At 64.0% G+C, this 52,035-nt stretch carries 49 protein-coding genes (1 of these 49 cut by a window edge); 21 read left to right on the forward strand and 28 right to left on the reverse strand.

Annotation, left to right across the window (positions count from 1 at the left end; all coding sequences use genetic code 11):
• The 3 genes in view from ABWY06_RS20440 to ABWY06_RS20450 are tightly spaced (at most 1 nt apart) and all read left to right on the forward strand, a layout consistent with a single transcriptional unit that may run on beyond the window.
• Window positions 1-1,093 carry the 3' portion of a glycosyltransferase family 2 protein gene (locus ABWY06_RS20440; protein WP_353927419.1) on the forward strand. Its footprint begins 236 nt before the window's first position, so 1,093 of the gene's 1,329 nt are visible here — the last part of the coding sequence; its start codon lies off the left edge, out of view; its stop codon occupies window positions 1,091-1,093.
• Window position 1,094: 1 nt separating this feature from the next.
• Complete coding sequence (locus ABWY06_RS20445) at window positions 1,095-3,164, forward strand: TolC family protein (protein WP_353927420.1); 2,070 nt, start codon at window positions 1,095-1,097, stop codon at window positions 3,162-3,164.
• The gene (locus ABWY06_RS20450) at window positions 3,161-4,195 is read left to right on the forward strand and encodes an HlyD family secretion protein (RefSeq protein ID WP_353927421.1); all 1,035 of its coding nucleotides are present in this window, start codon (window positions 3,161-3,163) and stop codon (window positions 4,193-4,195) included. The genes ABWY06_RS20445 and ABWY06_RS20450 overlap by 4 nt, the downstream gene beginning before the upstream one ends.
• Here ABWY06_RS20450 and ABWY06_RS20455 read toward each other — a convergent pair.
• The 4 genes from ABWY06_RS20455 to ABWY06_RS20470 all read right to left on the reverse strand — a co-directional run bounded on the left by ABWY06_RS20455 (window position 4,132) and on the right by ABWY06_RS20470 (window position 8,698).
• Window positions 4,132-5,169: a hydrolase gene (locus ABWY06_RS20455; protein WP_353927422.1), complete on the reverse strand. Its 1,038-nt coding sequence runs from the start codon at window positions 5,167-5,169 to the stop codon at window positions 4,132-4,134. The genes ABWY06_RS20450 and ABWY06_RS20455 overlap by 64 nt on opposite strands.
• Window positions 5,170-5,266: 97 nt before the next feature.
• A complete protein-coding gene (gene rsmD / locus ABWY06_RS20460; RefSeq protein ID WP_353927423.1) occupies window positions 5,267-5,884 on the reverse strand; it encodes a 16S rRNA (guanine(966)-N(2))-methyltransferase RsmD in 618 nt (205 codons plus the stop codon).
• 1 nt (window position 5,885) lies between these two features.
• On the reverse strand, window positions 5,886-7,349 hold the full coding sequence (locus ABWY06_RS20465; RefSeq protein ID WP_353927424.1) for a M16 family metallopeptidase: 1,464 nt from the start codon (window positions 7,347-7,349) through the stop codon (window positions 5,886-5,888).
• Complete coding sequence (locus ABWY06_RS20470; protein WP_353927425.1) at window positions 7,346-8,698, reverse strand: M16 family metallopeptidase; 1,353 nt, start codon at window positions 8,696-8,698, stop codon at window positions 7,346-7,348. The genes ABWY06_RS20465 and ABWY06_RS20470 overlap by 4 nt, the downstream gene beginning before the upstream one ends.
• Window positions 8,699-8,826: 128 nt before the next feature.
• Between ABWY06_RS20470 and ftsY the strand changes: the two genes are divergently transcribed.
• The 4 genes from ftsY to rpoH all read left to right on the forward strand — a co-directional run bounded on the left by ftsY (window position 8,827) and on the right by rpoH (window position 13,277).
• Window positions 8,827-10,626 (forward strand): signal recognition particle-docking protein FtsY, encoded by a 1,800-nt coding sequence (gene ftsY, locus ABWY06_RS20475; protein WP_353927426.1) that lies wholly within the window; start codon window positions 8,827-8,829, stop codon window positions 10,624-10,626.
• A complete protein-coding gene (gene ftsE / locus ABWY06_RS20480; protein ID WP_353927427.1) occupies window positions 10,623-11,291 on the forward strand; it encodes a cell division ATP-binding protein FtsE in 669 nt (222 codons plus the stop codon). Before ftsY ends, ftsE begins: the two co-directional genes overlap by 4 nt.
• On the forward strand, window positions 11,291-12,310 hold the full coding sequence (gene ftsX / locus ABWY06_RS20485) for a permease-like cell division protein FtsX (protein WP_353927428.1): 1,020 nt from the start codon (window positions 11,291-11,293) through the stop codon (window positions 12,308-12,310). The genes ftsE and ftsX overlap by 1 nt, the downstream gene beginning before the upstream one ends.
• Before the next feature lie 112 nt (window positions 12,311-12,422).
• The gene (gene rpoH / locus ABWY06_RS20490) at window positions 12,423-13,277 is read left to right on the forward strand and encodes an RNA polymerase sigma factor RpoH (RefSeq protein WP_353927429.1); all 855 of its coding nucleotides are present in this window, start codon (window positions 12,423-12,425) and stop codon (window positions 13,275-13,277) included.
• A 97-nt stretch (window positions 13,278-13,374) separates the two neighbouring features.
• Here rpoH and mtgA read toward each other — a convergent pair whose 3' ends face one another.
• Both mtgA and ABWY06_RS20500 read right to left on the reverse strand, forming a co-directional pair.
• Entirely contained in the window at window positions 13,375-14,109 is a 735-nt protein-coding gene (gene mtgA, locus ABWY06_RS20495) for a monofunctional biosynthetic peptidoglycan transglycosylase (protein WP_353927430.1), read from the reverse strand.
• Between the two features lie 154 nt (window positions 14,110-14,263).
• Window positions 14,264-14,608 carry a cupin domain-containing protein gene (locus ABWY06_RS20500; RefSeq protein ID WP_353927431.1) on the reverse strand — a complete coding sequence of 115 codons (345 nt, stop codon included), beginning with the start codon at window positions 14,606-14,608 and terminating at the stop codon, window positions 14,264-14,266.
• A 179-nt stretch (window positions 14,609-14,787) separates the two neighbouring features.
• On the opposite strand from ABWY06_RS20500, the gene ABWY06_RS20505 reads away from it, so the two are divergent.
• The 5 genes from ABWY06_RS20505 to ABWY06_RS20525 all read left to right on the forward strand — a co-directional run bounded on the left by ABWY06_RS20505 (window position 14,788) and on the right by ABWY06_RS20525 (window position 18,591).
• Window positions 14,788-15,162: a DUF423 domain-containing protein gene (locus ABWY06_RS20505; protein WP_353927432.1), complete on the forward strand. Its 375-nt coding sequence runs from the start codon at window positions 14,788-14,790 to the stop codon at window positions 15,160-15,162.
• Window positions 15,163-15,293: 131 nt separating this feature from the next.
• Entirely contained in the window at window positions 15,294-15,494 is a 201-nt protein-coding gene (thiS, locus tag ABWY06_RS20510; protein WP_353927433.1) for a sulfur carrier protein ThiS, read from the forward strand.
• A 21-nt stretch (window positions 15,495-15,515) separates the two neighbouring features.
• A complete protein-coding gene (locus ABWY06_RS20515; RefSeq protein WP_353927434.1) occupies window positions 15,516-16,310 on the forward strand; it encodes a thiazole synthase in 795 nt (264 codons plus the stop codon).
• 42 nt (window positions 16,311-16,352) lie between these two features.
• A complete protein-coding gene (trmB, locus tag ABWY06_RS20520) occupies window positions 16,353-17,072 on the forward strand; it encodes a tRNA (guanosine(46)-N7)-methyltransferase TrmB (RefSeq protein ID WP_353927435.1) in 720 nt (239 codons plus the stop codon).
• A 178-nt stretch (window positions 17,073-17,250) separates the two neighbouring features.
• On the forward strand, window positions 17,251-18,591 hold the full coding sequence (locus ABWY06_RS20525; protein WP_353927436.1) for a DUF1329 domain-containing protein: 1,341 nt from the start codon (window positions 17,251-17,253) through the stop codon (window positions 18,589-18,591).
• Window positions 18,592-18,672: 81 nt separating this feature from the next.
• On the opposite strand, the gene ABWY06_RS20530 is transcribed toward ABWY06_RS20525, so the two are convergent.
• From ABWY06_RS20530 to ABWY06_RS20580, 11 genes are all read right to left on the reverse strand, one after another.
• Window positions 18,673-18,996 carry a DUF3392 domain-containing protein gene (locus ABWY06_RS20530; RefSeq protein WP_353927437.1) on the reverse strand — a complete coding sequence of 108 codons (324 nt, stop codon included), beginning with the start codon at window positions 18,994-18,996 and terminating at the stop codon, window positions 18,673-18,675.
• A gap of 13 nt (window positions 18,997-19,009) precedes the next feature.
• Window positions 19,010-20,197, reverse strand: coding sequence for a radical SAM family heme chaperone HemW (gene hemW, locus ABWY06_RS20535; RefSeq protein WP_353927438.1), 1,188 nt, complete (start codon window positions 20,195-20,197; stop codon window positions 19,010-19,012).
• The gene (gene rdgB / locus ABWY06_RS20540) at window positions 20,194-20,790 is read right to left on the reverse strand and encodes an RdgB/HAM1 family non-canonical purine NTP pyrophosphatase (RefSeq protein ID WP_353927439.1); all 597 of its coding nucleotides are present in this window, start codon (window positions 20,788-20,790) and stop codon (window positions 20,194-20,196) included. The genes hemW and rdgB overlap by 4 nt, the downstream gene beginning before the upstream one ends.
• On the reverse strand, window positions 20,787-21,206 hold the full coding sequence (locus ABWY06_RS20545; protein WP_353927440.1) for a DUF4426 domain-containing protein: 420 nt from the start codon (window positions 21,204-21,206) through the stop codon (window positions 20,787-20,789). The genes rdgB and ABWY06_RS20545 overlap by 4 nt, the downstream gene beginning before the upstream one ends.
• A gap of 34 nt (window positions 21,207-21,240) precedes the next feature.
• Window positions 21,241-21,861, reverse strand: coding sequence for a methionine biosynthesis protein MetW (metW, locus tag ABWY06_RS20550; protein ID WP_353927441.1), 621 nt, complete (start codon window positions 21,859-21,861; stop codon window positions 21,241-21,243).
• A gap of 9 nt (window positions 21,862-21,870) precedes the next feature.
• Window positions 21,871-23,010: a homoserine O-succinyltransferase MetX gene (gene metX, locus ABWY06_RS20555; protein ID WP_353927442.1), complete on the reverse strand. Its 1,140-nt coding sequence runs from the start codon at window positions 23,008-23,010 to the stop codon at window positions 21,871-21,873.
• A gap of 180 nt (window positions 23,011-23,190) precedes the next feature.
• Entirely contained in the window at window positions 23,191-25,173 is a 1,983-nt protein-coding gene (locus tag ABWY06_RS20560; protein WP_353927443.1) for a dynamin family protein, read from the reverse strand.
• A 153-nt stretch (window positions 25,174-25,326) separates the two neighbouring features.
• A complete protein-coding gene (locus tag ABWY06_RS20565; RefSeq protein WP_353927444.1) occupies window positions 25,327-25,623 on the reverse strand; it encodes a DUF167 family protein in 297 nt (98 codons plus the stop codon).
• Window positions 25,624-26,214: a YggT family protein gene (locus ABWY06_RS20570; RefSeq protein ID WP_353927445.1), complete on the reverse strand. Its 591-nt coding sequence runs from the start codon at window positions 26,212-26,214 to the stop codon at window positions 25,624-25,626.
• A 14-nt stretch (window positions 26,215-26,228) separates the two neighbouring features.
• The gene (gene proC, locus ABWY06_RS20575) at window positions 26,229-27,062 is read right to left on the reverse strand and encodes a pyrroline-5-carboxylate reductase (protein ID WP_353927446.1); all 834 of its coding nucleotides are present in this window, start codon (window positions 27,060-27,062) and stop codon (window positions 26,229-26,231) included.
• Between the two features lie 16 nt (window positions 27,063-27,078).
• Window positions 27,079-27,768 (reverse strand): YggS family pyridoxal phosphate-dependent enzyme, encoded by a 690-nt coding sequence (locus tag ABWY06_RS20580; protein WP_353927447.1) that lies wholly within the window; start codon window positions 27,766-27,768, stop codon window positions 27,079-27,081.
• 63 nt (window positions 27,769-27,831) lie between these two features.
• On the opposite strand from ABWY06_RS20580, the gene pilT reads away from it, so the two are divergent.
• Both pilT and ABWY06_RS20590 read left to right on the forward strand, forming a co-directional pair.
• Complete coding sequence (gene pilT / locus ABWY06_RS20585) at window positions 27,832-28,866, forward strand: type IV pilus twitching motility protein PilT (RefSeq protein ID WP_353927448.1); 1,035 nt, start codon at window positions 27,832-27,834, stop codon at window positions 28,864-28,866.
• Window positions 28,867-28,964: 98 nt separating this feature from the next.
• Window positions 28,965-30,110 carry a PilT/PilU family type 4a pilus ATPase gene (locus tag ABWY06_RS20590; RefSeq protein WP_353927449.1) on the forward strand — a complete coding sequence of 382 codons (1,146 nt, stop codon included), beginning with the start codon at window positions 28,965-28,967 and terminating at the stop codon, window positions 30,108-30,110.
• Window positions 30,111-30,146: 36 nt separating this feature from the next.
• On the opposite strand, the gene ABWY06_RS20595 is transcribed toward ABWY06_RS20590, so the two are convergent.
• Both ABWY06_RS20595 and ABWY06_RS20600 read right to left on the reverse strand, forming a co-directional pair.
• Window positions 30,147-31,556: a TIGR03915 family putative DNA repair protein gene (locus ABWY06_RS20595; RefSeq protein ID WP_353927450.1), complete on the reverse strand. Its 1,410-nt coding sequence runs from the start codon at window positions 31,554-31,556 to the stop codon at window positions 30,147-30,149.
• 1 nt (window position 31,557) lies between these two features.
• The gene (locus tag ABWY06_RS20600) at window positions 31,558-32,769 is read right to left on the reverse strand and encodes a putative DNA modification/repair radical SAM protein (protein WP_353927451.1); all 1,212 of its coding nucleotides are present in this window, start codon (window positions 32,767-32,769) and stop codon (window positions 31,558-31,560) included.
• 127 nt (window positions 32,770-32,896) lie between these two features.
• On the opposite strand from ABWY06_RS20600, the gene ABWY06_RS20605 reads away from it, so the two are divergent.
• Window positions 32,897-33,298 carry an NINE protein gene (locus ABWY06_RS20605; protein ID WP_353927452.1) on the forward strand — a complete coding sequence of 134 codons (402 nt, stop codon included), beginning with the start codon at window positions 32,897-32,899 and terminating at the stop codon, window positions 33,296-33,298.
• Between the two features lie 36 nt (window positions 33,299-33,334).
• Here ABWY06_RS20605 and ABWY06_RS20610 read toward each other — a convergent pair whose 3' ends face one another.
• The 9 genes from ABWY06_RS20610 to gshB form a co-directional block, all read right to left on the reverse strand.
• A complete protein-coding gene (locus ABWY06_RS20610; RefSeq protein ID WP_353927453.1) occupies window positions 33,335-34,606 on the reverse strand; it encodes a dihydroorotase in 1,272 nt (423 codons plus the stop codon).
• A complete protein-coding gene (locus ABWY06_RS20615; protein ID WP_353927454.1) occupies window positions 34,606-35,616 on the reverse strand; it encodes an aspartate carbamoyltransferase catalytic subunit in 1,011 nt (336 codons plus the stop codon). The genes ABWY06_RS20610 and ABWY06_RS20615 overlap by 1 nt, the downstream gene beginning before the upstream one ends.
• Window positions 35,616-36,149 (reverse strand): bifunctional pyr operon transcriptional regulator/uracil phosphoribosyltransferase PyrR, encoded by a 534-nt coding sequence (gene pyrR, locus ABWY06_RS20620; protein WP_353927455.1) that lies wholly within the window; start codon window positions 36,147-36,149, stop codon window positions 35,616-35,618. Before pyrR ends, ABWY06_RS20615 begins: the two co-directional genes overlap by 1 nt.
• Window positions 36,146-36,580 (reverse strand): Holliday junction resolvase RuvX, encoded by a 435-nt coding sequence (gene ruvX / locus ABWY06_RS20625; RefSeq protein ID WP_353927456.1) that lies wholly within the window; start codon window positions 36,578-36,580, stop codon window positions 36,146-36,148. Before ruvX ends, pyrR begins: the two co-directional genes overlap by 4 nt.
• The gene (locus ABWY06_RS20630) at window positions 36,580-37,149 is read right to left on the reverse strand and encodes a YqgE/AlgH family protein (RefSeq protein WP_353927457.1); all 570 of its coding nucleotides are present in this window, start codon (window positions 37,147-37,149) and stop codon (window positions 36,580-36,582) included. The genes ruvX and ABWY06_RS20630 overlap by 1 nt, the downstream gene beginning before the upstream one ends.
• A gap of 79 nt (window positions 37,150-37,228) precedes the next feature.
• Window positions 37,229-37,699 carry a YbjQ family protein gene (locus ABWY06_RS20635; protein WP_353927458.1) on the reverse strand — a complete coding sequence of 157 codons (471 nt, stop codon included), beginning with the start codon at window positions 37,697-37,699 and terminating at the stop codon, window positions 37,229-37,231.
• 3 nt (window positions 37,700-37,702) lie between these two features.
• Window positions 37,703-38,017, reverse strand: coding sequence for a YbjQ family protein (locus tag ABWY06_RS20640; RefSeq protein ID WP_353927459.1), 315 nt, complete (start codon window positions 38,015-38,017; stop codon window positions 37,703-37,705).
• Window positions 38,018-38,095: 78 nt separating this feature from the next.
• Entirely contained in the window at window positions 38,096-38,992 is an 897-nt protein-coding gene (locus tag ABWY06_RS20645; protein WP_353927460.1) for an energy transducer TonB, read from the reverse strand.
• A 137-nt stretch (window positions 38,993-39,129) separates the two neighbouring features.
• On the reverse strand, window positions 39,130-40,086 hold the full coding sequence (gene gshB / locus ABWY06_RS20650; RefSeq protein WP_353927461.1) for a glutathione synthase: 957 nt from the start codon (window positions 40,084-40,086) through the stop codon (window positions 39,130-39,132).
• A gap of 249 nt (window positions 40,087-40,335) precedes the next feature.
• On the opposite strand from gshB, the gene pilG reads away from it, so the two are divergent.
• From pilG to ABWY06_RS20680, 6 genes are all read left to right on the forward strand, one after another.
• Window positions 40,336-40,743, forward strand: coding sequence for a twitching motility response regulator PilG (gene pilG / locus ABWY06_RS20655; protein WP_079203716.1), 408 nt, complete (start codon window positions 40,336-40,338; stop codon window positions 40,741-40,743).
• A gap of 46 nt (window positions 40,744-40,789) precedes the next feature.
• Window positions 40,790-41,155 (forward strand): twitching motility response regulator PilH, encoded by a 366-nt coding sequence (gene pilH, locus ABWY06_RS20660; RefSeq protein ID WP_090446512.1) that lies wholly within the window; start codon window positions 40,790-40,792, stop codon window positions 41,153-41,155.
• A 48-nt stretch (window positions 41,156-41,203) separates the two neighbouring features.
• Complete coding sequence (locus ABWY06_RS20665; protein WP_353927462.1) at window positions 41,204-41,740, forward strand: chemotaxis protein CheW; 537 nt, start codon at window positions 41,204-41,206, stop codon at window positions 41,738-41,740.
• A gap of 84 nt (window positions 41,741-41,824) precedes the next feature.
• Window positions 41,825-43,873, forward strand: coding sequence for a methyl-accepting chemotaxis protein (locus ABWY06_RS20670; protein ID WP_353927463.1), 2,049 nt, complete (start codon window positions 41,825-41,827; stop codon window positions 43,871-43,873).
• A 63-nt stretch (window positions 43,874-43,936) separates the two neighbouring features.
• Complete coding sequence (locus tag ABWY06_RS20675; RefSeq protein WP_353927464.1) at window positions 43,937-44,812, forward strand: CheR family methyltransferase; 876 nt, start codon at window positions 43,937-43,939, stop codon at window positions 44,810-44,812.
• 30 nt (window positions 44,813-44,842) lie between these two features.
• Window positions 44,843-52,035 (forward strand): Hpt domain-containing protein (locus ABWY06_RS20680; protein ID WP_353927465.1); only part of this gene is annotated, 7,193 nt, incomplete at its 3' end.

Raw genomic sequence — 52,035 nt, forward strand, 5'->3', positions numbered from 1 at the left:
CGTGCAGAAGACCCTGCTCAGCCTGTGCGAGCAGACCTATCCGGGGCCTATCGAGATCGTGCCGGTGGTCGATGGCGCGGCGGTCAACCCGGACACCCTGCGGGCGGTGCGCAGTTTCCGGTGCGACCCACTGCTCTACCCGCGTCGCCACCTGCGGCCGATCGCCAAGTGGCAACGCGGGGGACGGGTGTCGTCGCTGAATGCCGGGCTGGCGCTGTGCTCGGGGGAGATCATCCTGGTGCATGACGGCGACACCTCCTTCGACAACAACATGGTCAGCGCCATGGTTCGCCATTTCGAGGACCCCAATGTGCCCGCGGTGGCGGGCAGCCTGCGCGTGCGCAACACCTGGGCCTCGTTGAGTACGGCCATGCAGGCCCTGGAGTACCTGTTGTCGATCCATATGGCGAAGATCGGGCTCAGCGAATGGAACCTGGTCAATAACGTTTCCGGCGCGTTCGGCGCGTTCCGTCGCAGCTTTATCGAACGCGCCGGCGGTTGGGATACCCATACCGCGGAGGACCTGGATATCACCTTGCGCATCAAGAGCTATTTCGGCCGCTACAAGGGCCTGCGCATCCCCTTCGAGCCAGAGGCCATCGGCCATACCGATGCGCCGGTGACGTTTCGCCAGTTCCTGATGCAACGCCTGCGCTGGGACGGCGACCTGCTGTTCCTCTATGTGCGCAAGCACCCCGCCAGCATCACGCCGCGCCTGATGGGCTGGGGTAATTTCATCATGACCCTGGTCAGCGGTTTCTTCTTTCAACTGGTACTGCCGTTCATCATTCTCGGCTATAGCCTGTTCGCCCTGCTGGTGCTGCCCTGGGAGACCCTGGCCTTGCTGGGCACCCTGGTCTACCTGCTGTACCTGCTGATCACCCTGCTGCTGTACCTGTGCATGCTGGGGCTGATTTCCGAGCGGCCCCGAGAGGACCTGCGCCTGGCGGTGCTGGTACCGATCTTCCCGCTGTTTATGTTCATCATGCGCTGCTGGAGTGCAGTGGCCATGCTCAACGAGTGGTTCCGTCGCGGCCATGAGGAAACCAGCATGGCGCCCTGGTGGGTCATCAAGAAGGCAAAGAGGTTCTGAGATGCGGGCAGGCTGGCTGACGACCCTGATCGTGCTGAGCCTGCCGCTGGCGGCGCAGCCGCTGCCCCTGTCGCAGCTGCTGGAGCGCCTCGAGGAGGGTCCGGCACTGCAGCAGGCCGCCCAGCAGCTGCACGCGGCGCAGGCCGAACAGGCGCTGCGCGAGGCCGAGCGGGGCTGGAGCCTGTTCGGCAGTGCCAGCACCGGCGACTACCGCGACCTCGATACCCTCGGTGGGGCGGAAACCTACGATGAATACGTCGGCCAGGACTATCAGCTGGGCCTGCGCTATCCCTTGCTGGGCAGCCTTAAACGGCAGATCGAGGCGGTCAACCGCAGCCGCTCGGCGGTGCAGCAGCAACAGCTGGGATTGGCCCTGCAAAAAGCCGAGCACCGCCTGCTGCTGCGCAGTGCCTATGCCGATTGGTGGGCGGCGCAGGCCGTGCACCAGTGGTGCGGGCAGGTGCAGGCGGTGGCCCGCGACGCGCAGACCAGCCTGGAGGCGCGCTGGCGTGCCGGCTGGCTGCGCACCTCCGCGACCCAGGACCAGCGCAATGCCTGGCGCGTCCTGCAGCGCCAGTGCCAGGGCAGTGGCGGACTGCAGGCGGAGGCCCAGGCGATGCTCGGTCTGTTGGTTCCGTTACCCGCCGAGGCCAGCGCCCAGGTCGAGGCGTTGGCCAGCCAGCCCCAGGGACTGGAAGCCTGGCGCGGGGCGCTGACCGGCCATCCGCGTCTGAACCAGCGCGAGCAGGCCCTGCAGCTGGCCGAGGCGCAGCGGGGTGGTCGCTGGTATGACAGCGTGGACTCCAGCTTCAGCCTGGCGCAGTCACTGCAGGACCGTAACGACTATCGGCGTAATGGCGATGGCTTGGTAGCCAGCCTGGCCTTTGCCATGCCCTTCGATCTGCTCGGTGCCGATCAGGCTCGTCAGCGCCTGGGCGAAGCCAACTACCGCGCGGCACAGCAGGCCCTGGCCGCCGAGCGGCAGCAGTTGCAGTTCAGCCTGTTCAAGGGCTTGCGCGCCTATCGCCAGAGCCTTGAAGGGCTGCAGGCCAGCCTGGAACGGGTACCCCAGGCCGAGCAGCTGTGGCACGAGCGCCGGGCGCGGCGCGGGGTCGAAGGCGAGGAGGGGCTGGTGGCGTTGCTCGAGGCGCAGCGTGGCTATCAGGCGGCGCTGCTCGGGCGGATCCAGGCCTGGCATGCCAGCTGGCTGCGCGAAGCCGAGCTGCGCCTGCTGCTGGACGATCAGCCCGGGCTCGAGGAGCTGCTGGGCGGCGCGCGTCTGCACTGGCCACATCCGGTCAGTGCCGCGACGGGGGCCTGGAGCCAGGGCATGTATATCTGGGACAGCCGCGCCCTGCTCGATCCGGCGCGCCAAGGCAGCGAACTGCAGCAGCTGCGCCGCAGCGGCATGGGCCAGCTGTATGTCGGCCTCTCGGCGGCCCAGGTGCGGGCAGGCAGTCAGACCGAACGCACGCTGGCGGCCTTGCTGCAGGCGGCCGAATCGCAAGGGCTGCGCGTCAGCCTGCTACTCGGCGAGCCGAGCTGGATTACCGAGCAGGGGCGACCCGAGCTACTGGGCCTGCTGGAGCGTTACCGCGACCTGCCGTTCGCCGGTTTGCACCTGGATCTGGAAGTCGAACAGCTGGGCTGGCCGGTCCCGCCTGAGCGCTTGCAGCAGTGGCTGGATACCCTGGCTGCGGTGGCGCGGCGCAGCCCCTGGCCCCTGGCGATTTCCAGCCACCCGCGCTGGTTCGAGGCGACGGCTGCCGATACGCCCTGCATTCCCTGTGGCCTCGGACAGATCGAGCAAGTCAGCCTGATGATCTATCGCCGCGACCCGCGGCGCAGCGCCGAGACGGCGCTCGCCATCGCCGCGCGCTGGCCGCAGTTGCGCTTTCGCCTGGCGCAGAGTGTCGAGCGGGAGCTGGACACCCACCTGAGCTGGAAAGGCGTCAGCGCGGCGCAACTGCAAGCCCAGGTAACGGCCTGGCAACCCGAGCTGTCAGCCGCCGGCATTGCCGGTATCGACTGGCAGGACTGGGAGGATTATCCACGCCAGGGACTTCCATGAAGATTCGCTTTACCGGTGACAAGGAACGCAACCCGACCCAGGAGGCCGGCCTCAAGGTGCTGTATGCGCCGGGCAAGCGCATGGCCTTCCGCCTGCGCTGGTACCTGATCCTGTTGCTGATCAGCAGCCCGTTGCTGTGGTTCTTCGGCCGCCTGGCGGCCGATTACCTGCGGATCGAGGCGCCGGCACAGATCCAGCTGCCGATGGTCGAGTTGCGGGCCCGCGAGGCCGGTACGGTGGCCGAGCTGTCAGTCAAGGTGGGCGATCAAGTGCGGTCTGGCCAGTTGCTGCTGAGCCTGGACAACCCCGAGTGGCGCCTGCGTATCCAGCAGCTGCAGCCCGTCGAGGTGCCGGCCAGCGGTTCGGTGTCGAGGCCAGCGCTGCCGTTTCAGCAGCGCGCGATCGACCTGGCCCGCCAGCGTGTCAGCCAGCTCCAGGCGCTGCTGGCCCAGGGCGCGGCGACCCGTGGCGAGCTGCTCACGGCCCAGGCCGACTTGAATGCCCAGCAGCAGCTCCTGCTCGAGCAGGACGCGCGCCTGCGCACCCAGCGCAGCCAGGCCGAGGGCGATCCGCTGCAGTTGCGGCGCGAGGAGCGCGAGCGGCAGTGGCTGCAATCAAGGCTCGAGGGGTTGCGGTTGAACGCCAGCGAGGACGGTCGGGTCGCCGAGGTATTGGTCGGCCGCGGGGAAAATGTCGGCCCGGGTACGGTGTTGATGCGCCTGGAACGCCCGGTCGAGCCGTTGCTGCTGATTTACCTGGAGCCGCGTTTCGCCGCTTATGCCGCGCCAGGGCAGCCGCTGCAGGTGCGCCTGCCGGATGGCAGCTGGCAGGCCGCGCGGGTGCTGCAGGCGGCCGACAGCGCGCGGCGCTTGCCGGCGGACATGCAGAAACCCTTTACCGTCAGCCAGATGGGCCTGCTGGTGCCGGCTGAGTTCGAGCAGCCGCTGTCGCCGCTGTGGCGGGTCGATCAGTTGCCGCTGAAGGTGCGCTTCCCGCACGACTGGTCGTGGCTCGCCGGTTTCGACGACTGAGCCAGCAGCCACTGCGGGATCCGCCGTTCCAGGTAGTACCCGGGGCGGCGCGGTGTGCCCTCGATAAAGCCGACATGCCCGCCTCGGGCATGCAGTTCCAGTTCGGTGCCGCTCGCCAGTTCCTCGGGCTGCGGCACGCTGTGGGGAAACACAAAGGGATCGTCGGCGGCCTGGATCAGCAGGGTCGGGGTGCGAATCTGCCCGAGAAAAAAGCGACTGGAGGCGCGTCGGTAATAGTCGCCAGCGTCGGTATAACCGTGCAGCGGCGCGGTGAAACGTCCGTCGAACTGCCAGAACGTGCGCAGGTCGTCCAGGCCGCCCAGGTTTTGCAGGGCGGCCAGGCGCTCATGTTGGCCTTCGTGCTGGAAGCGCCGCTGCTTGTCGCGCACATAACCCACCAGTGCACGCATGAAGTGCGCCTGGTAGAAGCGCGACAGGCCCAGGCTCATGCGGTCGGCGCAGTGGTCCAGGCGAAAGGGCACGGACACCGCCACCGCGCCTTGCAGGCCACTGTCGGTGCCGGTCTCGCCCAGGTGCTTGAGCAGCACATTGCCGCCCAGGGAGTAACCCACGGCGTACAGCGGTGCCAGCGGTCGTTGCGCGTGCAGGTGCTCAAGCACGGCGGCCAGGTCCTCGCTGGCGCCGGAGTGGTAGCCCCGGGGCAGCAGGTTGGGCTCCCCCGAGCAACCGCGCCAGTTCACCGCGACGCTGGCCCAGCCCTGCGCCGCCAGCCGTTGCTGCAAGCCCAGCACATAGAGCGAGTGTGAGGAGCCGCTGAGGCCGTGTAGCACCGTGACCAGCGGCGCCTGGGCGTCGTGGGGGCCGAACCAGTCGAGGTCGAGAAAATCGCCATCGGCCAGCCATAAGCGCTCGCGTTGCCGTTGCAACGCCGGGGGCGGCCGGCAGAAGGCGCTCCACACCGTCTGCAGGTGGGCGCCGGGCAGCCACCAGGCGGGTTGGAAGGGCGGCGTCATGAGGGGGACTCTGGTCAGTCGGGGTTCAGACGCTCAGGCTAGAGCCTTTGCTGGCAAAACAGAAGGGCCATTGGCCGGGCGAATGCCGGCCCAAGGCTCAGGCCGTGCGTTGCCACAAGGCATAGAACACCTGGCCAGCCTTCTGCTCGCGGTGCAGGCGCCAGTTACCGGGCAGGCCCAGGCCCGAGGGGGCGTTTTCGCTCTCGGTGTAGATCCACGCCCGTTCGGCCAGCCAGCCTTTTTCCTCCAGCAGCGTGCAGGCCGGCAGCAGCAGGTTCTGGCTGAAGGGCGGATCAAGGAAGACCAGGTCGAAGGGGGTGGCCGGCTGGTTCTCCAAATAGCGCAGGGCGTCGCCGTGCAGCAGCTGGCCGTTGCCGCATTTAAGGGTTTCCAGGGTCTGGCGCAGGCTGGCGATGGCCGCGGCGTTCAGGTCCAGGGCCAGGGCCATGCTGGCGCCACGGGACAGCGCCTCCAGGTACAGCGCGCCGCTGCCGGCAAACAGGTCGAAGACCCGCGCGCCGACGATCTGCGTGGCCAGCCAGTTGAACAGGGTCTCGCGGACCCGGTTCGGCGTGGGACGCAGGCCATGGGCCATGGGGAAGCTGAACTGGCGCGAGCGCCACTCGCCGCCAATGATCCGCAGCTGCCCCTGGCCGCCGTGGGCGGCCTGCCTGGACGAGGCTGGGCGCGGGGTTTGTGGGCTCTTGTCGCGCATCTCAGTGCTCCGGTACGCCCAGGGGCGGTTCGACCAGGGAATCGGTGGGGGCTGGCAGCGGCTTTTGCGCCACGCTGGGACCGGCGGTGACTATGACCAACTGATCGACATTCAGGTGCTTGGCCATGGCCGTCTTGACCTCGTCGACGCTCAGGGCCTGAACCTTGCGCATAAAGTCTTCCAGGTGGGTCAGTGGCAGGTCGTAGAAGCCGATGGCGCCCAGTTGCCCGACTATGTCGGCATTGCTCGCGGTGCTCAAGGGAAAGCTGCCGGCCAGTTCGCGTTTGGCATCGTCCAGTTCCTTGGGCGTGGGGCCGCTGGCCAGGTAGTCACGCAACAACTGTTGCACCAGGGCCAGGGTGCCTTCACTGAGCTCGGCACGGGTCTGCAAGCTGATGGTGAACGGACCGCGGGCCTGCATGGCGCTGAAACCGGAATAGATACCGTAGGTCAGCCCGCGCTTTTCGCGGATTTCGGTCATCAGTCGGGTACCGAAACCGCCACCGCCCAGCACCTGGTTGCCCAGGTAAAGCGCGGCATAGTCGGGGTCCTGGCGGTCAATGCCCAGTTGCGCGAGCAACAGGTGGGTCTGGTTGGACGGAAACTCGATATGCGTCAGGCCGGCCTTGGGGGGGTGCGGTTGAGCCATCTTCGGTAGGGCCGGGCCTTTGGGCAGCGCGGCCGAAACCTGCGCGGCCAGCGCCTGGGCTTCCTCCCGGGAGAGGTCGCCCACCAACGCGATCACCAGATTGCCCGGGGTATAGGCCTGGGCGTGGAACGCCCGCAGTTGCGCGGGGCTGATGCCCGGGATGGACTGCGCCGTGCCCTCGCTGGAGTGTGCGTAAGGGTGCTCGCCGTACAGGCGCTTGAACAGCTCCAGGCCGGCCAGGGTGCCAGGGTTCTGTTTCTGATACTCGAAACCGGCCAGCACCTGGTTCTTGATCCGTGCCAGCGCGTCTGCAGGGAAGCTCGGTTGGCCGAGCACCTGAGCGAACAGCTGCAGGGCCGGCTCGCGTTGCGCCGGGGCACTCAGGCTGCGCAGCGAGGCGACTGCCATGTCACGGTAGGCGCCGTTGCCGAACTCGGCACCCAGGTCCTCGAAGCCTTCGGCGATCGCGGTGACGTCCTTGCCCGGTACGCCCTCGTTAAGCATGGCGTTGGTCAGCATGGCCAGGCCCGGTACCCCGGCGTCCTGGCTGCTGCCGGCGGCGAAGGTCAGGCGCAGGTCGAACATGGGCAGCTGCCGCGCTTCGACGAACAGCACCTTGGCGCCTTCGGCGGTCCGCCAGGTCTGGATGTCCAGCGCGCGGTGGCTGGGGTCCTTGCCGTCCAGCTCGGCCAGGGAATTCAGTGCCGGCAAGGGCGCAGGCGCCGCGGGGGCTTGCGCGGCAGGCGACTGGCAGCCCAGCAGACCACCCAGCAGGGCGGCGAGGACCAGTTGACGTAAGCCGTGGTGCGCGCTCATGGACGGGCCTCCTGGGGCAGAATATGGGCGACGCTCAAGCGCTCGCGGGTAAAGAAGGTGCGCGCGGCCTGCTGGATATCGGCGGGGGTAACGGCTTCGAGCGCGGCCAGCTCCTGGTCCATCAGGGTCCAGGACAGGCCAACGGTTTCCAGCTGGCCAATGGTGGTCGCCTGGCTGGTGATGGAGTCGCGCTCGAAAACCAGGCCGGCGATCACCTGGGCGCGTACCCGCTGCAGTTCCGCCACGGAGGGTGCCTGCTGTTTGAGGTCGTCCAGCTGGCGCCACAGACCGGCTTCGGTCTCGGCCAGGGTCTTGCCTTTCTGAGTATTGGGTGTTGCGCTGAGCACGAACAGGCTGTCGCCGCGGGCATGGGCGTCGTACCAGGACGAGGCACTGGAGACCAGTTCTTCACCGCGTTCCAGGCGTGCCGACAGGCGTGCGCTGTAGCCGCCGTCGAGCAGGGCCGAGATCAGGCGCAGGGCGTGCACCTGGCGGGCGTCCTTGGCGGTGGCCAGGCCGGGCACATTGAACCCCAGCAGCAGGCTGGGCAGCTGGGTTTTCAGGTGCAGGGTCAGGCGCCGCTCGCCCGGCTCGGCCAGCTCGCGCGGCACTTTGGCCGGCGGCACGGCGCGGCGCGGGATGGCGCCGAAGTAACGTTCGGCCAGGGCCTTGACCGCCTGCGGCTCGACATCGCCGACCACCACCAGGGTGGCATTGTTCGGCGCGTACCAGGCTTCGTACCAGGCGCGCAGCTCTTCGACCTTCATGCGCTGCAGGTCGGCCATCCAGCCGATGGTCGGGGTGTGATAGCCGCTGGCCGGGTAGGCCATGGCCTTGAAGCGCTCGAAGGCCAGGGAGTTGGGCTTGTCGTCGGTGCGCAGGCGCCGCTCCTCCTTGATCACCTCGATCTCACGGCTGAATTCCGCCGGAGGCAGGCGCAGGCTGGCCAAGCGGTCGGCCTCCAGTTCGAAGGCCACGCCCAGGCGGTCGCTGGCCAGGACCTGGTAGTAGGCGGTGTAGTCGTCGCTGGTGAAGGCGTTTTCCTCGGCGCCCAGTTCGCGCAGCACGCGGGAGGCGTCGCCAGGCCCGAGTTTTTCGCTGCCCTTGAACATCATGTGCTCGAGGGCATGGGACAGGCCGGTCTGCCCCGGGGTTTCATAGCTGGAGCCGACCTTGTACCAGATCTGCGAGACCACCACGGGGGCGCGGTGATCCTCGCGGACAATCAGCTTGAGGCCGTTGTCCAGGGTGAATTCGTGGGTGGGTTGGGGTTGCGCGGCCAACAGGGGCAGCGGCAAGCAGAGAGCGCCGAACAGCAGGCCGGCGGCGCAGCGGGCAATCGCAATCATCGAGGTTTTGACCTATAGGACGGCCCGCGTGGTCTTAGCGTCGGCGGGCGAGGAGGTGCTAGGATACTCATCCGTTTTACTGGCGGCCACGCCTGTCGGCGCGTCGCACCATGAGATAGCCGTCCTCCATGTTTGGTTCCAACGACGACAAGAAGACTCCAGCCCCCGCTGGAGAACAGCTCCCGGGCGAAAACGCCGAGAAAAAAGGCCTGTTCGGCTGGATGCGGAAAAAGCCGCAGGAGCCCGTTTCGCCGGCTGCCGGGCCGGACGGAGCCCATGCGCCTGCCGCCGCACCCAGCTTGCCGGCGCCTGCCGCGCCGGCATCGGCGGAAGCGGCCCAGCCACTCGAACTGACCGCCACAGCCCAGTACCCGCAAGCCGCCGTACCCGGCGCGCCAGTGGCAACGCCGCCTGCGCCGCCGGTGGCCCCCGCTCCGGAGCCGGCCCCCGTGCCATCTACCACAGCTCCCCAGGGTGTGACGGAAAGCGGCGACGGCAAGGGGCTGTTTGGCTGGATGCGCAAGAAGCCCCAGGACCCTTTGCCTGCCGCCAGCGGCAGCCCCGTGGACATGCCAGCGCCGCGCCAGGCCGCGGCCGTCGTCGTGGCCCCGGCGGTCGAGCCCGCTCCAGCTGCCCCTGGGCCGATTCCGGTCGAGCCGTCGCCGGCGGCCGTCGGGCCTGCAGGCCTGGAAAGCTATTCCGAAGCCCCTGCGGCGCCCGCGCCAGCGACTGAGCCTGCTCCGACGCTCGCTCAGCCTGCAGTCGAGAGGCCCGTAGCTGAGGGCGCCCCGGCTGCGCCTCTGGTGGCCGGCACTGCGGTGGTCGAGACCCCCGCCAAGGCGGGCCTGTTCGCCCGGCTGTTGGGCGGCGCTGAGAGCGTTCCAGCGGCCGAGACGCCGGGCCCTGCGCCAGCCGTCGAGGCGAAGCCCGCAGCGGTCGTCCCGCTCAGCGACAGTCCCGCCGCGAGCCAGGCGGCCGCCACCGCTGAAGAAACCAAACAGGGTTTCTTCAGCCGGCTGAAACAGGGCTTGTCCAAGACCAGCGCCAGCCTGGGCGAGGGCATGGCCAGCCTGTTTCTCGGTAAAAAGGCCATCGATGATGACCTGCTGGACGAGATCGAGACCCGTTTATTGACGGCCGATGTCGGCGTCGAAGCCACCACCCTGATCGTGCAGAGCCTGACCCAACGGGTGGCGCGCAAGCAACTGACCGACAGCGGGGCGCTGTACAAGGCCCTGCAGGAAGAGCTGACCGCGCTGCTGCGTCCGGTGGAAAAGCCGCTGTTGATCAGCGGTGAGAAAAAGCCCTTTGTGATCCTGGTGGTGGGTGTCAACGGTGCAGGCAAGACCACCACCATCGGCAAGCTGGCGAAGAAACTGCAGCTCGAAGGCAAAAAGGTCATGCTGGCGGCCGGTGACACCTTCCGCGCCGCGGCGGTCGAGCAGTTGCAGGTCTGGGGCGAGCGTAACCAGATCGCGGTGATCGCCCAGCACACCGGCGCCGATTCCGCCTCGGTGATCTTCGACGCCGTGCAGGCCGCCACGTCGCGCGGCATGGACGTGCTGATCGCCGACACCGCCGGGCGTCTGCACACCAAAGACAACCTGATGGAAGAGCTGAAAAAAGTCCGTCGGGTCATCGGCAAACTGGACGATACCGCGCCCCACGAAGTGCTGTTGGTACTCGATGCCGGCACCGGGCAGAATGCGATCAACCAGGCCAAGCAGTTCAACCAGACCGTCAACCTCACTGGGCTGGCGCTGACCAAGCTGGACGGTACCGCCAAGGGTGGGGTGATTTTCGCCTTGGCCAAGCAGTTCGGTCTGCCGATTCGCTACATCGGGGTGGGCGAGGGCATCGACGATTTGCGCACCTTCGAAGCCGAGCCCTTTGTCCAGGCGCTGTTCGCCGAGCGGGACCAGCCATGATTCGTTTCGAGCAGGTCGGCAAACGTTATCCCAACGGTCATGTCGGGCTGCACGAGCTGAGTTTTCGCGTGCGTCGCGGCGAATTCCTGTTCGTTACCGGTCACTCCGGTGCCGGTAAAAGCACATTGTTGCGCCTGATCCTGGCGATGGAGCGGCCCACCACCGGCCAGTTGCTGCTCGCGGGCCAGGACCTGGCCAAGATCACCACGGCGCAAATCCCGTTTTTGCGCCGGCAGATCGGTGTGGTGTTCCAGAATCACCAGCTGCTGTTCGATCGCAGCGTGTTCGCCAACGTCGCCTTGCCCTTGCAAATCCTTGGCTTGTCCAAGCCCGAGATCGGCAAGCGGGTGGCCGCCGCGCTGGAGCGGGTGGGGCTGTCCGACAAGACCGAGCTGTTGCCGGGCGACCTGTCCACCGGCCAGCAGCAGCGCGTCGGTATCGCCCGTGCGGTGGTCCATCGGCCGGCCTTGTTGCTCGCCGACGAACCGACCGGCAACCTCGATCCGCGCCTGGCGGCGGAGATCATGGGGGTGTTCGAGGACATCAATCGGCTGGGCACCAGCGTGCTGATCGCCAGCCACGACCTGAGCCTGATCGCCCGCATGCGGCACCGCATGTTGACCTTGCAGCGTGGTCGCCTGATCGGCGACGGGGAGGCCGGCTGATGAGCCGTGAAGAACAACCGGCACAGACCGCCAAGGCGGCCGAGCGGGTCGGCGCTGCGCCGAAAAGCGCCGAGCATTCCCAGGACAACGGCGCGGCGTTTCGCGACCTGCTGCGCGCCTGGCTGGAAAATCATCACTTCAGTTTGATGGACAGCCTGCGGCGCCTGGGCAAGCAGCCGGTCGGCAGTTTTTTCACCTGCCTGGTTATGGCGATTGCCCTGAGCATGCCCATGGGCCTGGCGCTGCTGCTGGACAATGTCGAGCGACTCGGTGGCTCGTGGCAGCGTGCCGCGCAAATTTCCCTGTATCTGCAGATCGACACCGATGACGCCCAAGGCGAAACACTGCGCGCCCAGGTCGCGGCATTGCCCGAGGTCGCCGAGGCGCAGTGGATCAGCCGTGAGCAGGCCCTGGCCGAGTTTCAGCAGCAGTCGGGGCTGGGCGAGGCGCTCAAGGAACTGCCGGAAAACCCCTTGCCGGGCGTGGTGCTGGTCACCCCCCGTGAGGTCGACAAGCCAGGGCTCGAGGCCTTGCGTCAGCGCCTGGCGGAACTGCCCCGGGTGCAGCAGGCGCAGTTGGACCTGCTGTGGGTGGAGCGCCTGACCGCCATCCTCAAGCTCGGCGAGCGGTTTGTCTTCGGCCTGAGCCTGCTGCTGATCCTGGCGTTGCTGTTGGTCATCGGCAACACCATTCGGCTGCACATCGAAAACCGCCGTACCGAGATCGAGGTGATCAAGCTGGTGGGCGGTACCGATGGTTATGTGCGTCGGCCCTTTCTGTATATGGGCGCCCTCTATGGCCTGGGCGCGGGGCTGTTGGCTTGGGGCGTGCTGGTGTTCGGTCTGGATTGGCTGAACGAGGCGGTGGTCCGCCTGGCCGGGCTCTATGGCAGCGATTTCGCCCTGGCCGGCGTGCCCCTGGACGATGGCCTGTCGCTGCTCTGCGGCGCGCTGCTGCTGGGCTACATCGGTGCCTGGCTGGCCGTCGCACGGCATTTGAGTGAACTGGCGCCGCGCTAACAAGCTATTGATTTGATTGATCTTGGGTATTGACAAGGGAACTATTTCGCTTGGTTCCCTGTCCCACGAGGCAATGCTAAACTGCTGCCAATTCGTGAGTCGGAGGATTCGCATGAGCACATCTTTGCAACCTGTACATGCCCTGGTTCCCGGCGCCAACCTGGAAGCCTACGTGCATGCGGTCAACAGCATTCCGCTGCTGACCCCTGAACAGGAGCGTGAGCTGGGCGCCAGCCTGTTTTACCAGCAGGACCTCGAGGCCGCCCGTCAAATGGTACTGGCCCACCTGCGTTTCGTGGTGCACATCGCGCGCAGCTATTCCGGTTATGGCCTGGCCCAGGCCGACCTGATCCAGGAAGGCAATGTCGGCCTGATGAAAGCGGTCAAGCGCTTCAACCCCGAAATGGGCGTGCGCCTGGTGTCCTTTGCCGTGCACTGGATCAAGGCGGAAATCCATGAGTTCATCCTGCGCAACTGGCGCATCGTCAAGGTGGCGACGACCAAGGCACAGCGTAAGTTGTTCTTCAACCTGCGCAGCCAAAAAAAGCGTCTGGCCTGGCTCAACAACGACGAAGTGCAGGCGGTTGCCGACAGCCTGGGCGTCGAGCCGCGTGAAGTGCGCGAGATGGAGAGCCGCCTGACCGGCCACGATATGGCCTTCGATCCAGCCGCTGAGGCGGACGACGACAGCGCGTTCCAGTCGCCGTCCAACTACCTGGAGGATCACCGTTACGATCCCGCCCGTCAGTTGGAGGACACCGACTGGAGCGACAGCTCCACGGCCCATCTGCACGAGGCCCTGGCCGGGCTCGATGAGCGCAGCCGCGATATCCTGCAGCAGCGCTGGTTGGCCGAGGAAAAGGCCACCTTGCATGAGCTGGCCGCCAAGTACCAGGTGTCGGCCGAGCGGATTCGCCAGTTGGAGAAAAATGCGATGAACAAACTCAAGGGCTCGATCGCCGCCTGAGTCTGACCTCCTCGACCAAGACCGCACCCGCCAGGTGCGGTTTTTTTTGCCTTTTTTCTAGGCCGGCCTGTTGCGCCGGGCACAAGGCCTGCCGCGCCTAGATCGGCATCCAGGTCGGCCACCAGTCCGGCCGCGGGGGCTTGAGCTGGTACAGGTAATGACTGCCACCGAGCTGGCGCATCTGCTGGCGAATCCATCCCGCGCGGCGACTGACGTAGCGACTCGGCCGGCTGGCGCTCCACTCGCGGGGGTTGGGCAGCACCGCGGCGAGTGCGCTGGCCTGCTGGCTGGACAGGTAGGGTGCGCCTTTACGGAAGTGATAACGCGCTGCCGCTTCCGCGCCGAACACGCCATCGGCCCATTCGACGCTGTTCAGGTAGACCTCGAGAATCCGCTGTTTCGGCCATAGCAGTTCGATCAGGGCAGTGAACCAGGTCTCCAGTCCCTTGCGCAGCCAGCTACGGTCGGACCAGAGAAACAGGTTTTTTGCCACCTGTTGGCTCAGGGTGCTGGCGCCGCGCAAGGAGCCGCCGCGGTCGTTGTGCGCCAGGGCGGCCTGAATTGCGTCCAGGTCAAAACCCCAGTGTTCGGCGAATTTCTGGTCTTCGGCGGCGATCACGGCGATTTTCAGATCGTCCGGCAGCTCCTCCCAGGGGCGCCACTGGTGATGCAGTTCGAGGGGCGTGCCATCAATCCAGGAAGCCACCTTGCGCTCGACCATCAAGGCGCTGCCGGGCAAGGGCAGCCAGCGCAGGACCAGCACCAGCAGGGCGCTGCCGGCCGCGAACCAGAGCAGCGTTTTGAACAGGCGTCGAAGCAGGGTACGCAGCATGAGGAGGCCTGGGCTGGCGAACGGATTCGGCATTATAACCAGGCCGCCGTTGCGCGCGGTCGGTTATAGCCTCGCCCCCATGGTTGTGGCGCCGCCTTGATCCCGGGCGCGTGGTCGCTCGGAGGCTGGGATGCCGCCGCGTCGCGCGAGGGATTCAGGCGAAAACAAAGTACTTGCGTACCGTCTCGACCACTTGCCAGGTGCCGCGCATGCCGGCCTCGACGATAAAGATATCACCCGCCCTGAGGTGGATCGGCGCCTGCCCCTCGGGGGTGATGATGCAGTAGCCTTCCTGGAAGTGGCAGTATTCCCAGCGGTCGTAGCTGACCTCCCAGGTGCCCGGCGTGCAGATCCAGGTGCCCATGATCTTCTTGCCGTCTTCGCTGGTGTAGGCGTTGAGGTTGACGGTGTGGGGTTCGCCGGCAATGCGTTTCCACTTGCAGGCATCGAGCACCGGTGTCGGCAGTGTGTCCCGCAGGACGGTAATGGGCGCGTTCATGGTCATTCCTGGCAGATGAGGGAAGGCCCAGCCTACTGCAGCCAGGGCGCCGCGAAATGCCTGGGGCCGACCTGCGACGGGTCGCTTTCCGTCATCCGCGGTTGTCGCTCCTGCAGGGTGGCCAGCCGCGCCTTGTCACGGCATGATGGGCTCGGCTTAATTACCCGTGAGCAACCCCTATGGTTCGCCTGTTTATCCTGCTGGCGGCATTTTTTGGTTTTACCGGGGTGGCGTTGGGCGCGTTTGCCGCCCATGGCCTCAAAAGCCGCTTGAGCGCCGAGTACCTGGCGGTGTTCCAGACCGGCGTGCATTACCAGCTGGTGCATGCCTTGGCGCTACTGGCCGTGGGGCTGCTGGCGAGCCCGCTCGGGGGGCGCTGGTTGAGCCTGGCCGGGGGGCTGTTCAGCCTGGGCATCCTGCTGTTCTGCGGCAGCCTGTACTTGCTGAGCGTCACTGGAATCAAACCTCTGGGCATCATCACGCCCTTTGGCGGCCTGGCGTTTCTGGCCGGGTGGGCCTGCCTGGGCGTGGCGGCGTGGCGCCTGCAGGGTTGAGGTTGCGCCTGTGACCGACCGCACAACCTGACTTTGGCGTCAACTGTGAGACGAATGGCGCGCCAGTGCCTTGGTCATCGTCAGGGAACGGGCTAGAATGCCGGCCCCTCCCCAGTTGTGACCGTCCCGTCATGCAGATCCAGTTGAACGGTGAACCTTTCGAGGTGCCGACAGGCCAGACGGTCGCCCAGCTGCTGGCCGGCCTCGAGCTGGCGGGCCGCCGCGTGGCGGTTGAGCTCAATCTCGAGATAGTGCCCCGCAGCCAGCACGCCGATACCTTGCTCAACCCGGGTGACCAGGTCGAAGTCGTGCACGCCATTGGTGGCGGTTAATCCGCAAAACAGGAGATTTCGATGAGCCCCATTCGCAGCGACAAGCCCTTTACCCTGGCCGGCCGTACCTACCAGTCGCGCCTGCTGGTTGGCACGGGCAAGTACCAGGACCTGGAGCAAACCCGGCTGGCCATCGAGGCCTCTGGGGCGGAAATCGTCACCGTGGCGGTCCGTCGAACCAATATCGGACAGAATCCCGACGAGCCCAATTTGCTCGATGTGATCGACCCGACGCGTTACACCATACTGCCGAACACGGCCGGCTGTTATGACGCAGAGGAAGCGGTGCGCACCTGCCGGCTGGCGCGCGAGCTGCTGGATGGCCATCGCCTGGTCAAGCTCGAGGTGCTGGCGGATCAGAAGACCCTGTTCCCCAATGTGATCGAAACGCTCAAGGCCGCCGAAGTGCTGGTCAAGGACGGTTTCGACGTGATGGTGTACACCAGCGACGACCCGATCATCGCCCGGCAACTGGCCGAGATGGGCTGCATCGCGGTCATGCCGCTGGCCGGGTTGATCGGCACCGGGCTGGGCATCTGCAACCCCTACAACCTGCGCATCATTCTTGAAGAAGCCCGGGTACCGGTGCTGGTCGATGCCGGGGTCGGCACCGCCTCCGATGCCACCATCGCCATGGAACTGGGCTGTGAGGCCGTGTTGATGAACAGCGCCATTGCCCACGCGCAGCAGCCGGTGATGATGGCCGAGGCGATGAAATACGCGATAATTGCCGGCCGCTTGGCCTACCTGGCCGGGCGTATGCCGAAGAAGCTGTATGCCAGCGCCTCGTCGCCCCTGGACGGCTTGATCCGTTAACGCCGGCGATCGCTGCATTTTCCCTTGAACAAGAGTCTGTCCATGATCGAATCGAATGAGCCTGCGGCCGCCGCCGAAGATAAAAGCCATCACCGCGAAATCAAGAGTTTCGTGATGCGCGCCGGGCGAATGACCGACGGCCAGCAGCGGGGGCTGGATCAAGGCCTGCCCCGATTCGGCCTGACCCTGGAAGCGGGTGCCGTGGATTTCGATGCGATCTTCGGTCGCAGCGCGCCGCGCACCCTGGAAATCGGTTTCGGCATGGGCCAGTCGTTGCTGGAAATGGCCGCCGCCGCCCCCGAGCAGGATTTTATCGGTGTGGAAGTCCACCGTCCGGGCGTCGGGGCGTTGCTCAACGGCCTCTTGACCCAGAACCTGAGCAATGTGCGGGTCTATCCCTGCGATGCCATGGAGGTGCTGCGGTCCTGCCTCGGCGCCGCCAGTCTGGACCGCCTGCTGTTGTTCTTCCCGGATCCCTGGCACAAGGCGCGTCACCATAAACGTCGCCTGGTGCAGCCGGCCTTCGCCCAGCTGGTGAGGGAAAAACTGAAGATCGGTGGGGTTTTCCACATGGCCACCGATTGGCAGGCATACGCGGAACATATGGTTGAGGTCATGACGGTGGCTCCGGGCTATCATAGTCTGGCGGTCGATGGCCCCTATGTGCCGCGTCCGACGGAACGCCCGACCACCAAGTTCGAGCGCCGCGGCGAACGCCTCGGCCATGGCGTCTGGGACCTTAAGTTCCAACGCGTCGACTGATCTGCAGTTACAGGCTTAACTCGACCGCTGTGCGGTCACCGAACACCCATCAGACCGGGACCACCCGGCGCCAGGACGGCTTCCTCACCTCATCCTGCAGCATTGCTAAAGCTCGGCCTACACTGGCTGTAAGAACAAAAACAGCGGCGCAGCCCCACGGCGCCGCGAGGAGAATGTCGTGTTGAGAAAGTTTGCATTTGTACTGGTCGCGGCTGTTGCCTTGCAGGCACAAGCCAAGGTTGAGCCGGCGCAAGCGTCCCGCCTCGAAAAAGATCTCACCCCCCTGGGTGGTGAGCGGGCAGGCAACGCCGCGGGTACCATTCCCGCCTGGAGCGGCGGTGTGCTCTCGCCACCTGCGGGTTATGAGCCGGGTCGCCATCATTTGGACCCCTATGCCAAGGATGTGCCGCAGTATCAGGTCAACAGCAAAAACCTGGCGCAGTACCAGGCGTTGCTGCCAGCGGGCCTGAAGGCCCTGCTGGAGAAACACCCCGACTTCTACCTGCGGGTGTTTCCCACCCGTCGCAGTGCCTCGATGCCGCAGCGGATCTACGATGCCACCCGGCAGAATGCCCAGAACGCCTCGTTGATTTCCGGTGGTAACGGTGTGGAGGGTGCTGCCGCGGGTATTCCGTTCCCGCTACCTCAGACGGGCCAGGAAGCGATTTGGAACCACGTCATGCGTTACCGTGGCGATCAGGCGCAGGCCGTGACCAACCAGGCGGCGGTACTTGCCAACGGCAGTTACACGCTGCTCAAGTTGGAGCGTGAGGTGTACTTCGTCTATGGCCGTGATGGCATGACCCCGGATGCGTTGAACAACACGCTGTTCTTTTACAAATACAAGGTGGTGGCCCCTTCCAAGCTGGCCGGTTCGGCGCTGGTGGTGCAGGAAACCCTCGACCAGGTGCTGGCGATCCGCAAGGCCTGGCGCTTCAACAAGGGCGAACGGCGCGTCCGTCGGCTGCCGCAGCTGGCACACAACGCGGTGCAGCCGGACACCAACGGCATGGTCACCTCGGACATGACCGATGGTTACAACGGCGCTCCGGACTGGTACGACTGGAAGCTGGTCGGCAAGCAGGAGATGCTGGTGCCGTACAACAGCTACGCCGTGCACCAGAAAGGCATCCCCTACGAGAAGATCGTCAACAAGCACTTTATCAACCCGGAGTTGCTGCGTTACGAACTGCACCGGGTCTGGGTGGTCGAGGCCAGCCTGCGCAAGGGGTTTACCCACCACGAGAAACGGCGCTTCTACCTGGATGAGGACAGCTGGCAGATCCTGGCGGTCGATCTCTACGATAAGGATGGCGAGTTGAGTGGCTTGCAGGAGGCTCATCCGATCAACTACTACGACGTGCCGATGTTCAGCAGCACCCTGGAGACCTACTACGACTTCGCCGGCGAGCGCTATTTCGTCGACGGTCTGGACAATAACGAACCCCCGTACAATTTCAATGTGCAGCTCAGCCCGACCGATTTCACGGCCCAGGCCTTGCGTCGCGAAGGCAACTAAGCGGCTGGATTGCCCTGGTTGAAAAAAACCGCCCTACGGGGCGGTTTTTTATGCACTGATTGTCGAGTGACCGGTGCCGTGTCAGTTGCGATCAGCCAGGACGCCGATCAGGAACAGCACCAGCAGCAACACCGGCGCCAGGGTGTAATTGTTGAAATAGCCCAGCCCCTTGGCCAGCAAGGGAGTGAGAAAGATCATGGCCAAGCCGTAGCCGAGGACACAAAGCAGCACGAACAGCAGGGTGCGCAGCAGAAAATTCAGGCCGCCCACCCGTTGCTGCAACCAGGCATTGATCCCCGGCCCGAACAGCACCAACAAAGTGGCCATGATCGCCAGGGCGATGTCTGACAAATGGCTGCGGCTCCAGCGCGACAAGGTGGCGATCAGGTCGAGAAGCAGGTCCATGGGGGTCCTTGGCTCAGGGCAGAAAGTGCTGCAGCAGGTCATTGAGAAACAGTTGACCCTCGCGGGTGGCAACCAGGCGCGCCGGGTCTGCGCACAACAGGCCACGCGCCTCGGCCTCACGGCGGGCCGCGCTCAGATCGTCGAGGGCGAGGCCGGTGCGTTGAACGAACAGCTCGGCCGCCACCCCGTCGCTCAGGCGCAACACGTTCATCAGGAACTCGAAGGGCAGCTCGGCGGGCTCGAGCAGGCGCTCGCCGGCCAGGAAGTGCTTTTCTGGGTCCAGGTAGTCCTTGGGTAGGCGTGTCTTCCAGGTGCGCCGGCTGCGGCCCTGGGGGTCGCTGAGCTTGGCGTGGGCACCAGCGCCTATGCCGATAAAATCGCCGAAGCTCCAGTAGTTCAGGTTGTGCCGCGCCTGACGACCCGGCCGCGCGTAGGCCGAGACTTCATACTGGGCATACCCCTGTGCGGCCAGCAGCTGCTGGCCGGCTTCCTGGATGTCCCACAGCAGGTCGTCCTCGGGCAGCTGTGGCGGCTGGTTCCAGAACACCGTATTGGGCTCCATGGTCAGCTGATACCAGGAGAGGTGCGTCGGTTGCAGGTCGATGGCCTGGCACAGGTCGGCCAGTGCATCGTCCAGCGACTGCTCGGGCAAGCCATGCATCAGGTCCAGGTTGAAGTTGTCGAAGCCGGCCCGTCGCGCCATATCGGCGGCGCGTATGGCTTCGTCGCCGTTGTGCACGCGTCCGAGCGCGATCAGCTTGCTCGCCTGGAAACTCTGCACCCCTATCGACAGGCGGTTGATGCCCAGACGACGGTACGCGGCGAACTTGGCCTGCTCGAAAGTGCCCGGGTTGGCCTCGAGGGTAATCTCGATGTCCGCGCTAAAAGCGATGCGCTGCTCCACTCCCTGCAAGAGGCGACCCAGCGCCTGGGCGGAAAACAGGCTGGGCGTGCCGCCGCCAAAGAAAATCGAGCTCAGGTGGCGGCCGTGGACATGGCCGAGATCCTGGTCAAGGTCCGCCAGCAAGGCGTCGACATAGGCGTCTTCGGGCAGCACGGCGGCCGCGGTATGGGAATTGAAATCACAGTAGGGGCACTTGCGAATGCACCAGGGAATATGGATGTAGAGCGCCAGGGGTGGCAGCTCAAACCCTGTTCCTGTCCCGCGAGTGGCGGGAAAGATCAGCGCCGGCTCGGTCATGCCAGGCCCAGGCGTTGACGCAGCAGCTGCATGGCGCGGGCCCGGTGGCTCAACAGGTTCTTCTGCGCCGGGGCCAATTCGGCGCTGGAGCAGTTGCGCTCAGGAACCCAGAACAGCGGATCGTAGCCAAAACCCTGGGCGCCCTGGGCCTGGTGCAAGATGCGTCCCTGCCAAAGGCCCTCGCAGAGGATCGGCAGCGGGTCGTCGGCATGCCGCACCAGTGCCAGGGCGCAGACGAACTGGGCACCGCGCTGAGCGTCCGGCACACCCTGCAGCGCCTGCAGTAATTTGGCGTTGTTGGCGGCATCGCCCTGTCCATCGGCATAACGTGCCGAGTAGATGCCAGGAGCGCCGCCCAGGGCATCCACCGCCAGCCCCGAGTCGTCGGCCAGGGCCGGCAGGCCGGACAGCCGCGCCGCGTTGCGCGCCTTTAAAATGGCATTTTCGATAAACGACAGGCCGGTTTCTTCCGGTTCCACAGCGCTGAACTCGCCGACCGAGCGGATGCGCACGGCATCGCCGAGCAGGGCCTGGAGTTCCTTGAGTTTGCCGGGGTTGTGGCTGGCCAGCACCAGTTCGCTGAAAACGGTCATGGTTCGGGAAAGAATTCCTGGGTGAAGTCAAAGCTGTGTGCCGGTTGGTTGCCGACCTGCAGCTGTACGTTGAAACGCAGCACTTCCTGCTGCTCGAAGGGAAACTGGGACAGGTAATAGACCGCCTGGTCCTCCTTGATCATCTTGAAGGTCAGCGCCTTGCTCTGGCCCAGCAGGTTTTTCACCTCGCCGCTGACCTGCGCGGGAACGGCGTGGCCGGCTTGCAGCACGGCGACATTCAGCACGCCTTGTTGCTTGCTGCGCACCAGGCCGGTCGCCGCGGCGATGTCCGGCTGCAGGAAAGCGGAATTGAACGCGCTGTAATGCACGTCCAGGTCGCCAAAGGTCTGCTTGCGTTCGGCCGCAGCCGGCAGGGCCAGGCACAGGGTAACTATCAACAGGACAAGACGACGCATGATGGGGCTCCTCGAATGGCCGACTCGGTCGGCGTTAGACGGCGATTTGCAGGTCCTGCACGCCAGGACCGCTGACGCGGTAGATGCCGATTTCACCCAAGAGATTAGGCCAGAGTCGGCTGGCCCAGCTGTGATGGTGCTGGTGGTCGACCGCCAGGCGGTCGAGCACCCTGACCTGACGCTCACGGCACAGCGCCTCGAAGTCCTGAAAGGTGCAGAAGTGAATGTTCGGCGTGTTGTACCAGGTGTAGGGCAGGAACTCGGAGACCGGCATGCGACCCTTGCTGGCCAGGTACCAACGGCAGCGCCAGTGGCCGAAATTGGGGAAGGTGACGATGCACTGGCGACCGACCCGCAGCATCTCCTCGAGAATTCGGTCCGGGTACTGCACGGCCTGCAAGGCCTGCGTCATGACCACCACGTCGAAGCTGTTGCTGGCGAAATTGCCGAGCCCCTTGTCCAGGTTCTGCTCGATGACATTGATGCCCTTGGCCACGCATTGGGCGATGTTGTCCGGGTCGATTTCCAGGCCATAGCCGCTGACCTGCTTGTGTTCGCGCAGCCAGGTGAGTAGCTCGCCATCGCCGCAGCCCAGGTCGAGTACCCGGCTGCCAGCGGGAATCCAGTCCTGGATGATCTCGAGGTCGGCGCGCATGGGAGTTCCTTAAAGGACGATGCGGTTCATGTAACCGCTGAAAGCTTGCAGATAGCGAGGAATCGGCAAGAGAAAGGCGTCATGGCCCTGGGGCGCATCGACCTCCAGGTAGCAGACGTTCTTGCGCGCGGCCATCAGCGCATCGACGATCTCCCTCGAGCGAGCCGGTGAGAAACGCCAGTCGGTGGTAAAGGAAATCACGCAGAAATCCGCCTGAACCCCGGCCAGGGTTTTCGCCAGGTCGCCGTCGTGAACTCCCGCCGGGTCGAAATAATCCAGTGCCTTGGTCATCAGCAGGTAGGTGTTGGCGTCAAAGCGCCCGGAGAACTCCTCGCCCTGGTAACGCAGGTAGCTCTCCACCTGAAACTCCACGCTGTGGAAGTCGTAGTTGAGCTTTTCGCTTTTCAGGCCTCGCCCGAATTTCGCGCCCATGGCGTCATCGGACACATAGGTGATGTGACCGACCATGCGCGCCAGCATCAGGCCGCGTTTGGGGATTACCCCCTGCTCGAGGAAATGTCCGCCGTTAAACTGCGGGTCCGACAGGATGGCCTGGCGCGCCACTTCGTTGAAAGCGATGTTTTGCGCCGAGAGTTTGGGCGCCGAGGCGATGGCCAGGCAATGGCGGATGCGCGAGGGGTAGCTGATGCTCCATTGCAGGGCCTGCATGCCACCCAGACTGCCGCCGACCACCGCGGCCCATTGCTCGATGCCGAGCCGGTCGGCCAGGCGCGCCTGGCTGTGCACCCAGTCTTCCACGGTCAGTACCGGGAAGTCCGCGCCATAGGGCTTGCCGCTGGCCGGGTTGAGGCTGGCGGGGCCGGTCGAGCCGTTGCAGCCGCCCAGGTTATTCAGGCTGACGACGAAAAAGCGTCGGGTGTCGATGGCTTTGCCTGGACCGATACAGCTGTCCCACCAGCCCGGCTTGCTGTCGCTGCTGCTGTGGTAGCCGGCGGCATGGTGATGACCGGAGAGGGCATGGCAAATCAGCACGGCATTGCTGCGCGTCGCATTGAGTTGGCCATAGGTCTCGTAGACCAGTTGGTAGTCGGTCAGGCTGCGTCCGCATGCCAGGGCCAGCGGTTCGGCGAACTGTGCCTGTTGCGGTGTGACCAGGCCGACGGAGTCTTCGGGGAAGTCAGTGGGCATCGACCCTGCTCGCGCTGTAAGGAGGCGCCAGTCTAAAGAGCGCGGCCGCAGGCAGCAAGCGCGCCGGCCTGGGAGCGGTTCTGCGGCAATACGGTCTTACCCGGCGCTGATGCGGAGCGACCCGGCGCCGCGGCTCATGACGGGTCTCGTGTCAAAGCAGCGTCTGGCGCGACCGAGCAGTTACTCAGCGATGCTGTGGGGCCACGCGGCGCCAGGCAGGTTGACCACCTTGCCCTGGCGCTGGATCGGCGCCGGTCGGCGCAGCGCCCGCAGCATGTCGTTGGCCTGGGCCAGCTGCTGCTCGAGGTCGGTGGTGTAGTGCGCCAGTTGCTGGCCACGCTGACGCGCCAGCTGAGTGTCCTGGGCCAGGGTCTTGAGCCGCAGCATATGGGTCTCCAGCAGCTGCTTGTGCTCCAACGTGTGCTGCATCAGGGGCATCAGGGCGTCGTTTGCCCATTGATTGGCTTCCTGGCGCAGGCGCAAGTGCAGGCCTATGACTTCCTGCACCAAGGTGGCGAAAAAGCGCCGGGTCAGGGCCCGTTGTTCGGTCAGCAGGGTCTTGAACTGCAGGCGGAACTGATCGGCCTTGGCGCGCTGCTGATTCAGCTCACGCAGATAACGCTTGATATTGAACTGCGGCGCATCGACGCCGTGCAGCGGGTTTTCTTCGTTGTGCCGACGGTAAATGGCGGCCACCATCTTGTTGGCCATCCCCGCCTCCAGCTCCAGGGAATGCAAATCGTCCCCCACGCCATTGAAGAACTGCAGAATTGCCTGATTGATGCCCAGGGTGGTCCAACTACCGGTCAGATTGGTACGGACCTGTTGCAGGTGCTCCTCGAGGCGCTCAGGGCGCACGGCACCCCGCAGCAGTTCGCCTTGGCGCTTCAGCAGGCGCTGATTGGTTTTCAGACCGAGCAGACGCCTGTGGTGCTGGCTATGGTCGTCCTTGGTCTTGGCGGTCAACTCGAAGAGCATCTGGCCATTGTCATGCTGGTGGCTGGACAGCAGTGCCTGCTGCACCCGTACCTTGCTCAGGCGCAAGCTCAACACATGCTGGCTGTTCTGCAACAGTGCCAGCACCTGGTTGACCACGCGCTCCTCGAGCAGGCGCTCCTTCTGCGCGACGATTCGCTCACACAGCAGGTTTTCCAGGGTCGCCAGCTGGCTGCGGTGCAGCAGCGCCGGGTCTTTGCGGACCTTGGCCAGCAAGGCCTGCTTGGCTGACAGCGGCAGCACGTCTTCGCGGGCGATACCCAGCTGCTTGGCCGTGGCGTTCTGCATCTGCTGGATAGCGTTCTGCACGAAGGTTTCGCCGGCCAGGTCATCCCACAGCACATCCACCTTGTTCAATACGGCGAACAGGCTGGTTTGGGTGTCTTCGTCGAGCTGGCGGATATGCTGTTGCCAGACCGCCATGTCGCTGGCCGTCACGCCGGTGTCGGCGGCCAGCAGGAAGATGATCGCCTGGGCACTGGGCAGCATCGACAGGGTCAGTTCGGGTTCGCTGCCCAGGGCATTCAGGCCTGGCGTGTCAAGAATGCGCAGGCCCTGGCGCAGCAGGGGGTGATCGAAGTTGACAATGGCATGGCGCCAGGCAGGCACCAGCACCAGGCCGGGTTTGCCAGCGCTTTCCAGCATGTCCGGGTGGAAGCCCAGCTGGATCGCCTGTTCGACCGGCATGGGTTTGGTTTTGGCGACCTGGGTAAAGGCCTGGACCATGTTGCTCGGGTCGCTGATGTCCAGCGGGATGTTGACCCAGTGCCGCGGGATGCGCTTGAACTGCGCCACGCTGGCCTCGGCCATACGGGTTTCGATCGGCAACAGGCGAATATAGGAGCGTTCCGAGCGGGGATCGAAAAACAGCTCGGTGGGGCACATGGTGGTGCGTCCGGCATGGGACGGCAACATGCGCTGGCCATACTCGGAAAAGAACAGGCTGTTGATCAGTTCGGTTTTGCCGCGTGAATACTCGCCAATAAACGCCAGGGTGATATGGTCGGTGCGCAGCAGGCGCAGGGCTCGCTCGAGCTTGGCCTCCACCGCGTCGGTATTGAGGCGGTTGTTTACCAGCCAGCTGCGGTAGCGGGTGATCTGGCGCATCAGCTCGCGCTTCCAGGCCACGTAGGCGGTGACCTGTTGACTGAGACGTTCCATGCTCATCCGAGCGTTCCTCTGGGCAATGCCCGCTGGGGGTAAAAAAGCACGTCAAAGCCGCACCGAGCGGAGTCTGGGGCGTCATGTCCGATTGCTAGCATTATCCTGGCCCGGGTGTTTGCGTCAATTGAGTGCGCCAAGATCCCGCCTTATGGTCGGTCACAGTGGCTGAGCGGTCAGCTCCAGTATTGCCGGCAGACGCGTGGGCTGGCGAATACGCAGTCGCTTGTGGCGATTGAGCTCGCCACTTTCCAGGCTGATCCGGCTTTTGGCCACGCCAAAAGCCTTGGCCAGAAACACCAGCAGGTGCGCATTGGCTTTGCCGTCCACCGGTGGCGAGGTCAGGCGGATCTTCAGCCGCTCGCCCTGCAGGCCGGCGAACGCATCGTCGCTGGCCTTGGGTTGCAGGAGGCAATCGAGGATCAGGTCAGGCCCATCCCAGTGGTAAAACGGCATTTAAATCAGCAGCCGCAGCACTTCGGGCATCTGGGTCAGGATCATCAAGTTCTGGATCACCAGCATGTCGAACAGTTTCAGCGCCAGCAGGGCGAAGATGGGCGAAATGTCCAAACCACCGAGGTCCGGCAGCAGGCGCCGTATTGGCCGCAGCACCGGCTCGCAGAGCTGGTTGACCAGCTCCACTGCCGGACTGCGGCTGCCCTGGGCGACCCAGGAAAGGATCACGCTGACGATCAAGGCGAAGAAGAACACCTTGGCGAACAGTGCGGCCACACCAATCAGCGACCAGATCAGCAACTGCAGCGGATTGGCCAGTGCGCCATAGGCCAATAGCAGGATCAGGGTCATCAGCACCAATTGCACCAAAATGGCCAGCACCAGGGAGGCGGTGTCCAGTCCAGCGACGCTGGGGATAACGCGCCGCAGCGGTTTGAGCAACGGCTGGGTGGCCTTGACGATCATCTGGCACAGCGGGTTGTAGAAGTCGGCACGTACCAGTTGCAGGATAAAACGCAGCAGGACGATCAGCAGGTAGAGGCTGCCGAGGATCTGCAGGACATAAATGGCGGCGATATTCAGCCCGATCATGTAGTGCTCCTTGATTATTCGCCGAGTTGCACGGCCAGTTGTGCCGAGCGGCGGGCCGCGGCCTCCAGTGCCTGGGCGACCAGGGACTGGAAGTCAGCCTGTTGGAGCGCGTTGATCGCCGCCTCGGTCGTGCCGCCCGGGGAGGTGACCCGGCGACGCAGCTCCGAGGCGTCGACGTCGCTGCGGCTGGCCATCTGCGCGGCGCCCAGGGCGGTTTGCAGGGTCAGTTGCGCGGCGACTTCACGGGACAGGCCCAAGTGCTCCCCTGCGGCGGTCATCGCTTCGATCAGCAGAAAAAAATAGGCCGGTCCGCTGCCGGAGACAGCAGTCACCGCATCCAGTTGTTGCTCGTTCTCCAGCCACAGGGCCAGCCCCACCGCCCTCAGTAGCTGCTCGGCCTGCTGGCGTTGCTCGTCCGAGACCTGCTCGTTGGCGTACAAGCCGCTGGCACCCACGCCTACCAGGGCCGGGGTATTGGGCATGCAGCGGACAATGGCGCGGGGGCCACTGGCACCCTCGGCGAGCCAGCGCTGCAGGCTGTCGATGGTGATGCCGGCAGCAATGGAGACCACCAGTTGCCCAGGCTGCAGATGCGCTGCCAGCGCCAGGCAAACGCTTTTCATGGCCTGGGGCTTGATCGACAGCACGACCAAGTCTGCGGCCTCGACGGCTTGGGCGTTTTCGGCAAACACCTCGATGCCGTATTCGGCGCTGATCCGCGCCCTCTGCTCGCTGCCCGGGTCGCTGGCCCGCAGGGCGTTGGCCGCAAAACCCTGGCTGCGCAGTCCGCCGATCAGGCTGGCGGCCATATTGCCGGCGCCGATAAAGCTGATGCGGGTATCGCTCATATTAATGTTTCCTTAATCAAGGCGAGGAGGTGTAGTCCCGGGCGCCGAACAAGGCGGAGCCGATGCGCACCCAGGTGGCGCCAGCGGCGATCGCGGCTTCCAGGTCCTGGCTCATGCCCATGGACAGGGTGTCGAGGTTCAGGCCAAGGCCTTGTTGTAGCTCACGGACTCGCTCAAACGTGGCGCGTTGCACCAGTGGATCGTCAGTCGGCTCGGGGATCGCCATCAGGCCGCGAAGGTGCAAGCGTGGCAAGTTGCCGATGGCGGCTGCCAGCTCCGCCAGCGCGTCGGGTGTACAGCCGGCTTTGCTGGCCTCGCCGCTGACATTGACCTGGAGGCAGATATTCAGGGCCGGCAAGTGCGCCGGGCGCTGCTCGTTGAGGCGCTGGGCGACTTTCAGGCGATCCACGGAATGCACCCAGTGGAAGTGCTCCGCGATCGACCGGGTCTTGTTCGACTGGATGGGACCGATAAAATGCCAAACCAGGGGCAACTCGCGTAGCTCGAGCTGCTTGTCCAATGCTTCCTGCAGGTAGTTCTCGCCAAAATCGCGTAGCCCGGCCTCGAAGGCGGCGCGAATCGCCGTTGCCGGTTTGGTTTTGCTCACCGCCAACAGGCCAATGGAGGCACAATCACGTCCCGAGGCTTGCGCCGCCTCACGGATGCGCACTCCGACCTTTGCAATATTCTCTGCTATCGTGGACATTACTTGCGCCAGCCGCCTAGGGTCTGCGGCATTCTACCTGCTTGTTTGTCATTAGGGAGTCCCATGGATATCACCGAGCTGCTTGCGTTCAGCGCTAAGCAAGGCGCTTCGGACCTGCATCTCTCTGCTGGTCTGCCACCGATGATTCGAGTCGACGGTGATGTGCGGCGGATCAATCTGCCGGCGTTGGATCACAAGCAGGTGCATGCGCTGATCTACGACATCATGAACGACAAGCAGCGCAAGGACTTCGAGGAGTTCCTCGAGACCGACTTTTCGTTCGAGGTGCCGGGGGTCGCGCGCTTCCGGGTCAACGCGTTCAACCAGAACCGCGGTGCCGGTGCAGTGTTTCGGACCATTCCCTCGAAAGTGCTGAGCATGGAAGACCTCGGTATGGGCGAGGTGTTCAAGAAGATCACCGACGTGCCGCGCGGACTGGTCCTGGTCACGGGGCCCACGGGTTCGGGCAAGTCCACCACCTTGGCGGCCATGCTCGATTACCTGAACAGCAATAAATACCACCATATCCTGACCATCGAAGACCCGATCGAATTCGTTCACGAGTCGAAGAAATGCCTGGTCAACCAACGTGAAGTGCACCGGGACACCCACGGCTTCTCCGAAGCACTGCGCTCGGCCCTGCGGGAAGACCCGGACATCATCCTGGTGGGTGAGATGCGGGACTTGGAAACCATCCGCCTGGCGTTGACCGCCGCGGAAACGGGGCACCTGGTTTTTGGTACCTTGCACACCACCTCCGCCGCCAAGACCATCGACCGGGTGGTCGACGTGTTCCCGGCCGAGGAAAAGTCCATGGTTCGTTCAATGCTGTCCGAGTCCCTGCAGTCGGTTATCTCGCAAACCCTGATCAAGAAAGTCGGCGGCGGCCGGGTCGCGGCCCACGAAATCATGATCGGTACGCCGGCGATTCGAAACCTGATTCGCGAGGACAAGGTGGCGCAAATGTACTCGGCCATCCAGACCGGCGGTGCGTTGGGCATGCAGACGCTGGACTCTTGCCTGAAAGGGTTGGTGGCCAAGGGTTTGATCACCCGCGAGAATGCCCGCGAAAAATCGAAAACCCCGGAAAACTTCTGATCACTGATGCGCACTCCCCGGAGTGCGCTTTGCGCCCGCAGGCGCTGCGAAAATCCTGCAGACCTGTGCGGCAGTTTTTCTGCTAGCGAGAACCCCCTATGGAATTCGAAAAGCTGCTGCGCCTGATGGTCGAAAAAGGTGGCTCCGACTTGTTCATCACCGCCGGCGTACCGCCGTCGATGAAGGTCAACGGCAAAATCATGCCCGTCACCAAAACGCCCATGTCGCCCGAGCAGACCCGGGAAACCGTGCACTCGGTGATGAACGAGCAGCAGCGTCGGGATTTTGCCGAGAATCACGAATGCAACTTCGCGATCAGTGCCCGAGGCGTCGGCCGTTTCCGCGTCAGTGCCTTCTACCAGCGTAACCTCGCCGGGATGGTACTGCGACGCATCGAAACCAACATTCCGACGCTCGATGACCTCAAGTTGCCGGAGGTGTTGAAAAAACTGGCGATGACCAAGCGCGGTCTGGTGCTGTTCGTCGGCGCCACCGGGACTGGCAAGTCGACGTCGTTGGCGGCCATGATCGGCTACCGTAACAAGAACGCCAGTGGTCATATCATTTCCATCGAAGACCCGATCGAATATATCCACCAACACCAGGCCTGCATCGTGACCCAGCGTGAGGTGGGCATCGATACCGAGTCCTTCGAAGTTGCGCTGAAAAATACCCTGCGTCAGGCGCCGGATGTAATCCTGATCGGCGAGGTGCGTACCCGCGAGACCATGGACCACGCGGTGGCGTTCGCCGAGACCGGTCACCTGTGCCTGGCGACCCTGCACGCCAACAACGCCAACCAGGCGCTGGATCGGATCATCAACTTTTTCCCGCCCGATCGGCAAAATCAGGTGTGGATGGACCTGTCGTTGAACCTCAAGGCCATCGTTGCCCAGCAGCTGATTCCCACCCCCGATGGCAAAGGTCGGCGTGCGGTGATCGAAGTGCTGATCAATACCCCCCTGGCGGCCGACCTGATTCGCAAGGGCGAGGTGCATGAACTCAAGGCTTTGATGAAGCGCTCCACCGAATTGGGCATGCAGACTTTCGATCAGGCGCTCTACAGTCTTTATACCAACGGCGAGATCACCTACGAGGACGCGATTGCCTATGCCGACTCGGCGAACGACCTGCGCCTGTTGATCAAGTTGGGGTCGGAGACCGATGGTGACCACCTCAACAGCCTGTCCAAGGGGCTGTCACTGGAAGTCAGCGAGGAAGATCCGGGCCGGCGTTTCCGTTGATCTGATCGAAGCAGCCAGGCCGATCGGCCTGGTTTTTTATGCCTGGCTGCAGAGTGGGGTTTCGCTCAGCGTCCAGGCTTCCCGTAGGACCTGTGCCAGCTGCTCCAGCAATGCGATTCGCGCCTCGACGTCGAGGTAGGCGAGCCCAGCGATGTCCGGTCCTGGCAGTAGCCGATCTGCCGCAGGTGGTCTTGGCAGTTCACTGAGCGCGCACTGGGCGCTGTCCCCCAGCGCGACCACGACCCTGGGCCTGACTTGCTCCAGTTCCTGTGCCAGCCAGTGGCTGCAGGCGGCGCGCTGGGTGGCGGAGGCCGGGGAGGCCGGGTGCGGGGCCTGGCCAAAGGCCCGGCTGCCGGTGAAGTGCTTGACCGCCAGGCTCAGATACAGCTCGGCGCGTGCCAGGCCGGCGGCGGCAAGGGCGAGCTCCAGCCACTGTCCGGCAGGTCCGGAAAACATTTGCCCGCTCAGGTCCGCATGCTCATCCGGCTCGCCAGCCAGGAGAAAAATCCGTGCATGCTGCGGGCCCTCTCCGGGCACGGCACGGGTTGCGTCTTGCCATAGCGGGCAGCGGCGGCACTGGTCGAGCTCACCTGCCGCGGCGCGCTGCGGTTGTGCCTGGTGGGGGGCGATGCGTACCGCATGCCCCGGCCGCAGCAGCAGGGCATTGGCTTGGCCATCGCGCTGGCCGCCGGCTCGGGCCTGGCTCATCAGGTGGGGAATCAGCGGCCCTTCCGGCAACCCCTTCCAGAAGCGCACGGGCATATGGCTTTGCATTACGCGAGGATTCAGTCGGGCGGGGTTGAAGGTGCTTCCATAATAAGCCAGCCAAAGCGCTTCGCCGGGATCCACTTGGCTACGCGCCAGCTCAGCCAGTTCGGCTGGGCAGGGGCGCAGGATGCGCAGTGCTTCGCCGTCCCAAAGCGCCGCGGCCTCGGGTGTGGCGATCAACCAGGACGCTTGGCCCATGCGATCGGCGAAGTGACCCGCCGAGTCTTCCAGTATGTCGTGGGCGGGTTCATGCCAGGCAACGAAGGCCGGTGGGCCCAGCAGCGGGTCACGGGCGCGGAAGCGCAGAAACGCGTGCAGGTGGTGGGCTTCGCGGCGAACGGCTTTCAGCCGTTGGTGCAGCAGGCTGCCGTCGGGATCGCCAGCCAGCATCGCCGAGCGCTCGCCACGGGCGACGCGCCAGAGAATGCGGTACAGCAGTGCCCAGCGGTCATCGCTGCGAAAGCAGGCCGCACGTTCCAGCAGCTCTGGCAGTTCCTTGGGAATGCGCAGGCGCACCGCGGGCAGGTGTTCATGATCGCTGTCGAGGGTGTCGAACAGGCCGGGGGTATCACTGTCGGTTCGCCAGTTTATCCGGTGTGGAGCGATGCCCTGGCTCAACAGCAGGCGCGCTGCCTGGCGCCAACCGGCGAAGCTGCCATTGAAATGCTGCTGGTGCATATCACCACAGCGCCAGTTGTGCAGGGGCGTCTCGAAGCTGCAAGCGCAGAACTGGCGATTCCGTCTGAGCCTGCAGCGGTCGATAGTCCTGGGTCACGATAAAGGGTCTGGCTTTTTCCATGGCGCAGCGCAAACGCACCACATCGGCGTAGCGGATCCGCTGTTGCCGACGCAGCGCCACCAGGCGGGAGGCGCTGAGCATGCCGATGCCCGGTATCCGGGCGATCATCTGCGGCTCGGCGCGATTGAGGTCCACCGGAAACAGCGCCCGATTGGCCAGGGCCCAGGCCAGCTTGGGGTCGATGTCCAAGGCCAGGTTGCCTGGTGTCGCCAGCAGTTCGTTGGCGCTGAAACCGTAGCCGCGCAGCAGGAAATCCGCCTGGTAGAGGCGATGCTCGCGCAGCAGGGGGGGCGGGGCAAATGGGACGCTGGCAGGGCTGCCGGGTATCGGGCTGAACGCCGAGTAGTACACCCGGCGCAGCCGATAGGCGCCATAGAGGGTCTGGGCGGTATGCAGAATGGTGCGGTCGTCGGTGGCATCGGCGCCGACTATCATTTGCGTGCTTTGCCCGGCTGGTGCGAAGCGGGGTGCACGCTTTTCCGCCTGCGCCTCGTCCTCGCCCAGGCGGATCACGCCCATGGCCTGTTTGATCGTGGCGATTTTCTTTTCCGGCGCCAGGCGCTGCAGGCCGCTCTCCGTGGGCAGCTCGATATTGACCGAAAGACGGTCGGCATAACGTCCGGCTTGGGTGATCAGCTCCGGCGCCGCGTCCGGAATGGTCTTGAGGTGGATATAGCCGCGAAATTCATGCTCTTCGCGCAGCGAGCGAGCCACGTGTACCAGTTGCTCCATGGTGTAGTCCGCCGAGCGGATGATGCCGGAGCTCAGGAACAGCCCGCTGATGCAATTGCGGCGGTAAAAATCCAGGGTCAACTCAACCACTTCCTGCGGCGTGAAGCGGGCACGGGGCACGTCGCTGGAACGGCGGTTGACGCAATATTGACAGTCGTACAGGCAGAAATTGGTCAGCAGCACCTTGAGCAGTGCGATACAGCGGCCATCGGGAGTAAAACTGTGGCAGATGCCCATGCCGCTGGTCGCGCCCAATCCGCTTTTGCCCCGTGAGTTGCGCTTCGGTGCGCCGCTGCTGGCGCAGGACACGTCATATTTGGCGGCGTCGGCGAGCACCGTCAGTTTCTCAATCAGCTGCATGGTCGATCCAGATACTGGTCATGCATACAGTATTGGCGTAATCGATCCGCCCCACAAGCACCTGAGGCCATTTTCTGGCGGCGAGCTGCTACAGTCGCCGCTGGCAATCATTTTAGGGGGAGAGTTTATGCAGGCGGTACACAACACACACAGCAAGGTCATGGGTTATCTGCTGTGGATATTGGGTTTTCTGGGCGCGCACCGGTTCTACTACGGCAAGCCGTTGACCGGCACCCTGTGGTTCTTCACCCTGGGTCTGCTGGGCATCGGCTGGCTGATCGACCTGTTCCTGATCCCGGCCATGGATCGCGAGGCCGACCTGCGTTTTAACGCGGGCGCCACCGATTACAGCGTCGCCTGGATACTGCTGACGTTTCTCGGCGCCTTTGGCGTGCACCGTTTTTACCTGGGCAAATGGCTGACCGGTCTGCTGTACCTGTGCACCGGTGGGCTGTTCCTGCTCGGCGTGCTCTACGATTTCTGGACCTTGAACACCCAGGTGTCGCTGGCCAATGCGCAGCGCACCTGAGGTTGCGCTGCTGTTGCCTGGGTAAGCGCTGCCGACTTAGCCGCGGTAGCTGATATGCCCGTCCACCAGGGTGTAGCGCACGGCACCCGGCAGGCAATGGCCGATAAAGGGGCAATTCGTGCCCTTGGAGTGCCAGGTCTCGCCGGCCAGGGTGGAGGCCTGGGGGTCGAACAGCACCAGGTCGGCGGCACCGCCGATGGCCAGACGCCCCGCCGCCAGGCGCAGGGCCTGGGCGGGCCCTGCGCTGAGCCGGGCCAACAGCGTGGGCAGATCCAGCAGGCCATCCTGCACCAGGCCAAGGGCCAGCGGCAGCAGCAACTCGACGCTGCTGATACCCGGCTCGGTTGCCCCGAAGGGCGCCAGCTTGGCATCCAATTCGTGGGGCTGGTGGTGGCTGGCGATGGCCTGGATCACCCCGGACTTGACCGCGGCCCGCAAGGCGTCCCGGTCGGCGCGGCTGCGCAGGGGCGGCTGCACATGGTAGAGGCTGGAAAAATCGATCAAGGCCTCGTCCGTGAGAATCAGCTGGTACAAGGCCACATCCGCCGTGACCGGCAGGCCACGGGCCTGGGCCTCGGCAATCAGTTGCACGCCGCGGGCCGTGGTCAGCTGACTGAAGTGCGCGCGCACGCCGCTCTGCTCCACCAGCAGCAAATCGCGGCTCAGGGCCACCGTCTCGGCGGCCTGGGGAATGCCCGGCAGGCCAAGGAAACTGGCCGTGGCCCCTTCATGGGCCAAGCCGCCTTCGGCGAGGTCGGCGTCCTGGCAATGGAAAATCACGGTCAGGTCGAAGGTGGCGGCATATTCCAGTGCCCGGCTCAGCGTACGGTTATTGGCGAAGCTCGCCAGGCCGTTGCCGAAGGCCACGCAACCGGCGTCGCGCAGGGCCACCAGCTCGGCCAGCTGTTCACCGGCCAAGCCCTTGCTCAGCGCGCCGATGGGGTAAACCTTGGCGTGACCGGCGGCACGCGCCCGATCCAGGATCATCTCGGCCACCGCCGGGGTATCCAGTACCGGGCGGGTCAGGGGTGGGCAGCAGAGGCTGGTCACGCCACCCGCGGCGGCGGCCAGGGTCTCACTGGCTATGCTGCCCTTGCGGCTGAAGCCGGGCTCGCGCAAGGCCACGTTGAGGTCGACCAAGCCCGGGGCGGCCACCAGACCCTGTGCGTCGATCTGCTGTTCTGCCACGAAACCGGCCGGAGCCTGGCCGAGGCCCACCAGGGTGCCGGCTTCCAGATAAAGGTCGGCCACTTGGTCGAGGCCACTGCTGGGGTCGATGACTCGGGCGCCGATAATACGGGTGCGCATCAGTGGGACTCCGTGGGGTTGTCGTGCAGTAGACGCTGGGCGGTCTGCCCGCTCATGGTCATCGACAGCACGGCCATGCGCACGGCGATGCCATAGGTGACCTGGTTGAGGATCACCGATTGCGGGCCGTCAGCCACCGCCGATTCGATTTCCACGCCCCGGTTGATCGGTCCCGGGTGCATCACCAGGGCATCCGGCTTGGCCAGCGCCAGGCGGGCGGTGGTAAGGCCGAACAATTTATAGAATTCGCCCTCGCTGGGCAGTAAGCCGCCGGTCATCCGCTCCCGCTGCAGACGTAGCATGATGATCACATCCACGTCCTTGAGGCCGCTCGCCAGGTCGGTGTAGACGGTCACCCCGTACTGTTCGATGCCCACCGGCAACAGGGTCTTGGGCGCGATGACGCGGATATCCGTGCAGCCGAGTATGCGCAGCGCCAACATGTTCGAGCGCGCCACCCGTGAGTGCAGGATATCGCCGACTATGGCCACCGAGAGGCCTTCCAGGCTGCCTTTGTGCCGACGGATCGTCAGCATGTCGAGCATGCCTTGGGTTGGGTGCGCATGGCGGCCGTCGCCACCGTTGATGATGGCGACGTTCGGGCAGACGTGCTCGGCGATAAAGTGCGCGGCACCCGAGTCGCCATGGCGTACCACGAACATGTCCGCCGCCATCGCCTCGAGGTTGCGCAGGGTATCGAACAGCGTTTCGCCCTTGCTGGTGGACGAGGTCGAGACATTCAGGCTGATGACGTCGGCCGACAGCCGCTGCGCCGCCAGCTCGAAGGTGGTGCGGGTGCGCGTGGAGTTCTCGAAGAACACATTGCATACCGTCTTGCCGCGCAGCAGCGGGACTTTCTTGACCGCCCGTGCACCGACCTCGAGAAAGGAGTCGGCGGTGTCGAGGATCTCGGTCAGCAACTCGCGGGAGAGGCCATCGAGGGAGAGGAAGTGGCGCAATTGCCCCAGCTCGTTGAGCTGCAGCGGGCGCTTGGCGTCGATCGGCGTCATCACGAAGGGTCTCGGGGGGCGGCAGAGGTCGGGGCGAGGGTTTGCAGTTCGAGGGCCAGGGGCGTGGGGCCGAGCAGTTTTACCCGCTGCTCGCCCGGCAGCGACAGGGTGGCGCCGACCACATCGGGTCGGATCGGCAGTTCACGGGCATTCAGATCCAGCAGGCAGACCAGGGTCACGCTGGCCGGACGGCCGTAGTCGAACAGCTCGTTAAGCGCGGCGCGGACGGTGCGCCCGCTCATCAGCACGTCATCGATCAACACCAGGTGCTGGCCCTCGACCTGGAACGGCAGTTCGGAGGGTTGAACCTGGGGATGCAGGCCGCTGCGGGTGAAATCGTCGCGGTAGAACGAGACGTCCAGCACGCCCAGAGCATCGTCGCGCTCCAGGGCCCGCAGCAAGGCCTGGGCGATCCAGACGCCGCCAGTGCGGATGCCGATAAAGCGCGGGACCTCGATGTGCCGGCTGGCGAGATGGGTGTTCAGGGCGGCGGCCATTTGCGGCACCAACTGGCCCGGGTCGGGTAATCTCATGGCGAATCCTCGAGATGGGCTTCCAACCAGCCTTGCAGCAGCAGGGCGGCGGCCAGGGCATCGACCGGGTGGTCCCGGTAGCTGCCGCGCTGGCCCTGGGCCAGGCGCTCTCCCTTGGCGGCATAGGTGGTCAGGCGTTCGTCGTGGCTGTGCACGGGCAGGTTGAAGCGGCCATTGAGCCTGCGGGCGAATTTTTCCGCGCGCACGCTCATCTCGCTGGGGCTGCCATCCATGTTCAGTGGCATGCCGACGACCAGTGCGTCCGGTTTCCATTCGCGCAGCAGGGCCTCGATCTGCGCCCAGTCCGGAATCCCGTTCTGCGCCTTGAGCACGCAAAGTTCGCGGGCCTGGCGGGTGATGGCCTGGCCGACGGCCACGCCGATCTGTTTGGTACCGTAGTCGAAGCCCAGTAGCAGGCGCGGGGATGCCATCAGGCGTGCCCGACTTGCGACGTCAGCAGGCTCAGGTTGACGCCCAGGCGCGCCGCGGCGGCATCCAGACGCTGCTCGCAGGGCAGGTCGAACAGGATATGCGGATCGGCGGGGCAACTCAGCCAGGCATTGGCGGCCAACTCCAGTTCGAGCTGGCCGGCCTCCCAACCGGCGTAGCCGAGGGTAATCAGGTATTTGTCGGGGCCAAAACCGTCGGCAATGGCAAACAAGACATCCTGCGAGGTCGACAGCCCGAGCTCACCCAGCTCCAGGGTCGCCTGGTACTGGTAACCCGCGGGGTGCAGCACAAAGCCGCGATCGGTCTGCACCGGCCCGCCGGTGAAGATCGGCAAGTGGTGGCATGCGGCGGGCGGGGTGCTGTCAGGGCGCAACTGCTCCAGCACATCGGCCAGGTTGAGGCCGTTGGGGCGGTTGATCACCAGGCCCATGGCGCCCTGTTCGTTGTGTTCGATCAGGTAGGTGACGGTCTGCGCAAAGGTCGGGTCGGCCATATGCGGCATGGCGATCAGGAAGTGATGCTTGAGGTAGCTGGGCGCGGTCATTTTCATGAGTGCTAGCTTAAAGCCTCAAGGCGCCGGCATAAAGCCGTACAGGCTGCACACGGGATCAGTGGTGACGAAGCGAGGGCTATTGCGGCTGTTCGCTGGTCAGGGCCGTGCCATAGGCCAGAAATTCCGCGCAGAACGTACTCTGGCGCTGGGCGCTGCCTTCGTTGAGCGAGACGGTTTCGAAGCGCACATTGATGATCTGGCTGGCGCCCAGGCGCTGCGCCTGGGCCTGCATGCGCAGGCAGGCCTCGCGGCGGCCACGTTCGATCAGGGAGTCGTAGCTGTTCAGGCGCCCACCAAAGAAGCTGCGAATCAGCGCCAGAAGACGTTTGAAATAGTCGTCGGCGATCACCACCGAGCCCACCACCAACTGCCCGCGCACAATCGGCTGGTCGTTCGAGGGGTGCCGTTCGCTGGACAGGGAAATGTGCCGCAAAGCGGCTTCATTCAATGTCAGGTGGCGATAGTGACGCTGCTCGGCGCGACGGCCAAAGTACCGGCCAATCAGTAGTAGGCCGAGAAAGACGATGAACTGGATCAGCAGCCCCATGGCTTATTCGACCGTCACGGCAGTGCCGTAAGCCATCACTTCGGCGGCGCCTGCGGCGATATTGGCAGTGGAAAAACGGATATTCACCACCGCGTTGGCGCCCAGGCCTTGAGCCTGCTTGACCATGCGCGCCACGGCTTCCTGGCGGGATTCGTTGAGCAGCTCGGTATAGGCCTTGAGCTCCCCGCCGACGAAATTTTTCAGGCCGGCGAGCAGGTCCTTGCCGGCGTGTTTGCTGCGCACCGTGGAGCCCTGCACCAGTCCCAGGTGGCGGACGATGCGACGGCCCGGAAGTGCTTCGAGGTTGCTCAGTTCCATGGGGGTGTCCTGGTCGGGCCACGCCTTGAGGCGGGTCGCGATGGTGAGTGGAGGGCGGCGCGCAGGCCGCCACGGCGATTACTGGCTTGACAGTCGGTCGTTACGGCCAAAGCGCCAGGTGCGAATGATTTCCACCTGATCGTATTGCTCAGCCAGTTCGCCGGTAAAGGGCGCGAAGGGTGCGGACAGACGCACGATGCGCTTGGCTGCTTCGTCCAGCAGTGACTGGCCGGACGATTCCAGCACCTGCACCTCGTGGAGGGTGCCGTCGCGGTTGATGCTCACCAGCAGGCGCAGGCTGCCGTAGATGCGCTGACGGCGGGCCTGGTCGGGGTAGTTGAGGTTGCCGATGCGCTCAACTTTCTTGCGCCATTCATCGCGGTACCAGGCACTGATGTCGCGTACGGTCGAGGCGGCATTTAGCCGGCTGACCCTTGGCCGCTTGGCGTACTGCTGCTGTTCCTGGGCCAGTTCGGCCTGCAGGCTGGCGATTTCCGAACTCAGTTGCGAGCTGTCGAACTGCGGCGCCGGTCGGCTTTGCGGTTCGGGCTTGCGGTCTTCGGTCTTGACCGGAGTCTGCTGCCGCTGGGGCGTGCGGGTAGCGACCGAGGCTTTGGGCGCTTCCTCGCGGGTGGTCTGGGGTGGTGAAGCAGGCGGTGTCACCTGTTTGACCGTGGAGTCTTGAAAAAGCGCCTCTTCAGAGGTCTTGGGTGCGGCCTTGTGCTCCAGGGTGCCGCTGCCCTGTTGGTTTTCCTGGGCGATAAAATCCGCTTCCTTGGGTTTTTCACCGCTCTTGAAGGTCGAGAGGGTGACGTCCAGTGTCTTGCTGAGCTGGTTGGGGTCCGCGAGGGTGAAGCTCACCCCCAGAATCAGCGCCAGGTGCAGGACGGTGCCCAGAAAAAGGGTAAAGCCCAGCCGGTCCGCCGGGCGAACCCTGGAGGGAGAGAGTGCTGGGGGGAGGGCCGTTGCGTTCATCGCTCAGTCGCGTCAGGTCGAATTGCCGCGCAGTCTGCCGAGCGCGTCGGAAAAAGTCCATGGAGCACTGCGCGCGGTGAGGCCTGGATCAACTCCTGGGCGCCCGGCGCGGCAGTTTAGGGTGTGCGCGCCCCGGCTCAGGCCCGTAGGGCGAGTTTGCCGGCAATCACGTCCATCAGTTGTTCGCCGATCCGGGTGCCGTAAGCGTTGTCAATTTCGCGAATGCAGGTAGGGCTGGTGACATTGATCTCGGTCAGGTGTTCGCCAATCACATCCAGGCCGACGAACAGTAGACCCTTTGCGCGCAGGGTCGGGCCTATCTGCTCGGCGATCCAGCGGTCCTTGTCGCTGAGCGGGCGGGCTTCGCCGCGCCCGCCGGCGGCCAGGTTGCCGCGGGTCTCGCCGGCCGCCGGAATGCGCGCCAGGCAATAGGGCACGGGTTCGCCGTCGATCATCAAGATGCGTTTGTCGCCGTCCTTGATCGCTGGCAGGTAGCGCTGTGCCATGATCTGCTGGGTGCCATGGGCGGTCAGGGTTTCCAGGATCACCGAGAGGTTCGGGTCATCCTCGCGATGCCGAAAGATGGAAGAACCGCCCATTCCATCCAGGGGTTTGAGAATGATGTCACGCTGTTCTTTGGCAAACTGGCGCAGAATGTCTGCTCGGCGACTGACGAGCGTCGGGGGTGTGCAGTGGGGGAACTGAGTGGCGAAGAGTTTTTCGTTGCAGTCCCGCAGGCTCTGCGGGCGATTGACCACCAACACGCCGGCGCGTTCAGCCTGTTCCAGTAAGTAGGTGGAATAGACGAACTCATTATCGAAAGGCGGATCCTTGCGCATCAGGATCACGTCCAGTTCGCTCAGCGGGGCATCGTTTTCAGCCTCCAGCTCGAACCAGTGCTGCGGATCTTCAAATACTTTCAGTGGGCGCATGCGGGCGCGGGCTTCACCGCCGGCCTGGTAGAGGTCCTGTTGTTCCATATAGAGCAGCGACCAGCCGCGCGCTTGGGCGGCCAGCAACATGGCCAGGGAGCTGTCCTTTTTGAAGGCGATGCGCTCAATCGGGTCCATGACGATGCCCAGGCGAATATTCATGGGGTAACTCCTCCGCAAAAGGAATGCGGCAGCAATCAGCTGGCGCGGCTAGACTATGGGGCGCAAGGGTGGCGCCGGTGGACTTCCCGGTCAAGGAAAAACCTTGTGAGTCCGGGGTTTATGGATTGCATGGGGAGAGTGTGCTAAAAAGGCCCGGCGATTGGGTTGCGGCCCGGCGCTGATAGGGCCTTCGGCACACTGGTTTTAACGCAAAAAATAACGACTCACCGAGGCTATGGTAGGGCGAACATGGAACAGCATTCCGAAGGTTTGAGGGTCATGGTGATCGACGATTCGAAGACGATTCGTCGCACGGCGGAAACCCTGCTAAAGAAAGTGGGTTGTGAAGTCATTACGGCCGTTGACGGCTTTGATGCGCTGGCCAAAATTGCCGACACTCACCCCAATATTATATTTGTCGACATCATGATGCCGCGACTCGACGGCTATCAGACCTGCGCCCTGATCAAAAACAATAGCGCTTTCAAATCCACCCCGGTGATCATGTTGTCCTCCAAGGACGGCTTGTTCGACAAGGCCAAAGGCCGCATTGTCGGTTCCGATCAGTACCTTACCAAGCCCTTCAGCAAGGAGGAGTTGCTCGGTGCCATCAAGGCCCATGTGCCCAACTTCACCCCGGTGGAGCAAGCATCCTGACGTCCGGCCGCCAAGCCGGTAACGCCAATACAGAATGGGAAACACCATGGCTCGAATTCTAATTGTTGATGATTCGCCGACCGAGATGTACAAGCTGACCGCTATGCTGGAAAAGCATGGCCATCAGGTACTCAAGGCCGAAAACGGCGCGGACGGTGTGGCCCTGGCTCGCCAGGAAAAACCCGATGCGGTGCTGATGGATATCGTCATGCCTGGCCTCAACGGTTTTCAGGCGACCCGTCAGTTGACCAAGGACGCGGACACCAGCCACATCCCGGTGATTATCGTCACCACCAAGGATCAGGAAACCGACAAGGTCTGGGGCAAACGTCAGGGTGCAAAAGACTACCTGACCAAGCCGGTCGACGAAGAAACCTTGTTGAAAACGCTGAATGCGGTATTGGCCGGTTAAGTCCGCGCTTTTGCCTCGATAAAAACCATAAAGAAGGCCCTTGCCGGCATGTCGGACGCGCAGACTCCCTTTGAGCTTCTTCTCCAGATCGACCAGCGCTGTCGGCGCCTGGCGGCTGGCTTGCCTTCGCAGCAAGCGGCTGTGCAGACCTGGAGTGGCATTGGGTTTCGCATGGGCGAGCGTTTGTTCGTCGCGCCGATGGGGGAGGTCGGTGAAGTGCTGCACGAACCGCGTTATACCTTGTTGCCTGGCGTAAAAGGCTGGGTCAAGGGCGTGGCCAACGTGCGCGGGCGCTTGCTGCCGGTCATGGACCTCTGTGGTTTCTTCGGCTCGGAATTGTCGCCGTTGCGCAAGCAACGGCGTGTTTTGGTGGTGGACCACCACGAAGTCTTTGCCGGCCTGACGGTCGATGAAGTCTTCGGTATGCAGCATTTCCCGGTGGACGCCTTTTCCGAGCAGCTTCCTTTGCTCGAAGCGGCCATCGAACCTTTTATCCACGGGGTTTTCCAGCGCGAACAGCCCTGGCTGGTGTTCAGTCCACATGCGCTGGCACAGCATCAGGGCTTTCTCGATGTGGCGTTCTAAGTGCTTTTCGGTTGGGTCGGCGTTGCCGGCCTTTTGGCGTGACATGGGAACCGTAGTGCGGTCGGTCCAGGCGGGGGCCAGATAATGAAAAAACTCAACACAGGCAATCTATTGGCTGGTATGCGCAGTAGCACGCTGATCGCCGGACTGTTTATAGTCCTGATCGTTTCCATCGTGCTGTTGTTCGCTAACTTCGCCTACATCAACACGCAGTCCAACTACGACACGGAATACATCAGTCACTCCGGTGAGCTGCGTGTACTGTCCCAGCGTATTGCGAAGAACGCCACCGAGGCGGCAGCCGGTAAAGCGGAAGCTTTCGGCTTGCTCAAGGACGCGCGTAATGACTTCGAAAAGCGCTGGAATTTCCTGGTCAAGGGTGATGAAAGCACCGGCCTGCCGCTCGCGCCTGAAGTGGTGCAGCCACAAATGGCTGGCGTGCAAAAGGACTGGGACAGCTTGCGGCAGAACTCCGACGCCATTTTGGCCAGCGAGCAAACCGTACTGTCGCTGCACCAGGTAGCGGCGACGCTCGCCGAAACCATTCCGCAGCTACAGGTCGAGTACGAGGAAGTGGTCGACATCCTGCTGGAGAGTGGTGCACCGGCTGCCCAGGTTTCTGTGGCCCAGCGTCAATCGCTGCTGGCAGAACGTATCCTCGGTTCGGTGAACAAGGTACTGGCCGGTGACGAAGACTCGGTACAGGCCGCCGACATGTTTGGTCGTGACGCCAGCCTGTTCGGTCGGGTACTGAGCGCGATGATCGAAGGCAACGCTGCCATGGAAATCTCCAAGGTGAGCGATGCGGAAGCCCTCGAGCGTCTGGCGGAGATTTCCGAGCTGTTCGAATTCGTCTCCGGTTCGGTGGACGAAATTCTCGAAACCTCGCCGGAACTGTTCCAGGTGCGGGAATCGGCCAGCAGCATCTTTACCGTGTCGCAGACCCTGTTGGACAAGGCTTCGCAACTGGCGGTCGGGTTTGAAAACCTGGCGGCCGGTCGGGCCTTGAACACCCTTGCCGGTTATGTGCTCGGCTTGCTGGCCCTGGCTTCGATCATCCTGATCGGCCTGGTCATGGTACAGGACACCCGCCGCCGTCTGGGTGAGACCGCCGAGAAGAACGAACGTAACCAGGCCGCGATTTTGCGACTGCTGGACGAAATCGCCGACCTCGCGGACGGTGACTTGACGGTAGCGGCCACGGTAACCGAAGACTTCACCGGCGCCATCGCCGACTCGATCAACTACTCGATCGACCAACTGCGCGACCTGGTTGAAACGATCAACCTGACGGCTGTGCAGGTAGCGGCCGCGGCCCAGGAAACCCAGGCCACGGCGATGCACCTGGCGGAAGCGTCGGAGCACCAGGCCCAGGAAATTGCCGGTGCCTCGGCGGCGATCAACGAAATGGCTGTGTCGATTGACCAGGTATCGGCGAACGCCTCGGAGTCCTCCGCGGTAGCGGAACGGTCGGTAGCCATCGCCAACAAAGGCAACGAGGTGGTGCACAACACCATCACGGGGATGGATAACATCCGTGAGCAGATCCAGGACACCTCGAAGCGAATCAAGCGCCTCGGTGAGTCGTCCCAGGAGATTGGTGACATCGTAAGCCTGATCAACGACATCGCCGACCAAACCAACATCCTCGCACTGAACGCCGCGATCCAGGCCTCCATGGCCGGTGACGCGGGTCGAGGCTTCGCCGTGGTAGCGGACGAGGTACAGCGACTGGCGGAACGTTCCTCGGCGGCAACCAAGCAGATCGAGGCGCTGGTAAAGACCATTCAGACCGACACCAACGAAGCGGTTATCTCCATGGAACAAACCACCTCCGAGGTGGTACGTGGAGCTCGTCTGGCACAGGACGCCGGTGTGGCACTGGAAGAAATTGAGAAGGTATCCAAGACCCTCGCGGCCTTGATCCAGAACATTTCCAACGCTGCGCGGCAGCAGGCCTCTTCGGCCGGCCATATTTCCAACACCATGAACGTGATCCAGGAGATCACCTCGCAGACGTCCTCCGGTACCACGGCAACGGCCAAGAGCATTGGTAACCTGGCCAAGATGGCCAGTGAGATGCGTAAGTCGGTTTCCGGCTTCAACTTGCCGACCGTCCGGGATCAGGTTTAAGCGAAGGGAGGTGCGGTCGCCTGGAAGGGCGGCCGCCATACGGCCATGAGCGAGGGGGACGGCATGCAGCCAGGCGGCGTCTGGGCCTTGAAGCCTCTGGTCGATATGTCAGCGGCCGAGTTTCGTGATTGGCAGACGTTGCTGGAGGAACGTACGGGTGTGGTGGTCAACCAACAGCGCCAGGCGTTTCTGCAGACCAATCTGAGTGCGCGGATGCGTGAAGTGGGGGTGGCCGACTATGCCAGTTACTACCGGCAGGTCACCGACGGGCCGCGTGGTGCGGTGGAGTGGTCAACACTGCTGGATCGTTTGACCGTTCAGGAAACCCGGTTTTTTCGTCATCGCCCCTCGTTTGAGGTGCTTGAGCAGTATTTGCGTGTGCGTTTGGCTCGTGAAAACGAGCGAGACGAAAATCCTTCGCCCTGGGCGCTGTGGAGCGTCGGTTGTTCCAGTGGCGAGGAGCCTTACTCGATGGCGATCAGCGCCGCGCAAGTCCGGCGCGACGCGGCCCGTCCCGACCTGTTTGGGGTCACCGGGACCGATATCAGCCTCAATGCATTGAACAAGGCGCGCGAAGCGGTCTACGGCGCGCGCAAGCTGGATCAGATGGACATCGACCTGTGTGAGCGCTATTTCGAGGCGCAGGCAGATGGCAGTTTCAAGGTGATTCCGAGCCTGGCGGCACAAGTGTGCTGCGCCCGGCTCAACGTACTGGAACTGGCCAAGGCGCCAATGTCCGGTATGGACGTAATTTTCTGTCAGAACTTGCTGATTTATTTTCGCCGCTGGCGTCGCCGCGAGATCCTCAACCGCCTGGCTGAATGCCTGGCACCGGGTGGTCTGTTGGTCGTAGGAGTGGGGGAAGTGGTCGGTTGGCAGCATCCGGAGCTGGAACCGGTGGCTGACGAGCGAGTGCTGGCGTTTACCCGCAAGGGATAGGGCAGAGCCTAGTTTATGAGTGGAGTGGCTATGGGTGATCGGCACGATTATGTCGCCCTGGAGTGGGTCAAAGGCGAAATCGCAGAGACTCTGAAACAGGCGCGGCATGCCCTGGAGGCGTTCGTCGAGAACCCGCAGGACTCGACCCGCATGCGGTTCTGCCTGACCTATGTGCACCAGGTTCATGGCACGTTGCAGATGGTGGAATTCTACGGTGCAGCCTTGCTGGCCGAAGAAATGGAACAGTTGTCCCAGGCCTTGATGGAAGGCCGTGTCACCAACCAGGGCGAAGCCCTGGAAGTGCTGATGCAGGCCATCCTGCAGTTGCCGGTGTACCTGGACCGGATCCAGAGTGCGCGCCGCGACCTGCCGATGGTGGTTTTGCCGCTGCTCAACGACTTGCGTGCCGCCCGTGGCGAAAAGCTGCTCTCGGAAACCAGCTTGTTCTCGCCGGACATGTCGGGCCGCACGCCGGCTTTGTCCGTCGAGTCACTGGCGCAATTGCGCACCGCCGAACTGCCGGTGTTGCTGCGCAAGTTGCGCCAGATGTTGCAGATGGCGCTGGTCGGGGTGATTCGTAATCAGGATCTGGGCACCAACCTGGGCTATATGGCCCGGGTATTCGCGCGCCTGGAAACCCTCTGCAAGGAGGCCCCGCTCGGGCCCCTGTGGCAGATCGCGTCGGGTATGGTCGAAGGCCTGGCCAATGGCAGCGTGGTCAATGGCACTTCGGTGCGGACCCTCCTGCGTCAGGTGGACAAGGAACTCAAGCGTCTGGTCGAGCAGGGTGCGGACGGTATCAACCAGCCGGCCCCCGACGACCTGGCGAAAAACCTGCTGTTCTATGTCGCCAAGTCGAGCGCCGAATCGCCGCGTATTCGCGTGCTCAAGGAACAATATCGTCTGGCCGAAGCGCTGCCGGACGCCGATGTGGTGGATGAGGAGCGCGCCCGCCTGGCGGGTCCGGACCGCGACGCTATGCGCTCGGTGGTGGCCGCCCTCTGTGAAGAGCTGGTGCGGGTCAAGGACAGCCTCGACCTGTTCGTGCGCAGCGACCGGCAGAAAGTCTCCGAGCTGGACAGCCTGTTGGCACCGCTCAAGCAGATCGCCGATACCCTGGCGGTGCTGGGCTTTGGCCAGCCGCGCAAGGTGATAGTCGACCAGATCGACGTGGTGCATAGCCTGTCGCTGGGCCAGCGCGAGGTCAACGATGCAGTCTTGATGGATGTGGCTGGCGCGCTGCTCTATGTCGAGGCCACCTTGGCTGGCATGGTGGGTCAGGCGGACGACCGCGGTCGTGAAGAAAGCCATCTGCCGACCACCGATGTGGCGCAGATTCACCAGTTGGTGATCAAGGAAGCGCGCAATGGCCTGGAACAGGCCAAGGACGCGATCATCGAGTTCATTGCCTCGCAGTGGAACCACGAGCACCTGGCCCGGGTGCCCGAACTGCTGACCCAGGTCCGTGGCGGCCTGGCGATGATCCCCTTGCCCCGTGCCGCGGCCCTGTTGAATGCGTGTAACCGGTATATCCAGGAACAGTTGCTGGCGCGCAAGGCCGTGCCCAATTGGCACAACCTGGATACCCTGGCGGACGCCATCACCAGCGTCGAGTACTACCTCGAGCGCCTGGCTGAAGACCATGCCACTCAGGGCGACCTGATTCTCGATGTGGCCGAGGAAAGCCTGGAAACCCTGGGTTATCCGCTGCAGGAAAAGCCCTCGATTCTTGACCGTGTCGAGCCCGTGGAAGAGAGCATCGCACCGCTTGCGAACCCGATGGACGATATCGAGGTGCTGAGCGACGAGCCCGTCGAGCCGTCACTGGTTGCCGAAGCGCTGGACGCGGCCGAGCTGCCCCCTGTCGATTCGCCAGCGGATGGGCTGGATAACTGGACGTTCGAGGCGCCGGCCAGTGAGCCAGCAGAGCTTGACCTGGCCACCCCGTCGTCGAACCTGGCAGTCGACGCAACACCTGAGTCAGTGCCGTTCGACGAGGAGCTGAGCGGTGAATTTGCCAGTTTGGCCGATACCGCCGAGACAACGCCTGCCACTGTTTCGTTTTCGCCTGACAGGGAATGGGACCTCAGTGCGCCCCAGGAGCTGTCCGTCGACGCCGCGGATTTCAGTTTCGATCTGTCGACCCCGCTCGAGCCCGAGTCCTTGGCCCCAGCGCCCGAGGCGGTTCCGGTTGCCGAACTGCCTTCGCTGGATGAAGAGCTTGCATTCGACGCGCTGGACAGCGACAGCCCGGCCCAATGGGGCGAGGCTGAACTGGCCGGCATGGACCTGCCCGAGGTCGAGCTGCCCAGCCCACCTGTGGCACCTGAGGTGGTCCCGGCCCCGGAGAAGCCACTTTCGCTGGCCGATGTGATGGCCGCGCCGGTGCAGGCGATCAACCCGCCGGCCCATGATGTGCCGCCCAGCCTGCTGCCGCCGCCGGCCGATGAAGAGCCGGTGGACGAAGAGCTGCTGGAAGTCTTTATCGAAGAAGTCGGTGAAGTGCTGGAGACCATCGGCGTGTTCCTGCCGCAGTGGCGCAGCAACACCGAGAACAAGGACGCGTTGATCGAAGTACGCCGTGCTTTCCATACCCTCAAGGGCAGCGGCCGTATGGTCCGTGCCTTGATCATCGGTGAACTGGGCTGGTCCATCGAGAACCTGCTTAACCGCGTGCTCGATCGCAGCATCCTGCCGGGCGATGAGGTGCAGCAGGTCATAGTTGACGTCGTCGCCTTGATGCCCGCATTGGTGGATGAATTTGCCGCCAAGGCCCAGCGTCAGCGTAATGATGTCGATTGCCTCGCCGCCACGGCGCATGCGTTGGCCAGGGGAGAAGAGCTCCCAAAATTTAACGCCCCGGCTCAGGAGCAGGCAGCCGCGTCTGTGGGCGAACCTGTGGCTGCCCCGGTAGTTCAGGCTATAGCGGTGCCTGACGAGGAAGCGCTGGATCCGCAGTTGCTGGAGATCTTCCGCAACGAAGCCGAAACGCACCTGGACACCTTGGTGGGTTTTCTCGCCGACTGTGCCCAGACGTTGCCACAACCGGTCACCGATGACCTGCAGCGCGCGCTGCATACGCTTAAGGGCAGCGCCTATATGGCGGGCATTCTGCCGATTGCTGAAATCGCCGCGCCGCTGGAGAAATTGGCCAAGGAGTTCAAGGCCAATCTGGTTGACATGGATCTGGCCGAAGCGGAATTGCTGCACACTGCGGAGCAACTGTTTCGGGTCGGCGTTGAACAACTGGAAACCCAGCCGTTAGCGCCCATTCCCGGCACCCTCGAGTTCTTCGAACGGGTCCAGCAACTGCATTTCGATCGTCTCGAGGCCGCCGATGCGGCCCGTCAGGGCGACAGCGGCGAGAGTCGCGATCCGCACCTGATCAGCATTTTCCTGGCTGAAGGCATGGACATCCTGTTGGATGCGGAGGACCTGCTTAAGCGCTGGCGTGAACACCCCTCCGAGCGGCAGGAGTTGTCCGCTCTGCTGGACGAGCTGACCACCCTCGGCCGTGGGGCCGAGATGGCCGAGCTACCGCAGATCGATGAGCTGTGCCAGGCACTGCTCAGCCTCTATGGGGCTGTGCAGGATGGCCGTCTGGCCGTTAGCCAGCGTTTCTTCGAGGAAGCCGAAAGCGCCCACGAAGCGCTGATCAGCATGATGGATCAGGTTGCCGCCGGGCTGCAGGTATCGGCCCAGCCGAACCAAGTTGCCGCGGTGCTGGCGCTGCTGGACGAGGCGTTTAATCCAGCCATGCTGGCACTGCTGGAGCCCGCTGCGAGCGCCGCCGTCCAAGTTGTCGAGCTGGACGCCCCTAGTGCTGAACAGCAGTGGAACGAATTGGCTGGTGCCGCGACCAGCGAGCCTGAAACCGTCGAACCATCCCCTGTCGAGCCGTCGCCAGTACTGGTGAGTGAGCCTTGGCCCGATGCGCCGGTTGAGGATGCCGAGGAAGCTGTGGTTCACGAGGCCCTCGATGAGGAAATGGTCGAAATTTTCCTGGAAGAAGCGGTCGACATCCTGGAAAGCGCAGGTCAGGCGCTGGACCGTTGGCTGGGTGAGCCGGACAACAATCGCGCGTTGCTGTCCCTTCAGCGCGATCTGCACACCCTCAAGGGGGGCGCGCGGATGGCCGAGATCAAGCCTATCGGCGATCTGGCCCACGAACTGGAGTCGGTCTACGAAGGCTTGGTTGACCGTCGCTACAGTTATTCCCCGGCGCTGACCGGTTTGCTGCACCAAAGCCATGACCGCCTGGCCACCTTGCTCGACCAGTTGCAGGCCCGTCAGCCGATGCGTGCACCGACTGACCTGATCAAGGCGATCTTGGCCTTTCGTCATGGCGACACCTCCAGTTTTTTGAGTCAACCCTCGTCCGTAGAGATTGACGACCTGTCCACGTCAGCGGCTGTGGACGCGGGTGAACCCCTGGCCGATCGGGCCTGGGATGACGCGCAAGTGCAAGCCTTGCCGACCCTGGACCTGGACGAAGAGCCCCTGAACCTGGACGCGCCGGGCGTGCCCGCGGCCGAGTCGGTCGAGCTGGCGCCACTGCAGTGGGACGAACCGCTGTCGGAAGCCTTGCCGACCCTGGACCTGGACGAACAGCCCCTGAACCTGGACGCGCCGGGCGTGCCTGCGGCCGAGCCGGTCGAGCTGGCGCCAATGCAGTGGGACGAACCGCTGTCGGACGCTTTGCCGACCCCGGACCTGGACGGCGACACGCCGAGCCTGGATGCACCGACTGAGCCAGTGACCGAGTCGGTCGAACTGGCGCCACTGCAGTGGGACGAACCGCTGCCAGAGGCCTTGCCGACCCTGGACCTGGACGGCGAAACGCCGAGCCTGGATGCGCCGAGCGTGCCCGAGGTCGAGTCGGTCGAATTGGCGCCTGTGCAGTGGGACGAACCGCTGCCAGAGGCCCTGCCGACCCTGGACCTTGACGCAGTTGATGCCGCTGCCATATTGGATAGCCCGCCCGAGATAGCCGACGAGCCCGCAGTCGAGCTCGAAGCCGTGCAGTGGAATGATCCGGAGCCGCGGCTCGCCCCGCCGAGCCTGTCCTTGATCGATGAGCCCGACGAGCCGGAGTCCCTGGCGCTGAGCCCCAATGCCCTGGATGACGAGCGTGATCCGGAGTTGGTCGAGATTTTTCTCGAGGAAGGGTTCGATATTATCGACAGCTCCACCGCCGCCTTGCAGCGCTGGATGAGCGACACCAATAACACCCTCGAAGTTGAGTCCCTGCAGCGAGACCTGCACACCCTCAAGGGTGGTGCACGCATGGCCGAAATCCGCGAGATCGGTGACCTGGCCCATGAGCTGGAGTTCCTCTATGAGGGATTGGGCGATGGTCGCTTGCGCGCCAGCCCAGTGCTCTTCGACCTGTTGCAGCGTTGCCATGACCGTCTGGCGCAGATGCTCGAGGCGGTACGCGACAAACGCGGTGCGCCCAGTGGCGACGCGCTGATCGAGACCATCAAGCGGTTTCGCGCCAACCCCGACGAACAACTGAGCATACCGTCCAGCGTTGCACTCAAGGCGGCTCCAGCACCGCAGTCCGCGGACGTCGATGCCGAGGAAGATATTCTTGAAATCTTCCTCGAGGAAGGCGACGACCTGCTCGAGGCGATGGAAGCGGCGATTGGGCGCTGGGAAGGCAATCGTACCGACGCCGCCGCGGTTGACGATATGCTGCGCATTCTGCACACCCTCAAGGGTGGTGCTCGTCTGGCGGGGCAGAAGCGTCTCGGCGACCTGACCCATGACCTCGAACAGCATCTGGCCGAAGCGCAGCAGCAAGGCGCGCCCTGGCCGGACAGCCTGTTCGTCGATGTACAGTCAGGTTTCGAGGCGCTGCAAGGCGAACTCGATCAGCTGCGCGTGCGGCTGAACGAAGTGCTGGCGGTGGATGCCGCCGAGCCGCGTGAGCTGCCTGTCGAATTGCCGCCTGAGCCGGTCGTTCCAGTTTCAAGCCGATTGCTTAGCCCGATCGTCGCAGCCAGCGAAGTGCCGACCACTGCCCTGGTGGCCAAGGTCCTGCCCTTTGTCCGGCGTGCCGAGGAGGCCGCCCTCGAGGCGGCATCGCGGCGAGCTCCGCAGGAACTGGTCAAGGTGCCGGCTGAGTTGCTCGAAGGCCTGGTCAACCTGGCCGGTGAGACCTCGATCTTTCGCGGTCGCGTCGAGCAGCAGGTCAGCGACTTCGGTTTTACCCTCGGCGAGATGGAAGCGACCATCGACCGGGTCCGGGACCAGCTGCGTCGTCTGGATATCGAAACCCAGTCGCAGATCCTCAGCCGTTACCAGGCGGAGGCCGAACGGGCCGGGTACGAAGATTTCGACCCTCTGGAAATGGACCGTCACTCGCAGCTGCAGCAGCTGTCGCGTTCGTTGTTCGAGTCCGCGTCCGACTTGTTGGACCTGAAGGAAACCCTGACTGCGCGTAACCGCGACGCGGAAACCCTGCTGTTGCAACAGGCACGGGTCAATACCGAGTTGCAGGAAGGCCTGATGCGTACACGCATGGTGCCGTTCGAGCGAATGTTGCCTCGGTTGAAGCGCATCGTCCGTCAGGTCTCCAGTGAGCTGGGCAAGGACGTGGAATTCATCGTCGGCAACGCTGAAGGCGAGATGGACCGCAATGTGCTCGAACGCATGGCGGCCCCCTTGGAACACATGCTGCGCAACGCGGTGGACCATGGGCTGGAATCTACCGAGGCACGCATTGCGGCGGGTAAGCCGGCGCAAGGCACGATTACTCTGGATCTGTCGCGAGAGGGTGGCGACATCATTTTCGACATCCGCGACGACGGCGCCGGCGTGCCGCTGGATGCCGTGCGCCGCAAAGCGATCAAGCGGGGTCTGCTGGCGCCCGACAGCGATATCAGTGACCGCGACGTGCTGCAATTCATCCTGCAGCCGGGGTTCTCGACAGCGGAAAAAATCACCCAGATTTCCGGGCGTGGCGTCGGCATGGACGTGGTCCACGAAGAAGTGCGCCAACTCGGCGGCAGCATGAGCATCGATTCGGTGCCGGGGCAGGGCGTGCATTTCCGCATTCGCCTGCCGTTCACCGTGTCGGTCAATCGGGCGTTGATGGTGCAGTGCCTGGATGAGCAATATGCGATCCCGCTGAACACCATCGACGGCATCGTCCGGGTCCTGCCCAATGAGCTCGAAGGGCATTACCAACTCGATCCACCGGCCTACCAATACGCCGG

This window comes from Pseudomonas sp. (assembly GCF_040514055.1).
Classification (GTDB): domain Bacteria; phylum Pseudomonadota; class Gammaproteobacteria; order Pseudomonadales; family Pseudomonadaceae; genus Aquipseudomonas.

Coding starts and splice junctions, on each gene's coding strand:
- ABWY06_RS20445 (WP_353927420.1), top strand. CDS start 1,095: ATGCGGGCAGGCTGGCTGACGACCCTGATCGTGCTGAGCCTGCCGCTG.
- ABWY06_RS20450 (WP_353927421.1), top strand. CDS start 3,161: ATGAAGATTCGCTTTACCGGTGACAAGGAACGCAACCCGACCCAGGAG.
- ABWY06_RS20455 (WP_353927422.1), bottom strand. CDS start 5,169: ATGACGCCGCCCTTCCAACCCGCCTGGTGGCTGCCCGGCGCCCACCTG.
- rsmD (WP_353927423.1), bottom strand. CDS start 5,884: ATGCGCGACAAGAGCCCACAAACCCCGCGCCCAGCCTCGTCCAGGCAG.
- ABWY06_RS20465 (WP_353927424.1), bottom strand. CDS start 7,349: ATGAGCGCGCACCACGGCTTACGTCAACTGGTCCTCGCCGCCCTGCTG.
- ABWY06_RS20470 (WP_353927425.1), bottom strand. CDS start 8,698: ATGATTGCGATTGCCCGCTGCGCCGCCGGCCTGCTGTTCGGCGCTCTC.
- ftsY (WP_353927426.1), top strand. CDS start 8,827: ATGTTTGGTTCCAACGACGACAAGAAGACTCCAGCCCCCGCTGGAGAA.
- ftsE (WP_353927427.1), top strand. CDS start 10,623: ATGATTCGTTTCGAGCAGGTCGGCAAACGTTATCCCAACGGTCATGTC.
- ftsX (WP_353927428.1), top strand. CDS start 11,291: ATGAGCCGTGAAGAACAACCGGCACAGACCGCCAAGGCGGCCGAGCGG.
- rpoH (WP_353927429.1), top strand. CDS start 12,423: ATGAGCACATCTTTGCAACCTGTACATGCCCTGGTTCCCGGCGCCAAC.
- mtgA (WP_353927430.1), bottom strand. CDS start 14,109: ATGCTGCGTACCCTGCTTCGACGCCTGTTCAAAACGCTGCTCTGGTTC.
- ABWY06_RS20500 (WP_353927431.1), bottom strand. CDS start 14,608: ATGAACGCGCCCATTACCGTCCTGCGGGACACACTGCCGACACCGGTG.
- ABWY06_RS20505 (WP_353927432.1), top strand. CDS start 14,788: ATGGTTCGCCTGTTTATCCTGCTGGCGGCATTTTTTGGTTTTACCGGG.
- thiS (WP_353927433.1), top strand. CDS start 15,294: ATGCAGATCCAGTTGAACGGTGAACCTTTCGAGGTGCCGACAGGCCAG.
- ABWY06_RS20515 (WP_353927434.1), top strand. CDS start 15,516: ATGAGCCCCATTCGCAGCGACAAGCCCTTTACCCTGGCCGGCCGTACC.
- trmB (WP_353927435.1), top strand. CDS start 16,353: ATGATCGAATCGAATGAGCCTGCGGCCGCCGCCGAAGATAAAAGCCAT.
- ABWY06_RS20530 (WP_353927437.1), bottom strand. CDS start 18,996: ATGGACCTGCTTCTCGACCTGATCGCCACCTTGTCGCGCTGGAGCCGC.
- hemW (WP_353927438.1), bottom strand. CDS start 20,197: ATGACCGAGCCGGCGCTGATCTTTCCCGCCACTCGCGGGACAGGAACA.
- rdgB (WP_353927439.1), bottom strand. CDS start 20,790: ATGACCGTTTTCAGCGAACTGGTGCTGGCCAGCCACAACCCCGGCAAA.
- ABWY06_RS20545 (WP_353927440.1), bottom strand. CDS start 21,206: ATGCGTCGTCTTGTCCTGTTGATAGTTACCCTGTGCCTGGCCCTGCCG.
- metW (WP_353927441.1), bottom strand. CDS start 21,861: ATGCGCGCCGACCTCGAGATCATCCAGGACTGGATTCCCGCTGGCAGC.
- metX (WP_353927442.1), bottom strand. CDS start 23,010: ATGCCCACTGACTTCCCCGAAGACTCCGTCGGCCTGGTCACACCGCAA.
- ABWY06_RS20560 (WP_353927443.1), bottom strand. CDS start 25,173: ATGAGCATGGAACGTCTCAGTCAACAGGTCACCGCCTACGTGGCCTGG.
- ABWY06_RS20565 (WP_353927444.1), bottom strand. CDS start 25,623: ATGCCGTTTTACCACTGGGATGGGCCTGACCTGATCCTCGATTGCCTC.
- ABWY06_RS20570 (WP_353927445.1), bottom strand. CDS start 26,214: ATGATCGGGCTGAATATCGCCGCCATTTATGTCCTGCAGATCCTCGGC.
- proC (WP_353927446.1), bottom strand. CDS start 27,062: ATGAGCGATACCCGCATCAGCTTTATCGGCGCCGGCAATATGGCCGCC.
- ABWY06_RS20580 (WP_353927447.1), bottom strand. CDS start 27,768: ATGTCCACGATAGCAGAGAATATTGCAAAGGTCGGAGTGCGCATCCGT.
- pilT (WP_353927448.1), top strand. CDS start 27,832: ATGGATATCACCGAGCTGCTTGCGTTCAGCGCTAAGCAAGGCGCTTCG.
- ABWY06_RS20590 (WP_353927449.1), top strand. CDS start 28,965: ATGGAATTCGAAAAGCTGCTGCGCCTGATGGTCGAAAAAGGTGGCTCC.
- ABWY06_RS20595 (WP_353927450.1), bottom strand. CDS start 31,556: ATGCACCAGCAGCATTTCAATGGCAGCTTCGCCGGTTGGCGCCAGGCA.
- ABWY06_RS20600 (WP_353927451.1), bottom strand. CDS start 32,769: ATGCAGCTGATTGAGAAACTGACGGTGCTCGCCGACGCCGCCAAATAT.
- ABWY06_RS20605 (WP_353927452.1), top strand. CDS start 32,897: ATGCAGGCGGTACACAACACACACAGCAAGGTCATGGGTTATCTGCTG.
- ABWY06_RS20610 (WP_353927453.1), bottom strand. CDS start 34,606: ATGCGCACCCGTATTATCGGCGCCCGAGTCATCGACCCCAGCAGTGGC.
- ABWY06_RS20615 (WP_353927454.1), bottom strand. CDS start 35,616: ATGACGCCGATCGACGCCAAGCGCCCGCTGCAGCTCAACGAGCTGGGG.
- pyrR (WP_353927455.1), bottom strand. CDS start 36,149: ATGAGATTACCCGACCCGGGCCAGTTGGTGCCGCAAATGGCCGCCGCC.
- ruvX (WP_353927456.1), bottom strand. CDS start 36,580: ATGGCATCCCCGCGCCTGCTACTGGGCTTCGACTACGGTACCAAACAG.
- ABWY06_RS20630 (WP_353927457.1), bottom strand. CDS start 37,149: ATGAAAATGACCGCGCCCAGCTACCTCAAGCATCACTTCCTGATCGCC.
- ABWY06_RS20635 (WP_353927458.1), bottom strand. CDS start 37,699: ATGGGGCTGCTGATCCAGTTCATCGTCTTTCTCGGCCTACTACTGATT.
- ABWY06_RS20640 (WP_353927459.1), bottom strand. CDS start 38,017: ATGGAACTGAGCAACCTCGAAGCACTTCCGGGCCGTCGCATCGTCCGC.
- ABWY06_RS20645 (WP_353927460.1), bottom strand. CDS start 38,992: ATGAACGCAACGGCCCTCCCCCCAGCACTCTCTCCCTCCAGGGTTCGC.
- gshB (WP_353927461.1), bottom strand. CDS start 40,086: ATGAATATTCGCCTGGGCATCGTCATGGACCCGATTGAGCGCATCGCC.
- pilG (WP_079203716.1), top strand. CDS start 40,336: ATGGAACAGCATTCCGAAGGTTTGAGGGTCATGGTGATCGACGATTCG.
- pilH (WP_090446512.1), top strand. CDS start 40,790: ATGGCTCGAATTCTAATTGTTGATGATTCGCCGACCGAGATGTACAAG.
- ABWY06_RS20665 (WP_353927462.1), top strand. CDS start 41,204: ATGTCGGACGCGCAGACTCCCTTTGAGCTTCTTCTCCAGATCGACCAG.
- ABWY06_RS20670 (WP_353927463.1), top strand. CDS start 41,825: ATGAAAAAACTCAACACAGGCAATCTATTGGCTGGTATGCGCAGTAGC.
- ABWY06_RS20675 (WP_353927464.1), top strand. CDS start 43,937: ATGCAGCCAGGCGGCGTCTGGGCCTTGAAGCCTCTGGTCGATATGTCA.